Origin of the sequence: Vibrio sp. STUT-A11 (assembly GCF_026000435.1) — a bacterium.
Taxonomy (GTDB): Bacteria; Pseudomonadota; Gammaproteobacteria; order Enterobacterales; family Vibrionaceae; genus Vibrio.
On the sequence record NZ_AP026763.1, the window covers coordinates 403362 to 461032 of the forward strand.

A 57671-nucleotide genomic window follows, 5' to 3' on the forward strand; every position below is an offset into this window, starting at 1 on the left:
CGCATACTCTGACCAAATTAATCCGGAAGGTCTCAAGCAAAGTGCTATTGCGGCACGAGGTATCGCCCAGCAAGGTCAAAATGGTAAGGTTCAGGCCTTTAAACGCACCGATAACCAAGCTTACTATGAAGCGGTTAACCCGCTGGCTGGTTGGGAAAAACAGCAAAAAACCGAACTGCTTAAAACACTGGATGCATACATCCGTACTAAAGAACCGTTTATCAAAGAAGTGTCAATTAGCATCAGTGGCGTGCATGAACAAATGTTAGTGGCCGCAACAGACGGGACTTATGCAGGCGATATTCGCCCATTAGTGCGTTTGTCTATCAGCGTATTAGCCCAGAAAGGGGAACGCCGCGAGCGTGGTAGTGCAGGCGGTGGTGGTCGTTTTGGTTACGACTTTTTCCTTTCTGAAACGGACGGCGTGAAGCAAGCCTTCCACTATGCAGACGAAGCGATTCGCATGGCTTTGGTTAACTTAGAAGCCGAAGCGGCACCAGCTGGTATGATGCCAGTGGTACTTGGATCTGGCTGGCCGGGTGTATTGCTACACGAAGCGGTAGGCCACGGCTTAGAAGGTGATTTTAACCGTAAAGAGTCGTCTGTATTCTCAGGTAAAATGGGCCTGCAAGTCACATCACCGCTTTGTACTATTGTCGACGATGGCACTCTGAAAGATCTGCGTGGCTCATTGAATGTAGACGATGAAGGTGTCAACGGTCAGTACAATACGCTTATCGAAAATGGCGTATTGAAAGGCTATATGCAAGATAAGCTTAACGCGCGCCTAATGGGTGTTAACCCAACGGGTAACGGCCGTCGTGAGTCTTACGCGCACTTGCCGATGCCACGGATGACCAATACTTACATGCTACCGGGTGAACACACGCCGGAAGAGATCATCTCTACTGTGGAAAAAGGTCTGTACGCGCCAAACTTTGGTGGCGGTCAGGTCGATATCACTTCAGGCAAGTTTGTCTTCTCTGCGTCTGAAGCGTACTTAATTGAAAACGGCAAAATCACGCGTCCAGTGAAAGGGGCGACACTGATTGGTTCTGGCATAGAAGCCATGCAGCAAGTCTCAATGGTCGGTAATGATCTGAGCATCGACAAAGGCGTCGGTGTGTGTGGTAAAGCAGGACAAAGTGTGCCTGTCGGCGTAGGCCAGCCAACGTTGAAGCTGGACTCGCTGACGGTTGGTGGGACGGAATAGATAAGGTTCTAGGATCCTAGGTTTATAAGGACCTAGGTTTTAGGTCCTAGAGAGGCTTGTTGGGATTACAGATTATAGGCAATGGAATACAGATTATATTATTTTTGTGTTCCGTATGTTATGTCGTCATTCCAGCGAGTCGAAGCGAGACTAGGAATCTACTTACCGCAAAGACGAAGCCGAAATGAACACCTTTGATTCCGACATTCTTGGACAGCAGATCCTGAATCACGCTCCTTCGTCGCTGTTCAGGATGACGCTCTTGAAACAATAGTGCTCCGTAATCTCTATTTCAGAGCATCAAGCTCCCAACGTTCAATCCTAGGCCCTAGCTACCTAGAACCTAGGATTTTCAGTTTACATATTTTCTTCAGCAAACTCAGCCAGACGGCTACGAACCACACCGTTAAGGTGAATGTTCGCACTGCCTTCAAAGTTCTTGAAGCGTTCAACCATGTAAGTCAAACCAGATGTGACTGGTGTTAGGTAATGGGAATCGATCTGGGCCAGGTTACCGGAACAGACGATTTTGGTGCCTTCACCACAACGGGTGATGATGGTTTTGATTTGCGAAGCGGTTAAGTTCTGACACTCATCAAGCAGTACAAATGCATTTTGAATCGAACGGCCGCGCATAAAGTTTATCGATTTAAACTGAATGTTGGCTTTGTCGCAAATGTATTTAAGTGAGCCTTCCGTACAGTGATCGTGTTTATGCAGCGCTTCCAACGTATCGGTCACCGCCGCCAACCACGGCATCATTTTCTCCTCTTCCGAGCCGGGTAGGAACCCGATCGATTCGCCGATATCAGGCGTGTTACGGGTTACGATGATCTTATCGAACATCTTTTTCTCGATGGTTTGTTCAAGGGCAGCCGCCATGGCTAACAGAGTTTTACCACTACCCGCAGCACCAGTGAGGATCACCAAATCAATGTCTGGATCGACGAGCGCATCCAACGCCATCGCTTGGTAGATGTTCTTCGGTGTAATGTCCCAGACGCGTCTATGCATCATACGTTCGCGACTGAGATCGAGCAGGGTAAGTTTGTCTTCATTGATGGTTTCAACGCGGCCAGCAAAGTCGCTGTCTTCATCAATCACATATTGGTTTATGAACGTTGGATCAAAAGGCTCTCGGCTAAGTTTGTGGTAGGTTTTTCCGCCCAGAGCGTAGCTCTCGACCTCGTCAATGCCGCTCCAGAAATCGCCTTCACGTTGCTGAAAACCTTTGGTGAGATATTGAACATCGTCAATCAGTTGGTCGGTTCGGTAGTCTTCAACAAAGCGTACGCCAGCTCCTTTGGCGCGAAGACGCATGTTGATGTCTTTCGTCACTAACACCACTTCACGTGGTGCACGTTTGTTTTGCAGATAAAGCACCGCGTTGAGGATGCGGTTGTCACCGGCTTTGTCGGCGAAGGCTTTGACGGTTTCCTGTAATTCGAAGTCCGCCAAAATGGAAATAGATCCTTGATCTGGTTTGTCTTTGGATACTGGAATGCCTTCTGAAATCTCATCTGGCGTGGCATCTTTGAACATGTCTTCCAAAGCGCGAATCGCCACACGAGCATCTCGTGCAACATCGCGTTTGCTGTCTTTAATCCGGTCGAGCTCTTCCAAAACGGTCATGGGTATGACGACATCGTGTTCTTTGAAAGAGAATATAGCGAAGGGTTCGTGAAGAAGAATATTGGTATCAAGTACAAAAAGTTTCCGATCGGTATCGCCCATAGCGTCTCCTTGCCTAAGTGCGGCTGTGCTTGCGAGTGGTTAAGTCATCGAAAGAGTGAAGTGACTTAACTCTGATTGCTTGCAATAGAGGTTGTCGGGCTATCGTAGGCTATACCAATCACGGTGAATAAGTGACCAGAAATAGCGTAGGAAAAAATGCTTGAGAACAAGGCAAAAATTTTTGATTAGTAGTTACTCTACAATCAAAATTTTTAACGCGGTTATCGGGCATTTTATCAAGCTAGAATGACCGGTTATTCACTACGATTGGTATTCACGTGCAACTGAGTAGCAAGACAACTTATGCAAACCCGTGTTGATCCTAATCGTGTACCTATGCGCCTAATTGACATGCGATTGCATATGCAATGTATTTAAGCGCTCCTAATCAAAAGTATACGTAATATTTGCTTGTAGCAATGTAATAATTGACATGGTTTTTTTACAATTTGATTGCACCTGTCATTTGGAGAAAAAAATTTCCACTTGGCGCGGTTTCGGCGTGACCTAAATCACAGCTTAAAGTAATATTAGCGGCCTTTTTCTGCGCATAGGCTACAAGCAATTTATCATGTTGAACTGACTGAATATTGCTCAACTATGAATGGCATGACAAGTGCGATTGGCGTAGCAGAAGCCAGAATCAGATCTAAACTATTATCCATGCCTGAGGGCATGAGTAGACCGACAGAAATACGAATCAAGAATTAATAACGAGGTAGTCAATTCATGACATTTGCTTTGGGGCAGCGCTGGATCAGCGATACGGAAAGCGATTTAGGTTTAGGTACGGTTGTTGCGATGGATGCTCGTACTGTGACCTTTATGTTTGCAGCATCAGAGGAAAACCGAGTTTACGCACGCAATGATGCACCTGTTACCCGAGTGACGTTTAACGTTGGTGATGTTATCGATTGCCAGGAAGGTTGGTCTTTGAAAGTCGAAGAAGTGCTGGAAGATGAAGGCCTGTACACCTACTTCGGTACTCGTGAAGATACACAGGAAACGGCAGTCGTATTGCGTGAGATTTTCCTGAGCAATCAAATTCGCTTCAATAAGCCTCAAGACAAGTTGTATGCAGGTCAAATTGACCGTATGGACAACTTCGTTCTGCGTTACCGTGCACTAACCAATCAGTTTGAACAACACAAGAGCCCAATGCGTGGCCTTTGCGGTATGCGTGCTGGTCTGATTCCTCATCAGCTTTACATTGCGCATGAAGTTGGTCGCCGTCACGCACCTCGTGTACTACTGGCCGATGAAGTTGGTCTGGGTAAAACCATCGAAGCGGGCATGATCATTCACCAGCAAGTCCTGTCGGGTCGCGCTGAGCGTATTTTGATCGTTGTACCGGAAACACTGCAGCATCAATGGCTGGTGGAGATGATGCGTCGTTTCAATCTGCATTTCTCAATCTTTGATGAAGAGCGTTGTATTGAAGCGTTCGCGGATGCAGAAAACCCATTTGATACCCAGCAATACGTATTGTGTTCACTGGATTTCCTGCGTAAGAGCCGTAAGCGTTTTGAGCAAGCGCTGGAAGGGGAATGGGATCTACTGGTTGTCGATGAGGCGCATCACCTAGAGTGGAGTCAGGACAAACCAAGCCGTGAATACCAAGTCGTGGAAGGTTTGGCTGAACGCACACCAGGCGTATTGCTACTGACCGCAACTCCTGAGCAATTAGGTCGTGAGAGTCACTTTGCTCGTCTGCGCCTGCTTGACCCTGATCGTTTCTACGATTATGAAGCCTTCGTTGAGGAGGAAGAGCAATACGCACCAGTTGCTGATGCGATTACTTCTCTGTTTACTGGTGAAAAACTGCCCAACGACGCTAAAAACCAAATCACAGAATTATTGTCTGAGCAGGATGTTGAACCGCTGTTCCGCATTATTGAAAGCAACAGTGACGAAGAGGAAAAAGCGTCTGCGCGTCAGGAGTTGATCGACAACCTGATGGATCGCCACGGTACGGGCCGTGTTTTGTTCCGAAACACACGTGCGGCAATCAAAGGTTTCCCTGCGCGTAATGTGCACTTGATGCCAATGGATATCCCACAGCAATACACGACGTCAATGCGAGTGGCTGGCATGATCGGCGGCAAGATGAGTTCGGAAGCTCGTGCGATGAAAAACCTTTACCCTGAAGAGATCTTCCAGGAGTTTGAAGGTGATGAATCAAGCTGGTGGCAGTTTGACTCGCGTGTGAACTGGCTACTGGAAAAAGTAACAGAAAAACGCAGCGAGAAGATCCTGGTTATTGCTTCTCGTGCAAGTACGGCTTTGCAGTTAGAACAGGCATTGCGTGAACGCGAAGGCATCCGTGCGACCGTGTTCCACGAGGGCATGTCAATTCTAGAACGTGATAAAGCAGCGGCTTACTTCGCACAAGAAGAGGGCGGCGCTCAGGTTCTTATCTGTAGTGAAATTGGCTCAGAAGGTCGTAACTTCCAGTTCGCTAACCAGTTGGTGATGTTTGATCTGCCGTTCAACCCAGATTTGCTTGAGCAGCGTATCGGTCGTTTGGACCGTATCGGCCAAAACCGCGACATTGATGTTCACGTTCCTTACCTGAAAGGTACATCGCAAGCGATCCTGGCGCGTTGGTTCGATGAAGGCTTGAATGCATTTGCTGAGACTTGTCCAACCGGTCGTGCGGTTTACGATAAATACTCGGATGCGTTGATTGAAATTCTGGCATCAGGTGACACCAGTGAACTGGACGGCATCATTGAAGAATCAGCGAAAATGAACAAACAGCTGAAGTCTCAATTGGAGCAAGGTCGTGATCGTCTGCTAGAAATGCACTCTAACGGTGGTGAAAAAGCACAGCAAATCGTTGAGAAAATCGCTTCAACGGATGGTGATACCAATCTGGTGACTTTTGCTCTGTCGCTGTTCGATACCATTGGTCTGAATCAGGATGATAAGGGGGAAAACGCCCTTATTGTGACGCCATCTGAACGCATGATGGTACCGAGCTACCCGGGTCTGCCTTATGAAGGTGCGACCATTACGTTTGATCGTGAAACCGCGCTGTCACGTGAAGATATGCACTTTATCAGTTGGGAGCACCCAATGATTCAGGGCGGTATTGATCTGCTAATGAGTGAGGGCGTGGGTACATCTGCGGTTTCGTTGCTGAAAAACAAAGCCTTGCCAGTCGGTACGATTCTGCTTGAGTTAATTTACGCAGTCGATGCCCAAGCTCCGAAACGCAGCGGTATTGCACGCTTCCTGCCAAAAACACCGATTCGCCTAATGATGGATGCGCGCGGTAACGACTTATCTGCACAAGTTGAGTTTGAAAGCTTCAACCGTCAGCTTAGCCCGGTAAACCGCCATCTTGGCAGTAAGCTGGTAACGTCGGTACAAAAAGATGTACACCGTTTGATAGAAGCGGGTGATGGACTGGTTGAGCAGAAAGTCGAAGAAGTGCGTAAGCAAGCTCAGCAAGACATGCAGCATAGCTTGAACGCAGAGCTTGAGCGTTTGCAGGCACTGAAAGCAGTCAACCCGAACATTCGTGATGAAGAAATACAAACGATTGAAGGGCAGATTAAAGAGCTGACAGGCTACATTAACCAAGCTCAGGTCCAACTGGATTCGCTACGTTTGATTGTGGTCAGCCACAATTAATCGCGGGTACCCTAGCAAATATAAAGGTTTTTAACCGAATAAAAATGCCGCTCACTTAGCTGTGAGCGGCATTTTTGTATTCCGTCTTCCTGAACAGCGACGAAGGAGCGTGATTCAGGATCTTCTTTCTGAATTCTCTGTGGCTTAGGCTGTCTCTAAACCTTCTCAGCACGCTGATTTTAGATTCCTAGTCTCGCTTGAATGACCTTTGTGTCTAAAGTGATTTTTCACATACTTAGTCGCAAATTACATCAACCACTTCCACCAGATAAACACGGCCAGGAAGCCGAACAGGTAAATCAAGCCAGCAATTGATAACCACTTCAGTTTACGTCCGACGGCCAAAGCTTTCGGCAGCTCTGTTTTACTCACTAGTCTGTAGTTCAGTAGGGCAAAGAATGGTGTGGTCATAAACGCCAGAATCATCGCAAAGTTCAACATTGGCAATAGGGCTGAAGCCCAAAAGATCACAATACCCAGTGCAAGCAAAGAAACGACCAACATGATAGCTGAGGTTGCCTTCGGGTTTGTGTCTGATTGCGAGCGCAAAAGACGCTGAGAGTCTGAAATGACGCGCGAGTAGCCATCTATCACCGTGATCGTACTACCGAAAATACAGAAGAACGCAATAACGGCGATTAGGTAACGAGACCACTCACCGATCGTTGAGGCATACAAGCCAACAAGTTGGTGGGAGAAGCCTACGCCAGAACTTTTCAACTCAACACCAGAACCGTGAAGCATCAGTGAACCCAGAGATAAAAACACAATCGCAAGAATCGCTGTACCAATGTAGCCGACGTTAAAGTCAAACAGAGCAGAGCGAGGAGTGACTTCTTGCTCACTGGATTGGCGTTTCAACCATGCTGAGGTTAAGCACGAAATCTCGATAGGTGCTGGCATCCAGCCCATCGTCACAACGATAAAGCCAATCGCGGCAATCGACCACACTGATGGTGATTCAAAGGTCGCCACTTGCTCAACCGGGTTACCAAACGCAATCGCTGCTGCAAGCAGAGTCGAAATGGTCAGTACCGACATGATGACTTTAGATAGTGTGTCCAACGCTTTGTAGTGGCCAGCAAAAAGAATGATCAGGCACGTGGCGATCACAATGATGCTCAGCGACGCCATGGATAACGAAAATGGAATGAAATAGCCCAGCAGGCTCGCACTGAACATCAGTAGTGCAGCGGTATTAATCACGGCGGAAACGGCGCTTAAAAATAGAAACGCCCATAGGTAAGGGCGGCCCATTTCCGCGTAACCTTCAACCAGTGTTTTACCTGTGCCCATGGTGTATTGCACGCCAGCGCGGAAAAATGGGTATTTAAAAAAGTTGACCAGCAGAATTAGCGCAGCGAGTTGCCAGCCATAGATAGCACCGGCTTTTGTCGAGGCAACCAGGTGAGAGCCACCGACGGCCGCAGAAGCCATGAGGATACCCGGGCCTAGCGAGCGAAAGAATAAGGATATTTTGGATTGGGGTGGTGATGTTACGGCGGAGTCCATGCTTCGTGTCCTTGTTATTTTATTTGTTCCCAAGCGATCTTTGGGGAGCACCTCACAGCATTATTTCGCTATATCTAAGAAGTAATGGCGTTAAGCGCGCGGTAATGTTTAAAAATGATGTGTTTGAACCTGAATGTATTTATTTTTGTATATCTAATATTGAGGCTTCAAGGATATGAAGCTTCAGGGATAGCAGGCTTTCTCTAGCACTCTATAAAGTTATGACTCACCTTGTCAAACTAATTTTACATCCTGGCTTTTTTTGTTTTTAGTTAACTTGTTGACATTGCAATGTCTTTTGATTTTTAGGGTTATAATTTCAAATAAAATGTCTTTTTGACCAGGCCCCGTTATAATCGCGACGTTTTTAGTTTATAGAGACTCCACTGATGGCCATGCTTGAATATACGCCTCCAACCGATCCTTGGATTGATATTGTTTTTGAAGATGATGAGATTCTGGCGGTTAACAAGCCATCGGGGTTATTGTCGGTGCCTGGAAGGTTAGCTGAACATTACGATAGTATGTGGAGTCGGCTAACTGAGCAGTACCCGGACATTCAAGTGGTCCATCGTCTAGACATGTCCACTTCAGGATTAATGGTATTAGCGAAAAACAAATCGGCAGAAAGTGCGTTAAAGAAACAGTTTCAGTATCGTTTAACGCACAAAATCTACTACGCCCGCGTTTGGGGGCATGTAGAGCAACAAGAGGGTGAGGTTGACTTGCCGCTGATCTGTGATTGGCCGAACCGTCCACTGCAAAAAGTCTGTTTTGAAGATGGCAAACCCTCTAAAACACAATTCCAGGTTGCGAAACTCGAAGAGCACGAAAACGGTATTAAGACGACAATCGTACGCCTACTCCCGATTACAGGTCGGTCTCATCAACTCCGTGTGCACATGCAAGCTATAGGACATCCCATTGTTGGCGACGAGTTTTACGCCACTGAAGAGGCATTAGCATTTTCTGAGCGTTTAGATCTGCACGCTGCTGAGCTGAGCTTTTATCATCCTCAAACAGCGTTACTGAGTCGTATATTTGTTCCGTGTGATTTTTACCCGCAAGCAGAGGCGATGATCTTTGACTATTTTGCTCCAGCGCGTAAATTACCTGATTACAAAACACTGCCACATCCATAAATTTCTTCTAAGGCAGTGAACAAGGAGCTGTTATGTCATTGCCTAAAGTCGTCTTTCTAGATCGAGCTACTATCCCTGCCCATATTCAAGTTCCGCGGCCTAGCTTTGAGCATCAGTGGGTGGAGTATGGCCTCACCTCACCAGATCAAGTTGTCGAACGACTTGTTGATGCGGATATTGTGATCAGCAATAAAGTCATTCTTGATCAGCAAGTGCTCGCTCAACTAGCCAAGTTACGCATGGTGGCGGTGGCCGCGACCGGTTTTAATAACGTCGATGTGGATTACTGTGCAAACCACAATATTGCGGTTGCGAATGTTCAAGGCTATGCAACCCGCTCAGTACCGGAACACGTGATAGCTATGTTGTTTGCCTTACGTCGAAATCTATTTGGCTATCATCAAGATATCGCGGCGGGTGAATGGCAGCGCGACAAGCAGTTCTGCTTTTTTACTCATCCTATCGGCGATATTTGTGGAAGCACATTAGGCGTGGTTGGAAGTGGTGCTCTGGGAGAGGCAACCGCAAAATTGGCGCAAGCTTTGGGAATGGAAGTCTTATTTGCTGAACGAAAAGGCGCGACTGAGTGCCGACAAGGTTATGTGCCGTTCGAAGAGGTTCTTGAGCAAGCTGATGCAATTACACTGCATTGCCCATTGAATGAGCATACGCGTAATCTGATTAGTGATGCTGAGTTAAAACAAATGAAACCGACGGCGATTCTGATTAATACTGGGCGTGGCGGTTTGGTTGATGAGCAGGCCACGGTGGATGCGCTAAAGAACGGTGAAATTGCCGGAGCGGGTTTTGATGTATTTACCCAAGAACCAGCTGACGAAAGTAATCCTTTGATCGCGAATATGGCGATGCCAAACTTGTTGCTAACCCCTCATGTCGCATGGGGCAGTGATTCGTCTATCCAGCGTTTGGCTGACATCTTAATTGAAAATATTAATGCATTTGAACGCGGAGAAAGTGTAAATCGATTGGTTTGATTGGCATTACGCTATTCTCACCCACAAGCGTCATTCCAGCGAGCCTTAGCGAGACTAGGAATCTAACATCAGCGTGCTGAGAAATTTTAGCAGTCGTTTTAGTCAAAAGTGCTCGGAGAGTAGATCCTGAATCACGCTCCTTCGTCGCTGTTCAGGATGACTAGATGGTTTTGAACATGCCGATCGTTGTTAAGCGATCGGCATGGAATTAGTTGTCTAGTTTTTATTCTTAAGCTATCGCGAATTAGAATTCTTCTTCGTTAAGGCCTTTCAGGATTTGGAAAATCTCGCGGTACGCTTTCGCTGGTTTACCGGCTTTTTTCTCTTTTGCTGCTTGGCGAGCAAGTTGACGTAGGCGCTGGCGATCGGCTTCAGGATACAGTTCCATCACGTCATCAATGGCTTTGTCACCTTCCTCAACCACGCGATCACGCAATGCTTCCAACTTGTGAAAGACTGCCGTCAATTGAGAGTGTTTGTTACGAATTTTATCCAGTGCTGCCTGGATTGGTTCTGGGTCTTCATAACGCATCAATTTACCGATACGTTGCAATTGGCGACGACGCGCTTCGTTCTTAAAGCGTTGTGCATCTGCAATTGCTTCTCTCAGGTCTTCGCTCAATGGAAACTTTTCCAGAACTGCTGGTTTTAGGCCGACAAGCTCCTCGCCTAGCTTTTGCAGCTCTTCCATATCTCGCTTCATCTCGGATTTACTTACCCAGATGATCTCTTCTTCTGGTTCCCATGGCGCTTTTTGATTCTTACGTGCCATTTCAGTTGCCTGTGTTTTGATTAATATTATGACTATTTTAACAAGAATCGTGGGGAGAAAGCGAAATTCTTGTTATTCTATTGAACATCAAAGACAAGATGTGAAAGACAATGGATATTAAACAGCAGGTTGCTGAGCAACGTACCGAGCTAGAACAGGCCGTCGCAAGAGCGCTAAAGCTTGCATCGACTAAGTCTGATGCCACAGAAGTCGCAATTACTAAAAGCACTGGTTTAAGTGTTTCTACCCGCATGGGTGACGTAGAAAATGTCGAATTCAATAGCGATGGTGCTCTTGGCATTACCGTTTACCGAGGTCAGCGAAAGGGCAGTGCGTCTACGTCTGATCTGAGTGAGGCTGCGATTGAACAAACGGTTATCGCGGCGCTGGATATTGCTCATTACACATCCGAAGACCCGTTCGCAGGGCCAGCTGCAAAAGAGTACATGGTTGACTCGATACCAGAGTTGGATTTGTTCCATCCTGACTCTCCTGATCCGGACTACGCAGCAGAAGTGGCGATTGCGGCAGAAAAAGAAGCCCTTAGCTACGACAGTGCCATCAAACAAAGTGACGGCGCGAGCTACGATAGCCACTATGGCGTGAAAGTCTACGGCAACAGTCACGGCCTGTTGGCAAGTTACGCTTCCAGTCGTCACAGTACCAGCTGCTGTGTGATAGGTGTCGGTAAGAACGGTGAAATGGAGCGTGATTACAGCTACACGGTTGCGCGTCATCGTGATGACCTTTGGACACCTGAAACGGTAGGACGAAAAGCTGCTGAAAACACCATTAACCGTTTGGATGCACAGAGACTCAAAACGGGTCAATACCCAATTATGTTTGCCGCGGATGTTGCAACAGGCTTAATTGGCCACCTGGTGATGGCGATCAGCGGCGGTAACCTCTACCGTCAATCTTCTTTCCTTCTTGATCACCTCGGTAAGCAAATTCTGCCTGAGTGGTTCAATATTTCAGAGCGCCCACACGTAATGCGTGGGTTGGCATCTAGCCCATTTGACAGTGAAGGTGTCTACACCCAAGATCGTGAAATTATCACCGATGGTGTACTGGCTACGTATCTATTGACCAGTTATGCGGCGCGTAAAATGAAAATGGACCCAACTGGCCATGCTGGTGGCATTCATAACTGGTACGTGAAATCGACGGGACAGAACTTTGAACAAATGCTGAAAGAGCTTGGTACTGGCCTACTTGTTACTGAAGTGATGGGGCAAGGCGTGAATGTCGTCACGGGCGATTACTCTCGTGGTGCGGCTGGTTTCTGGGTCGAAAACGGTGAAATTCAGTACCCGGTGTCTGAAATTACCATTGCAGGTAATCTAAAAGAGATGTTCAACAAGATTGTTGCCGTGGGCAGTGACGTTGAAACGCGTTCTCAGATCCAAACGGGATCGATTTTACTGGATACGATGAAGGTTGCTGGCGAGTAGTGTTAAAAAAGGGTCCTAGGTTTCTAGGATCCTAGGTCCTTAGGGAAGATTACAGAGCAAATGCTCCGTCATTCCAGCGAGCCGAAGCGAGACTAGGAATCTACTCACCACAAGGGCGCTGTTGATGCTGACATCTCAAGCACCGACGGTACGGATAGTAGATCCTGAATCACGCTCCTTCGTCGCTGTTCAGGATGACTAATTTGACCGAAGCGCTCTGTATTCCCAAACCACAAGCACCAAGCTAATTCTTCTCTCTGAACTCACCACAAACACTTCTAGGCCCTAGTCACCTAGGATCTAGGACCTTTTTTAAATCATAATCGTCGCGAGCCCGAGGAACACCGACAGACCTATGACATCCGTGACGGTTGTCAGAGCCATACCACCAGCCAAAGCCGGATCGATGCTCATCTTTTTAAGCAGAATTGGAATGCTCACCCCAGCGATACCGGCAACCAGTAAATTAGTCAGCATGGCAGCAGAAATAATGCCACCTAGCATCCAGTTGCCTTTCCACGCTACGACAATGCCACCGATGATCAACGCCCACAAGATGCCGTTAAGCAACCCGATCGCCGCTTCTTTCATCAATAGCTCACGCTTGTTAGCATCACCGATATGACCTAGAGCAAGACCACGAATGACCAGTGCGACTGTCTGGTTACCAGCAACACCACCCATGGATGGTACGATGGTCATCAAGACCGCGATCGCCGCCATTTGGTCCAATGTGGCTTCAAACATGTTAGAAACCGAAGCCGCCGCTAGTGCTGCAAGGACATTGGCCCCTAACCAAATACTACGTTTGCGCGCAGATTTAACGACTGGTGCGAAGGTATCTTCATCATCGTCCATACCCGCCATACTCATCATCGAGTGTTCAGCGTCTTCACGAATAACGTCAACCACATCATCGATAGTGATACGACCAACCAGATGTTGGTTTTCATCCACGACCGGAGCAGATACCCAATTACGACGTTCAAATAGGCTAGCGACATCTGAATCACTGGTATCCACTGTGATGGCCTCGTCCGTGTCTTCCATAATGTCGATGATTTTGACGTCAGGCTGGGTCGTGATAAGCATTGTGATTGGCAGTTCACCAATCAGTTTGCTCTCTTCATCAATGACATACAGTGCATCTGTTGCTTCTGGCAGTTCGCCTTTCATGCGCAGATAGCGTAAGACCACATCAACGTCGACGTCACCACGAATAGTGATGACGTCGGTGTTCATCAGCCCACCAGCGGTATCTTCGGGGTAGGACAGGGCCGTTTCTACGCGAAGACGATCTGCGGAGTCCATTTGAGAGAGGACTTCGCGTGAGAGGTCATCTGGCAAACTACGCAGTACGTAAGCAACGTCATCGGTATCCATGCCTTCTGTGGCTTCAGCAAGCGCTTCGGGGGCCATTTTGGATACAAGGTTGTCTTTGACGTCTTCGTTGAGTTCGTCAAGAATCTCACCGTAGTCTTCAGGATCGGTCAGTTGCCAAAGCACGTCACGGCTTTTACGTGGCGCCGCTTCTAAAAGGTGAGCGATATCCTCAGGTTCCATGTCCTGGAGTTGACGGCGAACATGGACGAAGCGTCCGTTTTCCAACGCTTCTGTGACTTCTTGGAGGGCTTGGTGAGCTTGGTCGAATTCTATTTGCTCTGCCATTCGTTCCTCCCAATTCCTGATGTTTACAATGCGTTGAATAATAACTTAATTCTAGGCGCCTTTTAATAACAACTTGTGAAAGTAAAGAAAATTATTTATGGAAGGGGGAAATAAAGTACCTAGGGGGCTAGGGGCTAGAAGTGTTTGTGATAAGTTCATTGAGAAGAATAAGCTTAGTGCTTGTTGTTTGGGAATACGGATTACAGGTAATGAAAGGTCCTAGGTGGCTAGGTCCTAGGTTCTAGGGGGAGATGTGGTAAGTTCAGTGATAAACGTAGGTTCTGGTTATTGGTGTTTTGGAATACAGGGCGCTTCGCTTACGGAATACCGAAATGCTTGACATTGGGCTCAGGTGCTTGAAAATAATCCGTAATCCGTAATCCGTAATCCGTAATCCGTAATCCGTAATCCGTAATCCGTAATCCGTAATCCGTAATCCGTAATCCGTAATCCGTAATCCGTAATCCGTAATCCGTAATCCGTAATCCGTAATCCGTAATCCGTAATCCGTAATCCGTAATCCCAACGATCTTTTCCTAGGATCTAGGACCTCGTTACCTAGGACCTTTTCCTACTCACCTTCTTCAAATTTATCTTCAATGAGCAGACACACCGCATCCAGCGCTTTTTCTGCTTGGTCACCTGCGGCATGAATCGTGACGTATTGACCTTGAGCCGACTCAAGCATGAGCAGCCCCATCACACTATCAGCAGTAGCGGTAATGTCTTCTTCGTTGTCAATGGTGATAACGGCCTCAAAGCTTTGTGCCAGTTCCACTAATTTCACTGCGGCACGTGCATGCAGGCCGAGACGATTTTGGATCAATACTTTACGACTTAATTCCACCGTTACTCCTTAGCATTCTTTTCTAGTGAGGTATGACGAATCTGCACCTTGTGCCCCTTTTTCGAGAAATACTCGCCGATTTTTTGTGTCAGGTACACCGAGCGGTGTTTACCGCCAGTACAACCTATGGCAACGGTGAGGTAGCTTCGATTGTTTTTCTCGAGCAGTGGAAGCCAGTTTTCAATAAAGCTCTCAATTTGATGCTTTAGATCGAGGACGGATTGGTGCTGTTCTAAAAAAGCGGCGATCGGGGCATCCAAACCCGTAAATGGACGCAGTCCCGGTTCCCAGTGTGGATTAGGTAAAAATCTGACATCAAAGACATAGTCGGCATCGGTAGGCAGACCGTATTTGAAACCAAATGATTCAAATACCATCACCAGCCCTTTACTTTCGCGCGCCACGACTCGCATACGAATCGTTTCACTCAACTCATGCAGCGACTGTCCACTACTGTTTAGAACCAAATCCGCATGAGTTTTTAGAGGCCTCAAAATCTCCTTTTCTCGTTCGATAGCTTGATCAAGCGAGAGAGACTCATTGCCAAGTGACAGGGGATGGATACGACGGGTTTCGCTGTAGCGCTTAAGCAGCGTTTCCTTATCGGCATCTAAGAATAGCATGGTTACGTCTAGCTCTTGCTTGAGTTTTTCCAGTGTACCGGTGAATTCTTTGAGCTTTTTAGGAATGTTGCGAATATCGATACTCACCGCAACGTTTTGTTTGCTATCGGCAACTGACTGAACAAATGCGTCAAGCAAATTGACTGGCAAGTTATCTACGCAGTAGTAACCTAAGTCTTCCAGTACACGCAGTGCAATACTCTTGCCTGCACCGGAATGCCCGCTAACAACGATTAATCGCATGGTTAGTTGTCCTGCTTATTGGTGAATCATGATGTCGTAAAGTTCTTGATCACTTTGAGCATTACGCAATAACTTGAGTACTTGCTTGTCGCTCAGACGCTCTGCCATAGAGGATAGAGTCTTGAGGTGCTCTTTGCACTGTTCTTCTGGTACAAGGAGTGCAAAAAGTAAGTCAACAGGACGATTATCGATCGCATCAAATTCAATCGCTTCATCACATTGAAGAAGCACAGCAACAGCTTTATCGCTTGATTGCATTCTTGCGTGTGGGATAGCAATACCGTTTCCAATACCAGTACTGCCCATTTTCTCTCTGTTGAGCATGCACTCGAACAGTTCGGTAGAATCTTGACCCGTATGATCGGCGACGATGCGGCTGATCATCTCAAGGGCACGTTTTTTACTTGTACAGTGGACTGCACTTTTCGTGCAGTCCAATGACAGTATTTCGCTCAGTTGCATGATTAATGACTGTTTAGTTTTTCTTTGTGCTTGTTAAGTTGGCGAACCAGTTTATCTACCAACGAATCGATCGCGGCATACATATTCTCGTCATCAGCTGACGCATGGATTTCACCTTGATTTACGTGGAGCGTAGCTTCCGCGATTTGCGTTAATTTTTCAACTTTTAGTACAACGTGGACCTGATTTATATGGTCGAAGAATCTTTCGAGCTTCTGAAACTTAGTTTGAACATAGTCTTGCATTGAATCGGTAAGATCAACGTGATGGCCTTGAATATTGATTTGCATAGACTTTCCTTTTCAGTTAGTGCCTAAAGTAGGCGTTTACGCTGACTTGAAGGGGCGATACCCAAGGATTCTCGATATTTTGCTATCGTACGTCTTGCGACCTGAATCCCTTGGTCAGCCAGAAGAGCGGCAATCTTACTGTCACTAAGTGGTTTTGCAGTATTCTCTGCCGCGACCAGTTTCTTAATGAGTGCACGAATTGCCGTTGACGAACATTCTCCACCATTATCTGTACTCACATGGCTGGAGAAGAAGTACTTCAATTCAAAAATACCACGTGGTGTATGCATGAACTTTTGTGTTGTAACACGAGAAATCGTGGACTCATGCATATCGACCGCCAAGGCTACATCATTTAAAACCATCGGCTTCATGGCTTCTTCACCATACTCGAAGAAATCTTGTTGATGTTCAACAATACATCTTGCAACTTTGAGTAGCGTCTCGTTTCTACTCTCTAAGCTCTTAATTAGCCACTTTGCCTCTTGCAAATTGCTACGAATGTACTGGCTATCCGCACTATTGCCTTTTCCAAGTTGGGCGTATTGTTGATTTACTTTTAATTTTGGAATGCTATCCGGGTTAATGGAAACTAGCCATTTGCCATTGTCTTTGAATACCGACACGTCAGGAATCACGTATTCGGTGTCATCAGGGGTGATGCGGCTTCCCGGGCGAGGATCCAGTTGCTGAATGAGTTTCAGAACTTCACGTAGTTCCGCTTCTTTTAGTTTGGTTTCTTTAATAACCAGTTTGTAATCACGATTACCAAGATGATCGATGTGATCGGTCAGAATCATTCTGGCTTCTTCAAGCCACGGCGTATCTTCAGGGAAGGTCGCTAACTGAAGTAACAGACATTCTTGTAGATTTCGCGATGCAACACCAAGAGGATCGAACTGTTGAATACGCTTACGTACCGCTTCCACTTCATCAAGCTCGATCTCTTCGTTATCGAAGCTTTCATGAATCTCTTCCGGAGAGAGGGTTAAGTAACCGTATTCGTCAACGGCATCAATGATCGCCATTGCGATAGTGCGGTCAGTTTCACTAAAAGGGGTTAAATCCAACTGCCACATCAGGTAATCGTACAGTGACTCGGTGGTTTCACCTTGATACACCGGCATATCGTCATCCAGAGCAAGCCCTGTGCTGCCAGTATTGGCACTGTAAACATCATCCCAAGTAGTGTCGATTTCAAGCTCTGAACTGATTTCAGATTTTTCAATCACATCGGAACTGTCAGGAACGTCAATTTCTGTAGGTTCGTTAGCACTGGTGCTGTTTTCAGAAGCATCTAGCTCTGATTTATCTTCACCGTTAGCTAGAGGCTCATCTTGGCCATCTTCAACTTCCAGCAGTGGGTTTGAATCCAATGCTTCCTGAATTTCTTGTTGAAGGTCGAGGGTCGACAACTGCAATAAACGGATCGCTTGTTGCAGCTGAGGTGTCATGGCTAATTGCTGACCTAGCTTTAATTGTAATGAAGGTTTCATTCAGTGTTACTTACCTTGTAATGCTCAGAATCTTACCGTTCCTAATATAATCATAGACGGAATTGTTCGCCGAGATAAACTTGTTTCACCTGCTCATTGTTGAGAACTTCATCCGGAGTTCCCGACGCAATTAGGTGCCCTTGACTGACGATATAGGCTTTTTCACATACGTCTAGTGTTTCGCGTACGTTGTGGTCGGTGATAAGTACACCGAGGCCTCTGTCGCGCAGGTGTTCAATAATTTTTTTGATGTCGCCAACCGAAATTGGGTCAACACCAGCAAAAGGCTCGTCCAATAAAATAAACTGTGGGTTTGCCGCCAAAGCGCGTGCGATTTCGACCCTACGGCGTTCACCCCCTGATAGTGCCATGCCTGCGCTAGCTCGGATATGCTGGATGTGGAATTCTTCCAACAAATCTTCCAACTTATCCTGGCGTTCCTCTCTGGTCATCTCCTGGCGAGTTTCCAGAACAGCCATAATGTTGTCTTCTACAGACAGTTTGCGAAAAATGGACGCTTCCTGAGGAAGATAACCAATACCAAGACGCGAACGACTGTGCATTGGCAGAATGCTGATGTCCTGGTTATCGATGGTGATGATGCCTTCATCACGAGGTACTAATCCGACAATCATGTAGAAGGATGTCGTTTTACCTGCACCGTTAGGACCCAGTAGACCAACAATCTGACCAGATTCTACTTCTAAGCTGACATCGGTAACAACCTTGCGTTTCTTGTAGCTTTTCGCCAGGTTTTTCGCACTCAGTACCGCCATATTATTTCTCTAGCTGATTAGGTTGCAAAATAGTCGTGACACGCTCGTTTTCAGAGCTGTCTGCCACCAGTTTTTGTTGACCGATTTGGTAACGAATAGTGGATCCTTTGATGGTGTTACCGTCTTGGGCTAGCTGAGCATGGCCTTTCATGGTTAATTCGTCAGTCGATATGCGGTAATCCAGTTCCGTCGCTTGACCACTCAGTGTTTTACCGTCGTCCATCAGTTGCGAGAACGTCGCTGGTTGGCCAAACGCCTGAATTTGATTAATCGTTTCTGTTTTTGGATCGCGAGTTACCACGATCTTATCAGCATCGATATTGATGCTACCTTGCTTAAGAGAGACATCACCACTGAAAATAACCTGGTTACTCTTCATGTCCACCTGTTGAGTGTCAGAGTTTATGTAAACCGGCTGTTGAGTATCCGACTTAAGTGCCAGCGCTTGAGGCGCCGCCAAAACCAGGGCCAGTAGGCTAAGGTGTAACGGTTTCATATCGACCTTGAACGTTATCTGTCAGAGTCGCAGTATGCTGTTTCAAGTTCCCTTGCATTGCGCCTCCTGTAGTTTCAAATTGTGGTCCAACCAACATTACTTGTTGATCAGCTTTAAAATCACGATTGGTTAGGTTAATTACCAGCTTATCCGTTGCCATGGTATCAAAACTAGCCCCTGCTAATAGGTTTTGCATTAATACCTTGTCATATAAGGTCAGCGTTTGGCTTTCATCTAACACAGCTCTTGAAGCTGTCACCTTCCACTCAACGACACTACCTTCACGGTAAACCATTAATGTCGGGTTGTTAAAAATTGTTTCTCCACTCTTAGCAAAATAATCTAAGTTGGTGGAGCGAATGATGTAACTGCGAACACCATTTTCACCATAGGTGATATTTTCCAGTCCAGTACCACTGAACATGGGCAGTTCCGAATCTGATGCGACTTGAATCGTGTCTGTGCTTTTTGGTGTCACTATATAATAAGCACACCATGCAATAACGAAAATCAAGAGCAAATAAATAAGGCGAGTAAAACTCATAAATTAGAGGCCTATCTTCTAGCTCAGTACGTCCCTGACTATTGCCTTAATCTGGTGTAATAAGTGGTTGCGATGAGTTTACATCACACCCGCTTTTAGTAAATCATGCATATTCAGTGCACCGACCACTTTACCGTTATTACATAAAATCAGTGCATTGATATTTTTGCTTTGCATAAGGTTCAGGCCTTCAACTGCAAGCATATCTGGATGAGCAGTTGTTGGGCTTTGTGTCATCACCTCGCCAATGGCGGTCGTATGAATATCAATACGCTTATCTAAAGTTCTACGTAAGTCGCCATCAGTGAATATACCAAGCATAGCATCGTGCTCATCGACAATGGCGGTCATACCCAGTCCTTTTTCCGAAATCTCCAGAAGTGCGTCGCGAATTAGAGAATCAGGAGAGACTTTCGGCAGAGCATTACCAAAGTGCATAATATCAGACAACTTAAGCAGAAGTTTTCTTCCTAAAGCGCCACCTGGATGTGACAACGCGAAATCTTCAGCTGAGAATCCACGAGCCTGAAGCAGCGCAACCGCTAAGGCATCGCCCATGACTAACGTTGCTGTTGTACTGCTGGTGGGTGCCAAACCAAGCGGGCAGGCTTCTTGTGGTACCGTGATCTGTAAGTGCAAATCTGAAAGTTGCGCCATGTTCGATTCTGGCTTCCCCGTCATGCTGATGATCTTGATGTTCAAGCGTTTCAATACCGGGAACAGAGACAGGATCTCATGAGATTCACCAGAATTTGAAATGGCAATCACGATATCCCCAGCGCTGATCATACCCAAGTCACCGTGCGACGCTTCGCCTGGATGAACAAAAAACGCCGAAGTCCCGGTACTTGCAAGAGTCGCCGCAATTTTATTGCCAATATGGCCTGATTTGCCCATGCCCATGATGACCACTTTTCCGCTATTGGAAAGTATCATTTCGCAAGCTTGTTCAAATTGGTCATCAAAGTATTTATCCAGCTCTTGCAGAGCGGCAACTTCAATATCAAGAACTTGCTTTGCAGCAGCGCGAAAATCAAATTGACAGGACATATCAGTGCTCCAATTTATGTCTACGAAAAGATAAGGTGATTAAGCGGTCATGTTCGCGAACAGGTAAACTTGGTAGCCAATGAAGCAAGCAAAAAGAACAGCGCCTTCCACACGGTTAATGCTACGAGATCTGCCCAAACACATTGCAACCAGCAGTAGCGAAACGCCCAGCATGACCCAGAAGTCACGACCCATTGCGTACTCGCTTAACATGGATGGATTGATGATGCCAGGGATGCCCATTACCGCGAGAATATTGAATACGTTCGAGCCAATGATGTTACCCACTGCCATGTCATCTTCACCTTTTAGCACCCCAGCAAGAGAAGCGGCAAGTTCTGGCAGACTGGTACCAATAGCGATGATGGTTAAGCCGATCACGAGATCGCTCATACCAAAATGCTTAGCAATGATAACCGCGTTATCCACCAAAATGTTCGCTGACACAGGCAGCAACACTAAACCAAGTACTACCCAGATCGCGGCTTTTGAGTTGCTTACACCTTCTGGGATTTCAGACTCCTGATCATTGAGGAAGGCGTCACCCGATTTTTGCTCTTTGCGGCTGATCTGCAACATCACAAATAAAAATGCACCGAACAACACAAACAGTAGGGCACCTTCGTAAAAGCCGAGGTGGTTATTCCACAGTATTGCACCAGCGATCAACGTGACTGCTATCATCAAAGGCAGTTCACGACGAATAACTCCAGAACTGATCGAAAGGGGCTTTATAAGCGCGGTGATCCCCAGAATTAAGGCGATATTCGCAATGTTAGAACCCAGCACGTTACCGACTGCAGTGTCGGTTTTACCATCCAATGCGGCGGTGGCGGATACCATCATTTCTGGCGCTGATGAACCCATAGCCAGGATTGTCATACCAATCACAAGAGGTGAAATGCCAACGTTGCGGGCTATGGCTGCAGAACCAAAAACTAATTTATCTGCACTCCAGACAAGTAAAACAAGACCGACGATAAGCAACGCTACGGCTTCGAGCATGATAATTCCTAACTATTAAATGAGAGTGATGAGTAACCGCTAATTTTGACCTTTTGCAGCGGAAAATGGAAGATAAACAACGAATAAATTAAAGGTTAGTAACGAAATTGTGTTTAGTTTTCTTTCAATTAATCACTACTGTTAAAGCAATGATTCTGCATTCAGATTTAAATATTAAGCCATGACTCTGTCCTTGTTCATCAAGAATTGATTGAATTTGACCAACTTTATTTAATCGAACAGTGCTTTTAATTCGCAGCCAATGTGCTTATGATTGCAGCCTAATAAATGAACCAAAGCCGTTTTTCGCTTTCTAACCACCGCTCTTGTATACGAAGGTTGTCAATCATACGCCTTAACGTTGTTGGAGCACGATGGTTACAAATTAAAAACATTCGGACGTGAGTTGGCTTGATGATACAGCGAGTTCCAACGCTCCGATAGTAGAAGGGATGATATGTCGAACAACGATTTAGTCACCGTTAACAATCTCACTTTTTCACGCGGAAATCGCACGATCTTTGATGGTATCGATCTGCACGTTCCTGAAGGTAAAGTGACCGCAATTATGGGGCCATCGGGAATCGGTAAGACCACGCTGTTACGCTTGATTGGCGGTCAGTTGTACCCCGAACAAGGCGAGATCTGGTTTGATGGTGATAACATTCCAACCCTGTCGCGCAAAAAACTTTATCATGCTCGGAAGAAGATGAGCATGCTATTCCAGTCTGGCGCCTTGTTCACGGATCTGAACGTATTCGATAACGTTGCTTTCCCTCTTCGTGAACATACCAATCTTTCAGAAGACTTGATTCGTTCAATGGTACTGCTCAAGCTGGAAGCGGTTGGCCTGCGCGGTGCGGCTCAATTAATGCCAAGTGAACTCTCTGGCGGTATGGCACGTCGCGCAGCATTGGCCAGAGCGATTGCTCTTGATCCTGATTTGATCATGTATGACGAGCCATTTGTTGGACAAGACCCTATCACCATGGGCGTCCTGGTCGAACTTATCAGTAACTTGAACCAAGCTTTAGGCTTGACGTCTATTGTTGTTTCTCATGATGTGCCTGAAGTGATGAGCATTGCCGATTGGGTTTATCTGATGGCGGATGGCAAAATCATCGCTTTTGGTACGCCAGATGATCTAAAACAGAACCCTGACCCTCGTGTACAGCAGTTCTTGCAAGGGGACGCAGATGGACCGGTGCCGTTTCGCTTCCCTTCTCAAAGTATCGAAAAGGATCTATTTGATGGTCGATAACTTTATTCATTTTGTCGCTTCATTAGGTAAACGTACATTATCCATCTGTGAAGCTTTTGGCCGAGCAACGTTAATGCTGTTGGGGGCGCTGTTAGCAAAGCCTCAGCCGACGAAAGGTTTTCCTTTGCTCGTCAAACAGCTTTACTCCGTAGGTGTTCAGTCGCTTGCTATTATCGTCGTATCCGGCTTATTTATCGGTATGGTATTGAGTCTGCAAGGTTATGTTGTCCTGGTGGATTACGGTGCAGAAGGTAGCCTTGGCCAAATGGTTGCGCTTTCTTTGCTGCGTGAACTTGGACCGGTTGTAACCGCATTGCTGTTTGCTGGCCGCGCAGGCTCTGCGTTGACGGCTGAAATTGGCTTGATGAAAGCGACAGAACAGCTCTCCAGCTTGGAAATGATGGCGGTGGATCCGTTGAAGCGAGTCATTGCTCCGCGTTTTTGGGCTGGCGCTATCTCCATGCCTCTGCTGGCAATGATCTTCATGGCGGTTGGTATCTGGGGCGCTCAGCTTGTTGGGGTAGACTGGAAAGGGGTCGACCACGGCAGTTTTTGGGCGGCGATGCAATCTTCTGTCGAACTGGGGCAGGACATTGGCAACAGTATGATCAAATGCTTTGCGTTTGCAATTACCGTTACCTGGATCGCTCTGTTTAATGGCTATGATGCGATTCCGACCTCGGAAGGGATCAGCCGAGCAACTACACGCACTGTTGTGCATTCTTCTTTAGCAGTACTGGGGCTAGACTTTGTACTGACAGCATTGATGTTTGGGAACTAATCATGCAACAAACACGTAAAACAGAATTATGGGTTGGCAGCTTTGTATTAGCGGGAATTTGCGCGATTCTTGTGATGATTTTTCAAGTTGCTGACGTAAAAAGTATGGGCTCTGGTGATACTTACACCCTCAAAGCCGAGTTTGATAATATTGGTAGTTTGAAAGTCCGCTCCCCGGTTAAGGTTGGCGGTGTGGTTATCGGTCGAGTGAGTAATATTACCCTCAACCCAGATAACCTGTTGCCAGAAGTCAGCCTTTCGATCAACAGCCAATACAATCAGTTCCCTGAAACATCGAGTGTACAGATTTTGACTTCGGGACTGATTGGTGAGCAATACATTGGCTTAGTGCCTGGTTTCGTTTTTGATGACGAAGTGATGTTGGTTGACGGTGATACCATCGAAGACACCAAGTCTGCTTTAGTACTTGAAGACTTAATTGGTCAGGTGCTTTACAGCGTGGGCGGCTCAGACGATTCAAGTAAGGAATAACTATGTTGAAGAGATTACTACTTTCGGTTGTCGCGGTTTTGGCAGCTTTTAATTTGAATGCGGCAGAAGTTGATAAAACTCAGCCTTATCAAATGATGAAGCAAGTGTCAGAAGTGACGTTCGATCGCTTAAAAGCGGAGCAGCCAAAAATTAAACAAGATCCTAACCACCTAAAAGTGGTTGTGGAAGAAGAGTTGATGCCATACGTCAACTACCGTTACGCTGCATTAAAATTGTTAGGTCCAAACCTCAAAGGGACTAAACGTGAAGATGTCCTAGAGTTTATTGATGCGTTTCATGGCTACTTGATTGCGTCTTACGCGCAGGTGTTAACTCAATACAGCGATCAACAAATTCAGTTTGGTCCGGAGCCAAAACTTGATCCATCTGATCGAATCACCAGTGTCAAAGTCGATATCATTGACGCGCCGCGTCCCAATATCAAACTTGAATTCAAGCTACGTAAAGATAACAAAACCGGTGAATGGGAAGCGTTCGATATGATTGCTGAAGGCATAAGCTTGCTATCAAGCAAGCAGTCGGAGTGGAACTCGAAAATTCGTCAGGATGGTATTTTAGCGGTAGCGAAGGATCTTGAGAAATTGGCGGCGGAACCGATTCGTTTTGAGGCGAAAAAGTAATGGCGCAGTCTCACGCTCAGTGGAACTTAACCACAAATAAACTGAAGCTCTCTGGAGCGCTGGACCGAGATTCAGTGCCTTCATTGTGGGTACATGCTCTGCAATGGAAGCCTTCTCAAGCGGAGATTGAGTGTTCGCTAGAAGATGTGGTGCGAGTCGACTCTGCGGGAATGGTGATGTTAATTCACTTATTAGAGCATGCAAAAAAGCAAAACTGTCATATAATGCTCAGTTTCGTGCCCGCGCAACTGCGCACTCTGTTTCAACTAAGTAACGTTGAATCGTTAGTGGACAAACACATACAGAATTATCAGGGGTAAATTGTGGACAGCGCAAAAGTACAACAGTTATTAGAAGAAGCACTAAACCTTCAAGAAGTGCATGTGAAAGGTGAAGGTAGCCACTATGAAGTGGTTGCTGTTGATGCTTGCTTTGATGGAATGAGCCGCGTCAAGAAGCAACAATTAATTTATGCTCCTCTGATGGAATACATCCAGCGTAATGACATTCATGCATTATCAATTAAAGCGTTCACACCAGAAGAGTGGGCTCGTGATAAGAAACTGATGTCGCTTTAAGGTTTATTGATGGAAAAGTTTCGAGTTATTGGGTCAGACAAACCGTTAGTCGGTGAGGTGACCATTTCAGGTGCAAAAAACGCAGCACTGCCGATTTTATTTGCGTCTATTTTGGCTGAAGAGCCAGTAGAAGTGGCTAACGTGCCTCACCTTCGTGATATTGATACAACCATGGAATTGCTTAAGCGTTTAGGCGCTAAAGTAGACCGTAACGGTTCGGTTCACGTCGATCCAAGCAGCATCAATGAATACTGTGCACCTTATGATTTGGTGAAAACCATGCGTGCTTCAATCTGGGCTTTAGGCCCTCTAGTTGCGCGTTTTGGCCAAGGTCAGGTTTCTTTACCTGGTGGTTGTGCGATCGGTGCTCGTCCGGTTGATCTACACATTACGGGTCTAGAACAACTAGGCGCAACCATCATTTTAGAAGATGGTTACGTAAAAGCAGAAGTCGATGGTCGCCTGAAGGGCGCGCATATCGTGATGGATAAAGTGAGCGTAGGCGCCACTATTACTGTTATGTGTGCGGCGACACTTGCTGAAGGCAAAACTACACTAGATAACGCCGCTCGTGAACCTGAGATTGTGGACACGGCGGAGTTCCTAAACAAACTGGGTGCAAAAATCACTGGCGCTGGCACTGATACCATCACGATTGAAGGTGTTGAACGTCTTGGCGGTTGTAAGCACAGTGTGGTTGCTGATCGTATTGAAACGGGAACATTCCTCGTTGCTGCAGCGGTATCTGGCGGTAAAGTTGTGTGTCGCAATACCAACGCACATTTGCTTGAAGCTGTTCTAGCGAAGCTAGAAGAGGCGGGCGCTTTGGTCGAAACCGGTGAAGACTGGATTTCTGTGGATATGACTGATCGTGAGCTAAAAGCCGTGACTGTTCGTACTGCTCCGCACCCGGGTTTCCCAACAGACATGCAAGCGCAGTTCACACTATTGAACATGATGGCGAAAGGCGGCGGCGTAATCACGGAAACCATTTTTGAAAACCGTTTTATGCACGTTCCGGAACTGATGCGCATGGGCGCTAAAGCAGAGATCGAAGGCAACACAGTTATCTGTGGTGACGTGGAATCTTTGAGCGCTGCACAAGTAATGGCAACGGACTTACGTGCTTCTGCAAGTCTGGTTATTGCTGGTTGTATTGCGAAAGGCGAAACCATCGTCGATCGTATCTACCACATCGACCGTGGTTACGACAAAATTGAAAATAAACTGGCTGCACTTGGCGCAAATATTGAGCGCGTGAGCGTGACAAGTTAAACTGCACAGCAGATGATTTGGATATGAAGAGCCGAAACTCAGGTTTCGGCTTTTTTATATCACTCTCTTTTCCAAAGTAGAGAGTTAATAGCTGTATCTGGCAGAAGCCGGTTTCTGGAGAATAAGAATGATTGCACTGTTACGTGTATTTGCTATCGCAATTTTCGCTATTGTGATGTTTGTTGGTGGTTGTGGTTACTGCCTGTTAAGTCCACGAAACCCTAAACACGTATTCACGTTTGGCCGTCTGTTTGCCAAGATGTCACGTGTTTTTGGGGTGAAACTTGAACTTCGTCTTCCTGAAGATGCTTACTCTCGTGGTCAACATATCTATATTGCAAACCACCAAAACAACTGGGACATGTTTACTGTTTCTGCAGCAGTTACGCCAAAGGTGGTTACGGTCGGTAAAAAAAGCCTGGCGTGGATGCCTTTATTCGGCCAGCTTTACTGGTTGACGGGTAACATTCTGATTGACCGTGCTAACCGCTCAAAAGCGAAAGGCACGATTGATCAGGTAGTAAATAGCATGAAAGAGAGTGACGTGTCGGTGTGGATGTTCCCTGAAGGTACGCGTTCTCGTGGTCGTGGTTTGTTGCCATTTAAAACCGGTGCATTTCATGCTGCGATTGGTGCACAGGTGCCAATTATTCCTATTGTTTGTAGTTCTACTGACAAACTGAAACTGAATCGCTGGAATAACGGTCACGTCATTGTGGAAATGCTGCCACCAGTGAGCACAGAAGGCTGTACCAAGGAAGGTATTCGTCAATTAGCGAACACTTGCCGTGAGCAGATGAAAGAGAAGCTGCAACAGTTGGATGAAGAAGTGAAACAGCGTAACGCGGCTTAATCGTCCAAATATAAGCATATAAAAATGGGTAGCTCAGGCTACCCATTTTTTATCTGTGTCATTCCGAGGAGCCTTAGCGACATCAGGAATCTACGAACATCAAACTCGTTGCAGGAATGAACACTTTCAACACCGCCACTCTCGGTAAGCAGATCCTGAATCACGCTCCTTCGTCGCTGTTCAGGAAGACGGAGTGTTTGAATTCAGCAAGCTGTATCGTCGTATTTGGCGTTCTAACTCACAGGTTCGAGGTATTATTTGCGAACCGCGATAGCTTCGATTTCGATACCAACATCTTTAGGCAGGCGAGCAACTTCAACACAAGAGCGAGCAGGGTAGTTTGCTACTTGGTGCTCGTCGAAGAATTTGCCGTACACTTCGTTCACTGTGCCGAAGTCGTTTAGGTCTTTAACGAAAACTGTTAACTTCACGATATCTGTTACTGTAAGACCTGAAGACTCAACGACAGCTTTTACGTTTTCTAGAGACTGACGCGCTTGTTCTGCGATATCCGCAGATACTTCACCTGTTGCAGGGTTAACAGGGATTTGGCCAGAAGTAAGAACCATGTTGCCAAGATCTACGCCTTGTACGTAAGGGCCGATTGCTGCTGGTGCTGATTCCGTGTGAAGTACTTTTGTCATTTTATTTGTTCCATCTGTTTTAGCGAATAAAGAGTTTCAGTGTGCCTCTAAATCTATGGCAGGTAAAGAGCAAAATGCCCTGTAAATACAGGGCATTTGAACTTATTAGAGGTCTGAAATGTTCCGTCGATTATCGCTCGGTAACGATCTCTCTTGAGAATACTTTTTCACAGTATTTACACTTCAGGCGAATCTCTTCTTTCTTCTCAAATACCTTGAAGCTGCTTTCTACAGGTTCGTTGTGAGAAATACAGTTTGAGTTAGGGCATTCAAAGACATCGTTGATTCTTTCTGGCAGCTCTAACGCGAGCTTTTTCACTACTTGGTAGTTCTCGATTTGGTTCACCGTTGCGTGTGGAGCATACAGTGCCAACTTACTCGCCTGCTCTTCGTTGATGAAGACATTTTCAATTTTCAGCAAATCTTTATGACCCAGCGCTGACGACGGTAAATTAAGGCCGATGGTCACTTTCTGAGACGAGTTGTGCATATCGAACAACTTCAGCACTTTGATGCCGATTTGTGCCGGGATGTGATCGATGACGGTACCGTTTTTGATTGCTTCTACCTGCAATTGAGTTTCTTTAGCCATGTTTATTCTCCTCGATTACAGTGTTTCGTTTAGAACCAGTGCCAACAATGCCTGACGGGCGTAGACACCGTTCTGAGCTTGCTGGAAGTAGTAAGCGTGTGGCGTTTTATCAACGTCAGTGGTGATTTCATCCACTCGTGGTAGTGGGTGTAGTACTTTTAGATTTTCACGCGCGCCTTCTAGCATTGCTGCTGTCAGGATATAAGCTGATTTGATGTGTGCGTATTCTGACTCATCAAAACGCTCTTTCTGTACGCGGGTCATGTACAGGATGTCTAGATCAGGAATGACGGTTTCCATGTCGGTATGCAGGCTGTATTCAATGCCAGCTTCATCGAGTTCTTCACAGAGGTAGTCAGGCATCGCCAGTGCTTCTGGAGCAACAAAGAAGAAGCGAACATTATTGAACTTCGCCAGAGCCTGAGTCAGTGAGTGTACGGTGCGGCCGTATTTTAAGTCACCAACGAAAGCCACATTAAGGTTATCTAAGCGGCCTTGCGTTTCTGCGATGGTATAAAGGTCTAGCAGAGTTTGAGTTGGATGCTGGTTTGCACCGTCACCAGCGTTAATCACCGGTACGCCGTTTGAAAACTCAGAAGCCAGACGTGCCGCGCCTTCCTGAGGGTGGCGCATAACAAAAGCGTCTACATACGAAGAAATAACTTGCACAGAATCAGAAAGCGTTTCGCCTTTCTTCGCCAGAGAAGTATTTCCATCATTATCAAAACCAATGACGTCACCGCCCACGCGTTGAATTGCTGTCTCAAACGACAGGCGTGTGCGTGTTGATGGCTCAAAGAAACAGCTCGCAACGACTTTATTTTTAATCAGTTCTGGTTGAGGTTCCTTTTTCAGGCTACCTGCTGTTGCGACAATAAGTTCCAGCTCTTCACGTGAAAGCTCTGGAATAGAGATGATGTGCTTCTGGTAAAGCGAGTTCGCCATGATCTTCTTCCCTATAACAGTGATGACTATCTCCAAAATTAACATTGAGGAATTTTGGACATAAAAAAACCTCCCAAATGGGGAGGTTTAAAAATCGATAGAATTAACGAAAATAACACCACGCAAGCGTAGTCGCTTAGTTAGAGCAAATCGCGTTGTTACGGCAGCAATCAGCGTGGTCATTTCTTAATCCTCAGACAAATTGCCGAGCATTATACGCCTAACTTTTACTAGTGCAAGCGATTACATCATGGTTTTTGTTACTAAAATCCGTTAACTTCCCAGCGTTGCCACCATCACGGCTTTGATCGTGTGCATGCGGTTTTCTGCTTCATCGAAGACGATAGAATATTCAGACTCAAACACGTCTTCTGTCACTTCCAAACCTTTCATGCCGTATTTCTCAGCCACTTCTTTACCAACGGTGGTTTCATCATTGTGGAACGCAGGTAGACAGTGCATAAACTTCACATGCGGATTGCCGGTCTGTTTAATCACATCCATATTGATTTGGTAAGGCTTCATTAGGGCAACACGTTCATCCCAAGCTTCTGCAGATTCACCCATCGATACCCAAACATCGGTATACAAGAAATCACAGCCCTTAACGCCTTCTTCAACGTTTTCGGTTAGCGTGATCTTAGCACCTGTTTGCTGCGCAATTTCCTGACATGTGGCAACAAGCTCTTCTTCCGGCCAGAATGCTTTTGGCGCAATCAAACGAATATCCATGCCCATTTTAGCCGCACCGACCATCAGTGAGTTACCCATGTTATTGCGAGCGTCACCTAAGTAGGCAAAAGTGATGTTATGCAGTTGCTTTCCACGTCCATGCTCTTGCATGGTTAGGAAGTCTGCGAGGATTTGCGTCGGATGGAATTCATCCGTTAGACCATTCCATACCGGTACACCAGCATAAGCACCAAGATCTTCCACGATCGCCTGACCAAAACCACGGTATTCGATACCATCATACATACGGCCCAATACGCGCGCGGTATCTTTCATCGATTCTTTATGGCCAATTTGAGATCCAGAAGGACCAATGTAAGAGACTTGAGCGCCCTGATCAAAAGCCGCAACTTCGAACGCACATCGGGTTCGAGTAGAAGATTTCTCAAAGATGAGTGCGATATTTTTACCTTGGAGTGTCTTCTGCTCTGTTCCTGCATATTTGGCTTTTTTCAGCTCTGCAGACAGTTCGAGCAAGAACTGGATTTCTTTGCTTGAGAAATCTAATAGCTTCAAAAAGTTGCGATTTCGTAAATTGAAAGCCATAGCTCGTCCCTTTGTACGTGTGATTGATTTTGAATCACTGCATTAAAACATATAAATGCTTTTATTGTGAATAATTATTTTAATTAAAAACTAAAAAAGGTTGATGTATTCACATCAACCTTAGTTTTTATTCACTGGTAAGGAAAGCGATTAGATATCGTCTCTTTCGATTGGACAGCTCATACAGCGAGCACCACCACGGCCACGACCTAACTCGTTACCTGGTACCGTCAATACTTGAATGCCGGCTTTATCGTACTTCTCGTTGGTGTAGACGTTACGTTCGTAACCAATCACCACACCTGGTTTCACCGTCAGTACGTTGTTGGCATCATTCCACTGTTCACGCTCTGCTTCGTAGCTGTCACCGCCGGTTGTGATTATTTTCAGCTGATCTAAGCCAAGTGCTGATTCAATCGCATGCAGGTAGTTGTGCGATGCTTCAACATTCATTTCACCGTCAGTGCCTTTCGGAGTCAGACGCCATGTATCCAGATCTTTACGCATGATCTCTGGGTAGACTGAAAAAGTATCGACGTCCATGTGTGTCATGACCGTATCCAGGTGCATACATGAACGGTGTTTAGGGAGATCAATCGCAATCACTTCTGTTGCCTGACCCGCTTTAAACAGGTTAGCAGCCAGGTTTTCTACACCTTGCGCTGTGGTACGTTCAGACATACCTACCAGAACTGCGCCTTTACCGATAACCAGAACGTCACCACCTTCAACGTTAGCGTTATCGTAGTGTAGGTCTTCATCGCCAAAGTATTTAATGAAGTCCTGGCCGGCAAAGATTGGGTGCCAGCGATAAATGGCGCGCAAGTGGTTTGTTTCGCGTTGACGTGCAGGCATCATCATTGGGTTTAGGGAAACACCGCCGTAGACCCAGCAAGATGTATCGCGGGTAAATAGATGGTTTGGCAATGGTTCAATAACGAAGTCTAGAGGGCGACGCATCTTCGGTAGCATAGAAGATGATTTGATTGGCAGCTCAGAGTAGGCCAACCCACCCAGCAAGACTGATGCTAGGTGCTCATTGTCCATTTCTGCAAAATACACACGAAGATCGCGGGCAAAGGTTGGGCCGTAGCGGAAGTCAGAAATCTGAGTATCCAATAGCCACTTTTTCGCTTCTGGAACCGCGAGGGTTTCGACGAGTAAATCGTGAAGTAGAAGTACTTCTACATCTTGGTCGCGTAAAGTACGAGCGAAAGCATCATGCTCTTCACCTGCCGCTTCTACCGCAAGAACATCATCAAACAATAACTCATGACAGTTAGATGGTGTTAAGTGGGTTAGGGCGCGCTCAGGGCGATTTAATAGAACTCGTCTTAGTTGACCAACTTCTGATCCAACGTACAGCTTACTCATTTTGTATCCTTACAGATTATCCAGCGGTTATTTATGACAATCTTATGGATAAGATGCAAGTTAGTTGGCTTCGGTAATGTTTTGATATATTCAGTATTGTTAATTAAAAGCTCTGTAGGGTTTCTTTAATTCAAATAAAAATAGTTTTTTGTATTGTTTTTGTGCTTTTGGGTAAAGTGCGTTTTTATTCTTTTTAGTCCGACTGAGTATATTACATGCTTAGTGCATAAAATGTGCATATTCATTCCAAAATATGCATTTTTTAGTTTTCTTTATTCGCTGAGTAGAGAATATAAGGCGTTTCTGTATTCAATAATGAACCATAAACACGCATTGAGGGTGGGTTTGTCCCCTGATTCTGCTAATTAGGATCTTCTGAATATTACAAAATAGCATTTCTTGTTAACTTTTTGTGACCTTGTGAGAAGGGTTTAATATTTATCAGAGAATAATTGACAACAATCACTGTGGTTTGGTGTTTGTTAGTGGCTTTTCGTCGCAATCCGTGCCATATTTCACCGGATCGTTTCCACCAAGTAACTAATCTGGAGCCAAAACATGTCTCACGAAGATGAATATCTATCAGTAGAACAATTAATTGAGATTCAAAAGGAAGAGACTCGCGATATCATAGCTGCATTGTTAGAAGATGGCAGCGATCCAGATTCACTCTATGAAATTGAGCATCACCTGTTTGCAGAAGATTTCGATACGCTAGAAAAAGCGGTGGTTGAAGCATTTAAGATGGGCTTTGAAGTCCTTGAAGCAGAAGAAACAGAAGACGAAGACGGCAATAAACTACTTTGCTGCGATGCGACCATGGAGTCCGCACTCGATGCCGAAGCAATTGATGCTCAAGTTGAGAAGCTGGTTCACCTTGCTGAAAAGTACGATATTATTTATGACGGTTGGGGTACGTATTACGAGGGCGAAGACGCTCTATACTCTGACGAAGAAGATGAAGACGAAGAATAGTCTCTCCTTGATTAAAAAAACCAGCGTATTTCGCTGGTTTTTTTATGTCTAACAATTGATAACGGTAAGCTATGAAACTAATTCACATTGAGCTTGTGTGGTTTTTTTACCATAATGCGTAGAAAATTGATCTAGCTCAAGGTGTATATGCAAAAGTCACTCGCCGGTTTATGGCAAGTCTCTCCACTTACGGACCTATCTATCCCTCAGGATGACATCACTTTTCCTGCTCCATTAAGTCAGGTACTTCCCGACGAGTTGTCAGAAGAAGCAATCCGTCAACAAGAATGGCACCTCATGCATGATATTGAAGTGGATGAGTCGATGCTCGCATTTCCCGCTGTCGATATGATACTAGGTGGTATCGACTACTATGCCGAAGTGCGCTTAAACGGTGTCGCACTGTTTGACTGTGATGGTACCCAGAATGTGTACAAGAAAGACATTCGCCCGTTCATGCAGATGGGACGTAATCGCTTTGAGATTTTATTCTTAGAGGAAGAAGAAGACTTACTGCTTGAGGAAGATCGGCCAGAGTTGTGTTCTCTTACTGATCAAGAGTATAAGAAAAGCGACGATCGAATCGGTGTGTGGCAGGAGCCTTACCTGCAGTTTATTCGCAATGTTCGTTTAGAGCGCGTTGCTACGGAGCAGATCTGGCACTATGGTGGGGGTTGTGAGTTTAAAGTCGACCTTTATTACCAGACATTCGCACCGGGCCTGGTTTCTGCATCGGTCAAATTCAACGGTATGACTTACCATATTCCAATTGATGTGCGTGCTGAGCATGCTAGCGCCTTGTTCCAGATCGAAGCGCCAAAATACGCTGATCTCAACAACCCAAATCCAAGCGATCTTTACCAATTATCGGTAGAGCTAGATGGGCAACGCCAAGATTTTTCAGTGGCATTAAGCCAGGATCTTTGTGTTACCCACTTAGTACTCTAAAATTGGGTGTGCTTAAAGTCCTACAGCGATTTGAGCATCACGACTTCACACGCATCATGCCCTGTTTGTCCAAGCGGGGCATCTAAATGCTCAAATCCCAACTTCTCATACAAACCAATGGCTTCTTTTAAGCACTCGGTGGTTTCCAAATAGCACTTCTGATAACCAAGTTGCTTTGCTAATTGCAGACTCAGAGCCACAATACGTTTGGCCAGCCCGTGTCCACGAGTTTGTGGCAAGAAGTACATCTTTTGTAGCTCGCACACGTTAGGTTCTCCTGCCAGTGGCGCAAAACCTCCACCACCAACGATCGCACCATTATGCTCAATCACCCAATAAGCGGCACCTTGTTGGCTGTAGACAGAATACATGTCATCAAGCGTTGGGTCTGCCACGCCATAGCCTTTGTCAGCGGTGAGCCCATACTCTGCTGAGACCTGACGAATGACGCTTGCTATGTTTGGATTATCTTCTGGTGTGAGAGAGCGGAGAGTGAAGTGTGCTACTTGTTCCATGCTTTGCCTACAAAAATGAGCCCTTAAGGACTCAATATATTGCGGTTAGGCATGTCGATGCAAACCAAAGTGAGATGAAGGTGTTTGGTTTGCAGATTTACGTAACCAAACTTTCTCATGGAAGTAGTACGCCACCGTGTTTATAGATGGCTCTAGCATCGCCATGACTCCACCGATAAACGCATCACCAGTGAGTATGTAAACCACAGTGAAGGCAACGCTAAAGTGCACGGTTGCGAAGCTGGCGGTTTTTAGTTTGGTCATTGACTGACGAGCTTTAAGAGCAGGAATACGAGCCCATGCTTTTTCATGAAAGTAGAAAGCTACCGTATTGACTGATGGCTCAATCATGGCAATTAAGCTACCAATTAAGATGTCGCCAGTCAGTACGTAAGCGACACTAAAGGCGATAGTAAAATGTAGTGATGCGAAAGTTAGTGTCTTTTTCATGATAATTACTCATCGTGTTTGTTTCGATGAGTTTATTATCGATAATAATTCTCATTTTCTCTAATGGTTGGTGAGTATTAATTCAATAGGGGAAAGCTATCAATGAGCCTTTTTAAGGCGGGTAGATCTTAAGGATGAGTAGATACAAAAAAGGTTGGTCATGAAGACCAACCTTTCTGATTGAAGCTGAGAAGCGCTTGGCTTCTGTTTTGCTTTAGCGATTAAAGCGCTGCAATCGTGGTTTTTTGCTCTTCTAGCTTAGCGAGTGTCTCTTTGTAGCCTTCAAGCTTTTCACGCTCTTTAGCAACAACCGCTTCAGGTGCTTTCGCTACGAAGCCTTCGTTACCAAGTTTGCCTTCAATACGCTTGATCTCGCCGTGCGTTTTCTTGATTTCGCCATCAAGACGCGTAAGTTCTGCGTCTTTGTCGATCAGACCCGCCATTGGGATCATCAGCTCAGATTTACCAACTAATGCTGTTGCACACGCTGGTGTTTCTTCGCCAGCTTCAAGAACACGTACTGCTTCCAGTTTGGCCAGAGACATCAGTACTTGCTTGCTTGCTTCCAGACGAGACGCGTCTTCTTCGCTTGCTGCTTTTAGCATCACATCAAGCGGTTTACCCGGGTTGATGTCGTACTCAGCACGTAGGTTACGGATGCTGGTAATGAACGCTTTCACCCACTCGATGTCGTCTAGCGCTTCTTGATGGAAGTTCGCTTCGTCGAATTGAGGTAGAGCTTGAAGCATGATAGTGCTTTCTGATGAATTAGTACCTTCAACACCGTCAACAATAGGCTTGATGCTTTGCCAGATAGTCTCTGTGATGTAAGGAATCACTGGGTGAGCCAGGCGTAGTGTCTTCTCAAGAACCGTGATTAGCGTACGACGAGTACCACGTTGCTGCGCTTCTGTGCCTTTCCATAGAACAGGTTTCGTTAGCTCCAGGTACCAGTCACAGAATTGGTTCCAGATGAATTCGTAAAGCGTGTTCGACGCCATATCCAGACGGAAGTTGTCGATATGGTTGTTGAACGCTTTCGCTGCTAGTTCAAACTGAGACTCGATCCACTTGTCCGCTAGTGAGTATTCAATGTCACCACCGTTGAAGCCACAATCTTGCTCTTCTGTGTTCATCATTACGTAACGGCTAGCGTTCCATAGTTTGTTACAGAAGTTACGGTAACCTTCAAGACGCTTCATATCCCAGTTGATATCGCGGCCTGTTGATGCCATTGCTGCAAGGGTGAAACGCAGTGCGTCTGTACCGTATGCTTCGATACCGTTTTCAAACGTCTTACGCGTGTTTTTCTCGATCTTCTTCGCTAGCTGAGGTTGCATCATGTTGCCAGTGCGCTTCTCAACCAGAGACTCTAGGTCGATACCATCGATCATGTCGATTGGGTCAAGCACGTTACCTTTCGACTTAGACATCTTGTCGCCGTTTTCGTCACGGATCAGACCGGTAACGTAAACGGTTTTGAAAGGTACTTGTGGCTTGCCGTCTTCGTCTTTCACGAAGTGCATGGTCATCATGATCATGCGCGCAACCCAGAAGAAGATGATGTCGAAACCTGTTACCAGTACGTCTGAAGGGTGGAACACTTTCAGATCGTCAGTTTGCTCTGGCCAACCTTGCGTGCCGAACGTCCAAAGAGCAGAAGAGAACCAGGTATCCAGTACGTCTTCGTCCTGGTGCAGCTCAATCACTGACTCTAGGTTGTTGTTGCTACGAACTTCTTCTTCAGTGCGACCTACATAAACATTGCCCTGGTTGTCGTACCAAGCTGGGATACGGTGGCCCCACCATAGCTGACGAGAGATACACCAGTCTTGAACGTCACGCATCCAAGAGAAGTACATGTTTTCGTATTGCTTAGGCACGAACTGGATGTCGCCGTTTTCAACGGCTTCAACCGCGGTTTTCGCTAGAGGCGCAGTACGTACGTACCATTGGTCAGTTAGCATTGGTTCGATAACCACGCCACCGCGGTCGCCGTAAGGAACTTGTAGATCGTGATCTTTCACTTCTTCAAGTAGGCCTAGCTCGTCGAATTCAGCAACGACAGCTTTGCGCGCAGCAAAACGCTCCATGCCATGGTATTTAGCTGGAAGCTCTGTGCTGTATGCGTCGCTTGCTTCGCCGTTGGTGTTGAATACTTCTGCTGCGTCACGGATGTTGGCGTCAAAAGTCAGAATGTTGATCATTGGTAGCTGGTGGCGCTTACCAACTTCGTAGTCATTGAAATCGTGCGCAGGTGTGATTTTCACACAACCAGTGCCTTTCTCCATATCCGCGTGCTCATCACCCACGATAGGGATGCGACGGTCAACGATAGGAAGAATGATTTCTTTACCGATAAGATCTTTGTAACGTGGATCTTCTGGGTTTACAGCAACACCGGTATCACCAAGTACGGTTTCCGGACGAGTGGTTGCAACGACGATGTAATCTTTACCGTCAGCCGTTTTTGCACCATCCGCTAGTGGATAGCGGAAATGCCACATGTTGCCTTTAGTGTCTTTGTTTTCTACTTCTAGATCTGAGATTGCTGTGTGTAGCTTTGGATCCCAGTTAACCAGACGCTTACCACGGTAGATTAAGTCATCTTCGTACAGACGAACAAAAACTTCCTGTACCGAGTTAGACAGGCCATCATCCATCGTAAAGCGTTCACGATCCCAGTCTACTGACGTGCCAAGACGACGTAGCTGTTTAGTGATGGTGCCACCAGATTCACCTTTCCATTCCCAGATTTTGTCAATGAAAGCTTCACGACCGTAATCGTTTTTGGTTTTGCCTTCTTCTGCCGCGATCTTGCGCTCAACAACCATCTGAGTTGCGATACCAGCGTGGTCAGTACCTACTTGCCAAAGGGTGTTTTTACCCTTCATACGTTCACAACGGATAAGCGTATCCATGATCGTATCTTGGAACGCGTGGCCCATGTGTAGGCTACCAGTGACGTTCGGTGGCGGGATCATGATGCTGTATGATTCTTTAGTAGTGTCACCGTGTGGCTTGAAGTAGCCTTTCTCTTCCCAAGTCTGATACAGAGCTTGTTCGATTGAAGTTGGGTTATATGTCTTTTCCATAGCGCTCATTTTTCCTCGTCATATTTGGCCTGAGTGTGGCTTTAACTGCCTTAATCGAAGCTCAACTATTTAGAGGTTTGATTCTGGTTAATGGTAAATCTTAGTCAATCTCTATAAGTGAACTCTCTAAAGAGAGAGCTTAACTATAAGGATTGACCCTTAAGGATATTGAATTTCTATCGTCTGCAGTTGGTAGCCTGCTTGTCGGTAAATTTTATATCTTTCTCTTGCGAGCTGTTTAGCTTTTTCTTCGCAGGGCACGAAGTCTACCACTTGAGCAAACTTGTTCGCAAAGGTTGTCTCATTTTCCGCCAAATTAATTACTAATTGGCGATTCCAAGACGGCTTTACACCATGATGGCCAATTTCAATGTTGGTGGCGTATTTAGGGCCTTCACCTACGAGATTGTGTGCCATGAACTTGTCAGCATCAATTTGCCAGAAAGCTTCAGCGAGCTGCTCGGCATGCATTTTGTCGTTGCAGTTCAGATATACTTTAGCGCCTTGGCGGGCAAAGTGCTGAGCCAAAAATACCACGTACTCTTCAAAGCCTGTGGGCTGCGCTTGTGGGCTGTCTTCTTTGATGATGTAGAAAGTTGCGGTTTGCATCATTTCTCTCGCTTGGTTCTGAACTCACCTAAATCACTCTTGTTATAAAGAATATGGCGATAATAAAAAAAGGGCCTTGCGGCCCTTTTCGATCTAGTTCAGAAATTATTCTTCTGTCTCTTGGCCGCTGCGGTTCAAAAGGAATTGGACAAGCATTGAGACAGGACGGCCTGTTGAGCCTTTCGCTGCACCTGATTTCCAAGCAGTACCTGCGATGTCTAAGTGTGCCCAGTTGTACTTCTTGGCAAATTTTGACAAGAAACAACCAGCAGTGATAGTACCAGCAGGGCGACCGCCGATGTTTTGCATGTCAGCAAATGGGCTCTTCAACTGCTCGTGATACTCGTCTGCCATAGGTAGGCGCCAAGCGCGGTCACTTGCTTGCTCAGAAGCGTTTACCAGCTCATGAGATAGCGGGTTGTGGTTCGAGATAACGCCGCTGATGTGGTGACCAAGTGCGATAACACAAGCACCCGTTAGCGTTGCAACGTCTACCACACAATCTGGCTCGAAACGCTCTACATAAGTTAGCGCGTCACATAGAACCAAGCGGCCTTCCGCGTCAGTATTAAGTACTTCAACGGTTTGACCAGACATCGTTGTTAAAATATCACCTGGACGGTAAGCGTTGCTACCCGGCATGTTTTCACAGCCAGCCAGAACACCAATCACGTTAATAGGCAGGTTTAGTTTCGCTAACGCTTTCATTGTACCGAATACAGATGCCGCACCACACATGTCGTACTTCATCTCATCCATACCTTCACCAGGTTTTAGTGAGATACCGCCTGAATCGAACGTTAGGCCTTTACCAACCAGTACGATCGGTTTTGCATCTGAGTCAGGGTTACCCTTGTACTCGATGATTGACATCATAGATTCGTTCTTCGAACCACGACCTACCGCCAAGTATGATGTCATACCCAGTTTTTCCATTTCTTGCTCACCAATGATTTTGGTGGTCACGGTTTCGTAATCATCAGCTAGACGACGAGCTTGCGACGCAAGGTATGCTGGATTTGCTACGTTTGGTGGCATGTTGCCAAGGTCTTTTGACGCTTTGACGCCAGAAGCAATAGCAAGACCATGAGTGATCGCTTTTTCACCCAGGCTCAATTCACGGCGCGTTGGTACGTTGAAAACTAGCTTACGCAGTGGGCGGCGAGTTTCTGGTTTAACGCTCTTGAACTGGTTAAATGTGTACAGACCATCTTTAGTCGCTTCAACCGCCTGGCGCACTTTCCAGTAAGTGTCGCGGCCTTTAACGTGCAGCTCAGTCAGAAAACACACGGCTTCCATAGAGCCTGTTTCGTTAAGTGTGCTGATCGTCTTTTGAATGATTTCCTTGTACTGGCGCTCGCCAAGCTCACGTTCTTTACCACAACCGACAAGTAAAACGCGTTCTGACAACACTCCTGGTACTTGATGCAGTAGTAGCATCTGACCTGGTTTACCCTCTAGATCACCACGACGAAGTAGTGAACTGATGTAACCGTCACTGATTTTATCAAGTTGTTCGGCTACTGGAGAAAGGCGACGTGGTTCAAACACACCAACAACGATACATGCGCTACGTTGTTTCTCTGGACTGCCACTTTTTACACTGAACTCCATGCGTACTCCTACATCCTGAAGACAAATTGCTCTAAATGTTAGATAATGATCGCTTACTTGTTGAATTTTAGCTCCAGGCTTACATGCAGAGCTAATTAAGCGACTAACATTTAGTTTATAATTTTTCAAAAAATAAATGGTTCAACGGGAAACTATAGTGATTCGACCAAAAAAACAAGTTTTGTATAGGTAATTTCAGCGTGATTATTGTTAGATATTTGATCCGCGAAACACTCAAGAGTCAATTTGCGATCTTTTTCGTACTTTTTTTGGTGTTTCTGAGCCAAAAGTTCATCAGTGTTCTCGCAGACGCTTCTGACGGGGATATTCCGGCTGGATTGATCTTCTCGATTGTTGGTTTGAACATGCCAGCAATGGGCTTATTGATGCTGCCGTTGAGTTTGTATATCGGCATATTGATCACTTTTGGTCGTCTGTATGCGGAGAGTGAAATTGTTGTTATGAATGCGACGGGGATCGGAAACAAGTTTTTGGTGCAAGCGGCACTTTACTTGGCTCTGATTACTTCTGCTGTAGCGGCATTTAACGCGCTTTGGTTATCACCATGGTCGCAAGAAAGAGTGGAACAGCTCTACGAGCAGGTTGCGGCTGAAAATAGCGTCGACCTTCTTCAAAAAGGCCAGTTCCAGGGTACGCCAGATGGATCTTCTGTGGTGTTCATCGACGATATTAAAGATAACACGCTGAGTAATGTGTTTGTCGCCCAAATGCGCCCTCGAGATTCTGTTCTGCCTAGCGTGATGTTTTCTTCTTCTGGTGAAGTGAAAGAGCTGTCAGATGGACGACAGATCATCACGATGAAAGAAGGCACGCGCTATGAAGGTGTGCCCACTCGCGTGGAATATATGATCACTAAGTTCGATGAGTACGAAGGGGTGATTGGTCAGCGTGAAGTGAAAAAGAAAGGCAGGGACTGGGAAGCTTACCCAACGGCCGATTTAATTGGTCACCCGGACCCTGAAGCGCAAGCTGAGCTGCAATGGCGAATTTCACTGTTTGTGTGTATTCCATTACTCACGATGTTGGTTATTCCTTTGTCTGCAGTTAACCCGCGTCAGGGGCGATTCGCCAAAATGGGCCCGGCGATTCTGATTTATTTGGCTTATTTCCTGGCGATCAGCGCAACGAAATCGGCACTGGAAGATGGCTCTATACCGACAAACGTTGGAATGTGGCCAATCAATGCGATGTTACTGATAGTCGCTATTTTGGCTAACATGATGGACAGCGTTCCAGCTCGACGAATGAAAGAAAAATTCCGCAAGAAGAGGCTAGCGTAAGCCGTGTTCAAAATCTTAGACCTTTATATCGGTAGAACCATCATTTCGACCACAGCCTTGGTTTTGGCCACCTTTGTTGGCTTGTCTGGCATCATCAAATACGTAGAACAGTTACGTAAAGTTGGCCGAGGTGTGTATGACCTGATGCATGCACTTTACTTTGTACTGTTGAGTATTCCTCGCGACATTGAAATGTTTTTCCCAATGGCGGCACTGCTGGGCGCTTTGATTGGTTTGGGGATGCTGGCATCAAGCTCTGAGCTGGTGGTCATGCAGGCTGCAGGTTTTTCCAAATTGGATATCGGTTTATCCGTATTGAAAACCGCCGTGCCTTTAATGCTTATTGTTATGACGCTTGGCCAGTGGGGCGCGCCTGAAGCTCAAAAGATGGCTCGTGACCTACGCTCCTTTGCAATATCTGGCGGTAGTATTGTGTCCGTCCGAGCCGGAGTTTGGGCTCGGGATGCGAACGATTTTATCTTTATCGGCAAAGTCGAAGACGACAAATTGTATGCGCTGAATATGTGGCGTTTCGATGAGGATAAGAACCTCCAGAAAGTGATCTTTGCTGAAGAAGTGGATTATGAGCAAGACAATAACTGGGTCATGAAAGACGTGCAAATCACCGATATGCAAGGTGAGACTGTGATATCCAAGCAGAGTGTCGACCAGATGGAATGGCAAACGTCACTGGCGCCAGACAAGCTTGCCGTTGTAACGGTTAAGCCAGAAGAGCTGTCACTTAGTGGGCTGTACGATTACGTGACTTACTTGAAAGCATCAGAACAGGATGCTTCACGTTACGAGCTTGCGTTCTGGCGTAAACTGACTCAACCACTCTCCATTGCGGTCATGATGTTGATGGCATTGTCGTTTGTATTTGGTCCGCTGCGTAGCGTGACGATGGGAGCACGGGTGTTGTCTGGGGTAGTCGCTGGCTTTACTTTCTATATTTCCAGTGAGTTTTTCGGACCGTTGACTCTGGTATACGGGATACCTCCTGTGTTTGGCGCATTAGCACCAAGCCTGGTATTCCTCGCTATTGCGGTATCGCTGCTGAGAAGAAAATTGTAAAAATATCAAAGGAAGGCAAATGCCTTCCTTTCTTTGTTTATGATGCTGGTTTTATTGTGCTTTAGGTAACACAACGACTTGAGTTTTTGCCCACATGTCGTGGAAACCGCGCCTCTGCGGATCGATGGGTACCGTCAGGTTGGCTAAACCGAACCCTGAAGTTGCTATACGAATCAGTGCTTGAGTGACGGTGATTGGCGCACCATCTGCTGCGTTACGTACCTGAAGTTTCCAGGCACGCATACCAAGTGTTTGGCCTGCACGAGTCCAGAAGAAAACAAAGAAATAGATCCAAACTACCGCTAAATACAGCGTAAAGATCGGGCTTATCACAGGGTGCTTCGATAACATATCCGCAGCATCCACATATTCCCCATAGCTCAGTAACCCTGCTGCATTGAGTGCAAAGACAATGGCCATAACCACGCCGGCTGCCATCATTTCTATCGCAATGACAATCAACGAGTCATAGACCAAAGCAGCTAATCGACGAAAGAGTCCTGCTGTTGGAAGAGTTGTAGAAGTAGTCATAATTCCATCACTTACCTTAACAAATTGTGCGTCAGAATATAGATTCCCTCCCCATGTGAAAAGAGAGCTAACGCACAGAGTCTCCAATTGTGGCGAAATCCAGCCTTTTACAGCCGTACTTATCGTTGATAGGGGTGGGGATAAGAGAGAATGTATTGGGAGTTTTTCAATTCAGTTCGAATTGTTTTGTTTTTCAGCCATGAAATTTCTGGTCTATTACCTGATGAGAAAGCTGAGAGAGTTGATGTTTTTCGTCTTCGGTATAATGTTGAGACAGTGCAAGCTCTAATGCTTTTTCTGACAGTTTTTGGGCCGGAGAGGCGAAGAGTTTGGGATGCATGCTCGATATCGCTAACAAAGATTTTTGCAAGCGAATCTGAACTTGGAGCTGGGCCGCGCCATCATGTGCTATCGGTAAAAAGATATCATCAAACAGATCCTGGCAGCTTAAAGAGGGAACAAATAAGCGAGGGTAGCGCGTTTTTATTGGTCTTTGTTTTAGTAGATCTCCCCACAGTGAAAGTGCCCTTATAGAGCGCCCGAGTACATCAATGGCGGTACCGTTATCATTGACCGCAGGAGACAACGCTCTTGACGCTATTTCCGCCAGTACGACCAAGCCAAAACGAGGGTCTTGGTCGAAGGAACGCTCAGTTCGAATTGTGAAAGCAGTGCTAACTTCGCTTTCTTCTTCTAGCTCCCCACATAACCAAGCGATGGGTTGCCCTGAGTAAACAAAGTTACCCGGCTGGCGTTCTATGTAAATGGTACATTGGTTCTCTTCTGCAATGCCGTCGAGATGATGCATATCGATATGCTGTAAGTAACCAATTTCTTGGCTGTAAATCGGTTTGCTTCCCCTAGGTTTATGCTCCGGATGACTCCAGGGGTGAGCCCCAAGCCAGGGTTCATTTCCACGCTTGCGAATCGCATCTAGTAGAGCTTGTTCCACCTTTGATGTCGTTTCAGCAACTCTGCCAAGTACCGATAAGTGCTGAATCCAGCGCAGTAGGGTAAGTATGATCATCACGATGACAACCATAGTCACGATGAACAGGTAGATGCGCGCCTGTTCGTGATAAGCACCAACACCAAGCGCAATAATCCCCACCAGACTAAATAAGAATGAACCAAGAAACGTCGCCAGTGCATTTTGCGTTGTGCTGTCTTCCATCAATAACTTGGTGGCTCTTGGTGTCACTCCCGCACTGGCGGCGGTGTAGGCTGAGACCATAATATTGAGCGAAAAGGTAGTTACCGCCAACATTGAGGTCGCCAGAATATTGAGTATGTTATTCAGCAGTTCACTGCTGACGTTAATAGCGGGAGGCAGGACGACGAATTCGTTCAAAACAATCGATATCAGCGCTGTAGCGACCGCAAGCAAGGCGAATAATGACGTCCGAACCCATAGTTTGCGGGTTACCTGTTTTAACAACCACTGCCATTTAGATCCTGTCATTCTCTGACTCCTATCGAACAATAATTCGAAAGTGGATATAAAATTCAAAACGTTAGTATTGTTAAAGCATAGGTTAAATTTTTTGAAGTCTGATTAATGTTTGATGAGTCATAATGACAAAGGCACGTATATCAGCATATTTTCAAACGTACAGATGGTGTGAAGTAGAGAGGTAAAAAATGATTCTAATTACTGGCGCTAGCAGCGGACTTGGGGCTGAGTTGGCTAAGCTTTATGATTCCGATGGTCAGCCAACATACCTTACGGGAAGATGCGAGGGTAAGCTCTCTGAAATCACAGACGGACTGTCTAACAACATTGGTTATCAAGCTTGTGATCTCTCTTTGCATCAAGATGTTGAACAATTATTTGATCAATTACACCAGCCTCCTCAAACAGTGATTCATAGTGCGGGAAGTGGTTATTTTGGGCTGTTGGAAGATCAGGAGCCAGAACAGATTCAAAAGTTGATTAACAACAACCTTAATTCTGCCATTAATGTCTTGCGAGAGTTGGTTAAGCGTTACAAGGAGCACCCAGTAAATGTGGTTGTGATTATGTCGACTGCATCGCAACAGCCGAAAGCTCAGGAGTCCACATACTGTGCAGTTAAGTGGGCGGTAAAAGGGCTGATAGAATCTGTTCGTTTAGAACTGAAGGGCAAACCGATGAAAATTATTGCGGTTTATCCGGGAGGGATGGCGACTGAATTTTGGCAGACCAGTGGTAAGTCATTAGATATCAGTAGTTTTATGCAAGCAGAAGAGGCCGCCCAAATGATTCATAATGCGGTGTCGAGCATCGGTAACGGTTATGTTTCTGATATCACGGTTAACCGATTATAAACGCCATAGATATTGGGAAGATAGCTGTAAACTAGGTTGGCGGAGATAAGATTACGGGGCTCGAACTCTCCTTTGTCACAGTTTGTGGCGAAATTATCAGCAAACGATAGTTATTAAAGGTTTTTCTGCTTGCGCAGGTCAAAAGCTTACGTATAATGCCAAACATCAAAGGGCAATAGCCCAGAGATGCCGGTGTGGTGAAATTGGTATACACGACGGATTCAAAATCCGTTGCCTTCGGGCGTGGCGGTTCAAGTCCGCCCACCGGTACCATATTTTAAGACAGAGCCCCGACGTAAGTCGGGGCTCTGTTGTTTCTGGTGTTTGTGAATTCAAATCCAGCGTGGCGGCTTGGATGCAAGCCCAGTCAAGTCGCCCACCGGTACCATATTTTAAGACAGAGCCTCGACGAAAGTCGGGGCTTTGTTGTTTCTGGTGTTTGTGAATTCAAATCCAGCGTGGCGGCTTGGATGCAAGCCCAGTCAAGTCGCCCACCGGCACCATACATAGAAAGGTCGCTTTTATAGCGGCCTTTCGTCGTTTTAGGTGTTTAAAAATGTTCGATTTTTCAGGTGCTTATCTTAGTTTCCCTTTCTTGTTATCAACGCTTTTCTCGCTCCATTGAACTCTCTTTATCCGCCTTAAAATTTCTCCCATGGTCCATCTATGGTTTATCGCATGACGACTCTGTGCGCAAGGGAATCCCAGTAAATCCAACAAACTACAATGACTGAAACTCAATATTTTGATTAATAATAATTACTTAATTTAGGAGGTTTGGCTTTCTGCCCGAATTGCGCAATAAAGCGGAAATGCGGGCGCGTCTTTTTCATGGAGAATAAATAATTCTGATTTGGTCCGGTCCGTTTCTTTTGCGTAGACTCACATTTAATGATCATAAATTAAAATAAAAACTCAAAAATATTGAAATGATATTTTGTTATATTGAGTATATAGATTGTAACCAGGCCAGTGCGCTTGGAGTGTTGTCTAATAAGATATTAAGGAAAATAAAAATGAAGCGAGCCCTTGTGTCCTGTATGCTTTCTACTGTTGGTTTTATGAGCTTTTCTACACTGGCGGACAGTGTAACTCACACAAACCTATTAATGCCTGAGTATGCGGCGATGTCGATCAAACAACAGATCAAGCAGTTGCCAGAGGCTGCAACTTCATTTGAAAAATGGGTGAGCACTCCTGCATTGGAAGCATTAACTCTGGAACCTATGCATTTTCCTCATGTGAGTTATGAACGCAAAGATCTGAAAGTGCGCGTAGATGGTATATATGCGCTTACGCTTAAGTGGAACTTGTCAACAGAAGATTCAGAGCGTAGAAAATACTTTGAAAAGGCAAGTGAGCTGATCGTATCTATAGCAAAACATATAAGCCCAGGAACGCATACCCCGAACGAATCTATACTTCATAGTGTTTATGAAGCTTATTCATTGTTACGTCCGGAAATGGCGTTAAAAGATACTGAAATAGTTGATAGATGGTTGAGAAGACAGGGAGAGTACTTTAAGAATTATCAGCTAACCGGAACTCTGATCAAGAACAACTGGGAAAACGTACGCATATCCATTTTGTTTAATATTGCTTTAACCCTGGGTGATGAAGAGCTGTACGATTATAGTGTTGGGGCGTTGAAACGTTTTGTAAAAGTTAATATTGAACCAGACGGTAAGACCAATGATTTTACCAATCGTGATGCCCTTACTTACCATGCTTACAACCAGCAATATTATGGTCGTATTCTGCGAGCTGTGAAGATCTATAAAGGCGAAGAAGAGGCACAACACCTGTTTACTTATAAAGAAGAAGGTCACGGCAGTATTAAAGACGCATATGATTTCTGGAAACCTTACTTTACCGAGCCAGAGAAGAATGTGCATATTGAATTTGTTAACACAGGTTGGAAACCGGATCTAAAGCGTGGTGATGCTAATAAGCCTTACAGCCCAACGGGAACTGTTTATGCTATGGCTCATATGATCCCGGTTGATAAGTATGCTTTCACTATGATCCAAAAAGTTATGCCTGGCTCCGAGCCTTACACACTTAGACTAAGTACTTGGCTGAACAATGCTCTGCATACCAAAAAATAATTTGATAGATGCCAAAATATTATGACTAATAAAATTAATGTAATGGTGTAAATTGAAGAAGGGTGATATTTGTAAAAATATCACCCTTCTTTTTATCAAGTCTGTAATTTTCACTGGTAATTATGCTGTCAGGTTATAAGATGCCCTAGGTTCTAGCGTAAAGCTGAATATGCAACTAATAACCTGTAGGTTGAACTTTACTAAATGATAAGCCTTCTGCGGCTCGGTAGAAGGTAAAGTAGTTATATGGCGGATGGATTGGGGGCTATTGATAGTCATTGTTAATGAATTCTATTATAAATTCCTTTAAAATTGTGAGCTTATCTTGAAACCCCAGTTAGTAGTGAACAGTGGCAGCAATTAAACTTACCGTCGATCGCATTCAGCCCGGGTTACATATCCGTCTACCGTTGAAATGGAACGATCACCCATTTTTACTCAATAGCTTTAAAATTAAAGATCAGGAACAGGTTGAGATGATTCGTCACCTCGGCGTGAAGTTTGTGTACTTTAATCCGGATCAGAGTGATTCATTACCGTTACCAGCCAATCAAGATAGAGTGGATAGGGTCAAGAATGATGAGTCGTTGGATTTAGAAACGCAAAAGTTGTGGCAAGAGAAGCAGAAACGTATAGAAAAGCTGAGTGCTTACCGACGCAGAGTGATTCAATGTGAAAAAGAGTTTGAGCGTTCTCTTGCTCGTATGCGTTCTGTAATGATGAAAATTCGTAATCGCCCTGTGACAGCGGTTAATGAAGCAAAGCAGTTAACTGAAGATATCGTTGATAAGCTGATGTGTGACGACAATGTCACGCTGCATCTCATGAATGGCAAAAACGAATATGAAGATATTTACTTTCACTCACTGAATGTTGCGGTTATCGCAATGATGATCGGGCGTGCCAAGGGGTACTCTGCTGATAAATTGAAAGAGCTGTCCTTTGCCGCATTGTTTCACGATATGGGTAAAGTAAAAATTCCAACAGCTATATTAAGAAAGCAAGAACCACTAACGGCTCCCGAAGAGAACTATTTAAAGCTACATACTAAGTATGGTTTGGATCTGGCTAACCAAATAGAGGACTTTCCTGAAACGGCAAAGACAGTTATTGAGCAGCATCATGAGTTAAGAGACGGTTCTGGCTACCCTAAGGGGTTGCAAGGTGATGAGATAAACGAGTTTGCACAAATCATTATTGTCGCAAATGCATTTGATAACTTGTGTCATACGAGAATCACTTCAGAACAAAAGATCCCGTATTCCGCACTTTCCCATCTATATAAGAATTGCAAACATCTATATAAAGAAGAAAACCTCAAATTCCTGATTAAGTTTATGGGCGTCTTCCCTCCGGGAACAGTCGTACAGCTGAGCAATAATATGATTGGGTTAGTTATCTCAGTGAATACTTCGAATCTACTATTCCCTAATGTTTTGGTTTATGACCCTTCAGTACCGAGAACCCAAGCCCCAATACTAGATTTGGTGTCGAAAGATTTAAGGATAGTAAACGCAATCCATCCTTCTAAACTGCCAGAGAATATAAAAGAGTACCTTAATCCTCGTTCTCGAATTTCATACTTCTTCGATACTGACACTTAGTTATCCACAGGGTTTTGTGAGTAATATGTAGAAATCCTGAGTGTTATTTTGGGGTAATTTTAAGGTTGAATGGAAAGTGTCCACTTGGCATGTTTTTTTAGAAAAAATGCATATTTTCTATTGCCAAAGAAATTCTTCTGCCTATAATGCGCATCCACCGACACGGCAGACGCGATAAGGCTTCAGCAGGGTCGGAGAGGTAAAAAGCTTCTACGAAAAAATTAGTTGAAAAAAGTGTTTGACACTAACAACCAAATCGCTAGAATGCACCTCCGCTTTGAGAGAAAAACTTCTCGAAAAGCAAGCTCTTTAACAATATAGACCTATCAATCTGTGTGGGCACTCGTTGATGATAATCCAAATAGTTTCTTCGGAAACAATTTAGGTTTCAATGAACTGAGTGACCAATCGAGATTAAGTTTACTTAGTCTTGGCACAGTCAATTCATTATCGTTCTCCTTTTTTATAAAGGAATAACGATAATAGCTTTAAAATTACGTTTGTAGTTTTGAAGTCAGTATTCATTGAGCCAAACAAAACTTTAAATTGAAGAGTTTGATCATGGCTCAGATTGAACGCTGGCGGCAGGCCTAACACATGCAAGTCGAGCGGAAACGAGTTAACTGAACCTTCGGGGAACGTTAACGGCGTCGAGCGGCGGACGGGTGAGTAATGCCTAGGAAATTGCCCTGATGTGGGGGATAACCATTGGAAACGATGGCTAATACCGCATGATGCCTACGGGCCAAAGAGGGGGACCTTCGGGCCTCTCGCGTCAGGATATGCCTAGGTGGGATTAGCTAGTTGGTGAGGTAAGGGCTCACCAAGGCGACGATCCCTAGCTGGTCTGAGAGGATGATCAGCCACACTGGAACTGAGACACGGTCCAGACTCCTACGGGAGGCAGCAGTGGGGAATATTGCACAATGGGCGCAAGCCTGATGCAGCCATGCCGCGTGTGTGAAGAAGGCCTTCGGGTTGTAAAGCACTTTCAGTCGTGAGGAAGGTAGTGTGTTTAATAGATGCATTATTTGACGTTAGCGACAGAAGAAGCACCGGCTAACTCCGTGCCAGCAGCCGCGGTAATACGGAGGGTGCGAGCGTTAATCGGAATTACTGGGCGTAAAGCGCATGCAGGTGGTTTGTTAAGTCAGATGTGAAAGCCCGGGGCTCAACCTCGGAATAGCATTTGAAACTGGCAGACTAGAGTACTGTAGAGGGGGGTAGAATTTCAGGTGTAGCGGTGAAATGCGTAGAGATCTGAAGGAATACCGGTGGCGAAGGCGGCCCCCTGGACAGATACTGACACTCAGATGCGAAAGCGTGGGGAGCAAACAGGATTAGATACCCTGGTAGTCCACGCCGTAAACGATGTCTACTTGGAGGTTGTGGCCTTGAGCCGTGGCTTTCGGAGCTAACGCGTTAAGTAGACCGCCTGGGGAGTACGGTCGCAAGATTAAAACTCAAATGAATTGACGGGGGCCCGCACAAGCGGTGGAGCATGTGGTTTAATTCGATGCAACGCGAAGAACCTTACCTACTCTTGACATCCAGAGAACTTTCCAGAGATGGATTGGTGCCTTCGGGAACTCTGAGACAGGTGCTGCATGGCTGTCGTCAGCTCGTGTTGTGAAATGTTGGGTTAAGTCCCGCAACGAGCGCAACCCTTATCCTTGTTTGCCAGCGAGTAATGTCGGGAACTCCAGGGAGACTGCCGGTGATAAACCGGAGGAAGGTGGGGACGACGTCAAGTCATCATGGCCCTTACGAGTAGGGCTACACACGTGCTACAATGGCGCATACAGAGGGCGGCCAACTTGCGAAAGTGAGCGAATCCCAAAAAGTGCGTCGTAGTCCGGATTGGAGTCTGCAACTCGACTCCATGAAGTCGGAATCGCTAGTAATCGTGGATCAGAATGCCACGGTGAATACGTTCCCGGGCCTTGTACACACCGCCCGTCACACCATGGGAGTGGGCTGCAAAAGAAGTAGGTAGTTTAACCTTCGGGGGGACGCTTACCACTTTGTGGTTCATGACTGGGGTGAAGTCGTAACAAGGTAGCGCTAGGGGAACCTGGCGCTGGATCACCTCCTTATACGATGATTATCGTGATGAGTGTCCACACAGATTGATACGGTTTATGTAAAAGAGATGATACTGGGTCTGTAGCTCAGGTGGTTAGAGCGTTCGCCTGATAAGCGAGAGGTCGGTGGTTCGAGTCCACTCAGACCCACCAATTCCCTTCCCAAGGAATTGGCATACAGTATCGACACACCTTGATGGGGCTATAGCTCAGCTGGGAGAGCGCCTGCCTTGCACGCAGGAGGTCAGCAGTTCGATCCTGCTTAGCTCCACCATCTTTAAGGGTTTTTCCTTAAGAATCTTTAAAAATGGTTTCGAAAGAAATCTAGCTCTTTAACAATTTGGAAAGCTGACAAAACAAACTTTGTTTCTTAGAAATAAAGATTTGTTTGTAAAGTTCTCAAAGTATTCCTAATGGAATACAACTAAAAACACATTCAAGTGTTCTTGGGTTTTGCGAAAGCAAAACATATTTGAGTCCGGCAAAATCGAATGTCTCTCGCTCATTCAAATAATGAGAGACAACTTTGGTTGTTTAACATCAATTCGAAACTCCTTCGGGTTGTATGGTTAAGTGACTAAGCGTACACGGTGGATGCCTTGGCAGTCAGAGGCGATGAAGGACGTATTAACTTGCGATAAGCCCAGATTAGGCAGTAAAAGCCACTTGAGTCTGGGATTTCCGAATGGGGAAACCCACTTACATAAGTAAGTATCGTTATGTGAATACATAGCATAACGAGGCGAACCGGGGGAACTGAAACATCTAAGTACCCCGAGGAAAAGAAATCAACCGAGATTCCGAAAGTAGCGGCGAGCGAAATTGGACTAGCCCTTAAGCTTTACACACGTTAGACGAACGGTCTGGAAAGGCCGACGATACAGGGTGATAGTCCCGTAGTTGACGATGTGTGTTCAGTGAAATCGAGTAGGGCGGGACACGTGATATCCTGTCTGAATATGGGGGGACCATCCTCCAAGGCTAAATACTACTGACTGACCGATAGTGAACCAGTACCGTGAGGGAAAGGCGAAAAGAACCCCTGTGAGGGGAGTGAAATAGAACCTGAAACCGTGTACGTACAAGCAGTAGGAGCACCTTCGTGGTGTGACTGCGTACCTTTTGTATAATGGGTCAGCGACTTATATTCAGTGGCAAGGTTAACCATCTAGGGGAGCCGTAGGGAAACCGAGTCTTAACTGGGCGTTCAGTCTCTGGATATAGACCCGAAACCAGGTGATCTAGCCATGGGCAGGTTGAAGATTGAGTAACATCAATTGGAGGACCGAACCGACTAATGTTGAAAAATTAGCGGATGACTTGTGGCTAGGGGTGAAAGGCCAATCAAACCTGGAGATAGCTGGTTCTCCCCGAAAGCTATTTAGGTAGCGCCTCGGACGAATACTACTGGGGGTAGAGCACTGTTAAGGCTAGGGGGTCATCCCGACTTACCAACCCTTTGCAAACTCCGAATACCAGTAAGTACTATCCGGGAGACACACGGCGGGTGCTAACGTCCGTCGTGGAGAGGGAAACAACCCAGACCGCCAGCTAAGGTCCCAAATTACTACTAAGTGGGAAACGATGTGGGAAGGCTCAGACAGCCAGGATGTTGGCTTAGAAGCAGCCATCATTTAAAGAAAGCGTAATAGCTCACTGGTCGAGTCGGCCTGCGCGGAAGATGTAACGGGGCTAAGTAGTAAACCGAAGCTGCGGCAATATACTTTTGTATATTGGGTAGGGGAGCGTTCTGTAAGCGGTTGAAGGTGTGTGGTAACGCATGCTGGACGTATCAGAAGTGCGAATGCTGACATGAGTAACGATAAAGGGGGTGAAAAACCTCCTCGCCGGAAGACCAAGGGTTCCTGTCCAACGTTAATCGGGGCAGGGTAAGTCGACCCCTAAGGCGAGGCCGAAAGGCGTAGTCGATGGGAAACGGGTTAATATTCCCGTACTTCTTACAATTGCGATGGGGGGACGGAGAAGGCTAGGTGGGCCTGGCGACGGTTGTCCAGGTTCAAGTGCGTAGGCTTGAGAGTTAGGTAAATCCGGCTCTCTTTAAGGCTGAGACACGACGTCGAGCATCTACGGATGTGAAGTCATTGATGCCATGCTTCCAGGAAAAGCCTCTAAGCTTCAGATTGTAAGGAATCGTACCCCAAACCGACACAGGTGGTCGGGTAGAGAATACCAAGGCGCTTGAGAGAACTCGGGTGAAGGAACTAGGCAAAATGGTACCGTAACTTCGGGAGAAGGTACGCTCTCGACGGTGAAGTCCCTTGCGGATGGAGCTATTGAGAGTCGCAGATACCAGGTGGCTGCAACTGTTTATTAAAAACACAGCACTGTGCAAAATCGTAAGATGACGTATACGGTGTGACGCCTGCCCGGTGCCGGAAGGTTAATTGATGGGGTTAGACTTCGGTCGAAGCTCTTGATCGAAGCCCCGGTAAACGGCGGCCGTAACTATAACGGTCCTAAGGTAGCGAAATTCCTTGTCGGGTAAGTTCCGACCTGCACGAATGGCGTAATGATGGCCACGCTGTCTCCACCCGAGACTCAGTGAAATTGAAATCGCTGTGAAGATGCAGTGTACCCGCGGCTAGACGGAAAGACCCCGTGAACCTTTACTACAGCTTGGCACTGAACATTGACCCTACATGTGTAGGATAGGTGGGAGGCTTTGAAACCAGCACGCCAGTGTTGGTGGAGCCGACCTTGAAATACCACCCTTGTAGTGTTGATGTTCTAACTTGGTCCCCTCATCGGGGATGAGGACAGTGCCTGGTGGGTAGTTTGACTGGGGCGGTCTCCTCCCAAAGCGTAACGGAGGAGCACGAAGGTGGGCTAATCACGGTTGGACATCGTGAGGTTAGTGCAATGGCATAAGCCCGCTTGACTGCGAGAATGACAATTCGAGCAGGTGCGAAAGCAGGTCATAGTGATCCGGTGGTTCTGAATGGAAGGGCCATCGCTCAACGGATAAAAGGTACTCCGGGGATAACAGGCTGATACCGCCCAAGAGTTCATATCGACGGCGGTGTTTGGCACCTCGATGTCGGCTCATCACATCCTGGGGCTGAAGTCGGTCCCAAGGGTATGGCTGTTCGCCATTTAAAGTGGTACGCGAGCTGGGTTTAGAACGTCGTGAGACAGTTCGGTCCCTATCTGCCGTGGGCGTTGGAGAATTGAAAGGGGCTGCTCCTAGTACGAGAGGACCGGAGTGGACGAACCTCTGGTGTTCGGGTTGTGTCGCCAGACGCATTGCCCGGTAGCTAAGTTCGGGATCGATAACCGCTGAAAGCATCTAAGCGGGAAGCGAGCCTTGAGATGAGTTCTCCCTGATACTTTAAGTATCCTAAAGGGTTGTCGTAGACTACGACGTTGATAGGCAGGGTGTGTAAGCGTTGTGAGGCGTTGAGCTAACCTGTACTAATTGCCCGTGAGGCTTAACCATACAACACCCAAGGGGTTTTGATGGACTCAATGAAAGAACATTGAATGTGTAAAAACGAGAATTAACAACAGCTTTCCAAGTTTTCTCTAGAAATAGAGAGTAAGAATTTGCTTGGCGACCATAGCGTTTTGGACCCACCTGACTTCCATTCCGAACTCAGAAGTGAAACGAAATAGCGCCGATGGTAGTGTGGGGCTTCCCCATGTGAGAGTAGGACATCGCCAGGCTCAAATTTAAAGAGCCCGTTTGAAAGAACGGGCTTTTTTAGTCTTCAGGGACATCTTGATGCTGATATAGCTCAGGTGGTAGAGCGCATCCTTGGTAAGGATGAGGTCCCCAGTTCGAGTCTGGGTATCAGCACCATTTACAATTAGAATTTTACTTGGCGACCATAGCGCTTTGGACCCACCTGATTTCCTTTCCGAACTCAGAAGTGAAACGAAGTAGCGTCGATGGTAGTGTGGGGCTTCCCCATGTGAGAGTAGAACATCGCCAGGTTCTTATTAGACTCAAATAGTCTGACCAATGCGGAGCGGTAGTTCAGTTGGTTAGAATACCGGCCTGTCACGCCGGGGGTCGCGGGTTCGAGTCCCGTCCGCTCCGCCACTTATTCGAGACCTCAGCAGAAATGCTGAGGTCTTTTTGTTTGTGTTCAGTTAGGTTGGTCTTCGACCAATGAGTCCCGGTCGTGTGCGACCCCAGCCTCTCCGCCACTTATTAGAAAGCCTAGTCGAAAGACTAGGCTTTTGTCGTTTATGGTACATGGTTTCCCTTTCAGGGAAACCGAGTCCCGCAGGAAGGGTTGCCCGTAGCTTGCTGCCCAGCCGTTCCATCTCGTACTCTAAAGCCTTACTAGAAATAGCAGAGTTTTTATCAACGACGTACATGTTTACCCGTCGGGTTGAATGTCTTCCGGTTTCCTATGGCTCTGCTCTTCTGATATTCATTCCCGATCCAAGCAGAAATACCTGGACCTTTTAGTGTGTATTGAGTGACTTTACTCAGACCTAAGAGTTCCTCTTGTTGGGAACTTGCTTGATCTCAAGCCCGACAGATCCTCTGCTTATTCTGAACGTCAGAAGAAGCCTCACGTTCTTTGTCCGCTGTCACTTGTCTTGAGTCTAGCTAGAAAGGTAATACTTATTACTCTGGAATTTCAAAGATGGCTTTTACGCTTGCACGTGGCGTGTGATTAGGCGCTGCATCGTGAAGTCTCTAGTCGTTCCATGTTTACGGTGTTGTTGGTGTAAGGTGTGCTGATATAACTGTTTAGGATCAATTACAGGGCTTTCTCTGCTGAAATGAATTAGCGCATTTCTCGGCTTAACAGCACTTTATATGGGCTTTTAGTGGAATTCATAGGTCTGAAGAAAGAGCTTAATTTTAAAGCCTGTTCCTGACTCTGTAAGCCCTCTAGAGCGTCACAGGTTGGTGATTACGATCGTTATGGGGCGTAACGCGCTAACAACTTATAAAGTCATTGAAAGCCTGTTAGAGAGCCAATACTGGCCTTCGATGAATATCTATAGATAGTTAGTGCTGGGAGTGAGGTTGGGTGTGAAGTGTATAACGAAAGAGGCAAATGTGATTTGTGCTATTGCTAAGCCTTAAGAGCCATACTTTCTTATTGATATCGCGATTCAAGAAGGGAGGGGAGCAATGACAAACTTTTTGGCAGAAAAGCTCCTAAAACCAATGGTATAGGCTTGATGGCGAATATAAGAAGAGCTATTCGGGAATTTTAAACGAAAAAAAAGCCGCATCGATGATGCAGCTTTCCAAAAGTGGCTCCTCCTGCTGGGCTCGAACCAGCGACCTGCGGATTAACAGTCCGTCGCTCTACCAACTGAGCTAAGGAGGAATTGTCTTTTTAAGATTCTTATCTATAAAGAAAGTGGTGCCGACTACCGGAATCGAACTGGTGACCTACTGATTACAAGTCAGTTGCTCTACCTACTGAGCTAAGTCGGCACGTTTTCATTAACAAGCAATAATCTTGCTAATTGAAAGTGGCTCCTCCTGCTGGGCTCGAACCAGCGACCTGCGGATTAACAGTCCGTCGCTCTACCAACTGAGCTAAGGAGGAATTGTCTTTTTAAGATTCTTATCTATAAAGAAAGTGGTGCCGACTACCGGAATCGAACTGGTGACCTACTGATTACAAGTCAGTTGCTCTACCTACTGAGCTAAGTCGGCACATCTTATTCTTTTAACTATTGTTCGTGCAAGGCACCAACAATTAATAAATTGTGGTGCCCGGAGGCGGAATCGAACCACCGACACGAGGATTTTCAATCCTCTGCTCTACCGACTGAGCTATCCGGG

At 46.0% G+C, this 57671-nt stretch carries 45 protein-coding genes, 10 tRNA genes, 4 rRNA genes and 1 pseudogene (2 of these 60 cut by a window edge); 29 read left to right on the forward strand and 31 right to left on the reverse strand.

Annotated elements, in window-relative coordinates:
* Window positions 1-1213, forward strand: partial view of a metalloprotease TldD gene (gene tldD / locus OO774_RS01875; protein ID WP_264904167.1) — the 3' portion only. Its footprint begins 233 nt before the window's first position; 1213 of the gene's 1446 nt are visible here — the last part of the coding sequence; its start codon lies beyond the left edge, outside the window; it ends in the stop codon at window positions 1211-1213.
* 357 nt (window positions 1214-1570) lie between these two features.
* Here tldD and OO774_RS01880 read toward each other — a convergent pair whose 3' ends face one another.
* On the reverse strand, window positions 1571-2947 hold the full coding sequence (locus OO774_RS01880) for a PhoH family protein (RefSeq protein ID WP_264904168.1): 1377 nt from the start codon (window positions 2945-2947) through the stop codon (window positions 1571-1573).
* 729 nt (window positions 2948-3676) lie between these two features.
* Between OO774_RS01880 and rapA the strand changes: the two genes are divergently transcribed.
* Window positions 3677-6586, forward strand: coding sequence for an RNA polymerase-associated protein RapA (gene rapA / locus OO774_RS01885; protein WP_264904169.1), 2910 nt, complete (start codon window positions 3677-3679; stop codon window positions 6584-6586).
* A 246-nt stretch (window positions 6587-6832) separates the two neighbouring features.
* On the opposite strand, the gene OO774_RS01890 is transcribed toward rapA, so the two are convergent.
* On the reverse strand, window positions 6833-8098 hold the full coding sequence (locus OO774_RS01890; protein ID WP_264904170.1) for a divalent metal cation transporter: 1266 nt from the start codon (window positions 8096-8098) through the stop codon (window positions 6833-6835).
* Window positions 8099-8487: 389 nt separating this feature from the next.
* Here OO774_RS01890 and rluA point away from each other — a divergent pair, with 389 nt between their 5' ends.
* Window positions 8488-9240 (forward strand): bifunctional tRNA pseudouridine(32) synthase/23S rRNA pseudouridine(746) synthase RluA, encoded by a 753-nt coding sequence (rluA, locus tag OO774_RS01895; protein ID WP_264904171.1) that lies wholly within the window; start codon window positions 8488-8490, stop codon window positions 9238-9240.
* A gap of 32 nt (window positions 9241-9272) precedes the next feature.
* On the forward strand, window positions 9273-10235 hold the full coding sequence (locus OO774_RS01900; RefSeq protein WP_264904172.1) for a D-2-hydroxyacid dehydrogenase: 963 nt from the start codon (window positions 9273-9275) through the stop codon (window positions 10233-10235).
* Between the two features lie 244 nt (window positions 10236-10479).
* On the opposite strand, the gene yjgA is transcribed toward OO774_RS01900, so the two are convergent.
* Entirely contained in the window at window positions 10480-11007 is a 528-nt protein-coding gene (gene yjgA, locus OO774_RS01905) for a ribosome biogenesis factor YjgA (RefSeq protein WP_264904174.1), read from the reverse strand.
* 110 nt (window positions 11008-11117) lie between these two features.
* On the opposite strand from yjgA, the gene pmbA reads away from it, so the two are divergent.
* Window positions 11118-12461 carry a metalloprotease PmbA gene (gene pmbA / locus OO774_RS01910; protein ID WP_264904176.1) on the forward strand — a complete coding sequence of 448 codons (1344 nt, stop codon included), beginning with the start codon at window positions 11118-11120 and terminating at the stop codon, window positions 12459-12461.
* Window positions 12462-12773: 312 nt separating this feature from the next.
* Here the strand turns inward: pmbA and mgtE are convergent, their stop codons facing one another.
* The 11 genes from mgtE to OO774_RS01965 all read right to left on the reverse strand — a co-directional run bounded on the left by mgtE (window position 12774) and on the right by OO774_RS01965 (window position 21961).
* Window positions 12774-14129 (reverse strand): magnesium transporter, encoded by a 1356-nt coding sequence (gene mgtE / locus OO774_RS01915; RefSeq protein WP_264904177.1) that lies wholly within the window; start codon window positions 14127-14129, stop codon window positions 12774-12776.
* Window positions 14130-14700: 571 nt separating this feature from the next.
* Window positions 14701-14976 (reverse strand): HPr family phosphocarrier protein, encoded by a 276-nt coding sequence (locus tag OO774_RS01920; protein WP_264904179.1) that lies wholly within the window; start codon window positions 14974-14976, stop codon window positions 14701-14703.
* Window positions 14977-14978: 2 nt separating this feature from the next.
* On the reverse strand, window positions 14979-15842 hold the full coding sequence (gene rapZ / locus OO774_RS01925) for an RNase adapter RapZ (RefSeq protein WP_264904181.1): 864 nt from the start codon (window positions 15840-15842) through the stop codon (window positions 14979-14981).
* A gap of 15 nt (window positions 15843-15857) precedes the next feature.
* Window positions 15858-16304, reverse strand: a complete 447-nt coding sequence (gene ptsN / locus OO774_RS01930) for a PTS IIA-like nitrogen regulatory protein PtsN (protein ID WP_014233081.1) — start codon at window positions 16302-16304, stop codon at window positions 15858-15860.
* Between the two features lie 2 nt (window positions 16305-16306).
* On the reverse strand, window positions 16307-16594 hold the full coding sequence (gene hpf, locus OO774_RS01935) for a ribosome hibernation promoting factor (RefSeq protein ID WP_264904185.1): 288 nt from the start codon (window positions 16592-16594) through the stop codon (window positions 16307-16309).
* A 23-nt stretch (window positions 16595-16617) separates the two neighbouring features.
* Window positions 16618-18090 carry an RNA polymerase factor sigma-54 gene (locus OO774_RS01940; protein ID WP_264904187.1) on the reverse strand — a complete coding sequence of 491 codons (1473 nt, stop codon included), beginning with the start codon at window positions 18088-18090 and terminating at the stop codon, window positions 16618-16620.
* 50 nt (window positions 18091-18140) lie between these two features.
* Complete coding sequence (gene lptB / locus OO774_RS01945) at window positions 18141-18866, reverse strand: LPS export ABC transporter ATP-binding protein (RefSeq protein WP_263837534.1); 726 nt, start codon at window positions 18864-18866, stop codon at window positions 18141-18143.
* 1 nt (window position 18867) lies between these two features.
* Complete coding sequence (gene lptA, locus OO774_RS01950; protein WP_264904189.1) at window positions 18868-19362, reverse strand: lipopolysaccharide transport periplasmic protein LptA; 495 nt, start codon at window positions 19360-19362, stop codon at window positions 18868-18870.
* Window positions 19343-19906: an LPS export ABC transporter periplasmic protein LptC gene (gene lptC / locus OO774_RS01955; RefSeq protein WP_264904190.1), complete on the reverse strand. Its 564-nt coding sequence runs from the start codon at window positions 19904-19906 to the stop codon at window positions 19343-19345. The genes lptA and lptC overlap by 20 nt, the downstream gene beginning before the upstream one ends.
* A gap of 78 nt (window positions 19907-19984) precedes the next feature.
* Window positions 19985-20956: an arabinose-5-phosphate isomerase KdsD gene (gene kdsD, locus OO774_RS01960; protein WP_264904191.1), complete on the reverse strand. Its 972-nt coding sequence runs from the start codon at window positions 20954-20956 to the stop codon at window positions 19985-19987.
* A 39-nt stretch (window positions 20957-20995) separates the two neighbouring features.
* Window positions 20996-21961: a calcium/sodium antiporter gene (locus OO774_RS01965; protein WP_264904193.1), complete on the reverse strand. Its 966-nt coding sequence runs from the start codon at window positions 21959-21961 to the stop codon at window positions 20996-20998.
* A 457-nt stretch (window positions 21962-22418) separates the two neighbouring features.
* Between OO774_RS01965 and mlaF the strand changes: the two genes are divergently transcribed.
* The 8 genes from mlaF (at window position 22419) to OO774_RS02005 (ending at window position 27841) form a co-directional block, all read left to right on the forward strand.
* Window positions 22419-23222, forward strand: coding sequence for a phospholipid ABC transporter ATP-binding protein MlaF (gene mlaF, locus OO774_RS01970; RefSeq protein WP_264904195.1), 804 nt, complete (start codon window positions 22419-22421; stop codon window positions 23220-23222).
* A complete protein-coding gene (gene mlaE / locus OO774_RS01975; protein ID WP_264904197.1) occupies window positions 23212-24003 on the forward strand; it encodes a lipid asymmetry maintenance ABC transporter permease subunit MlaE in 792 nt (263 codons plus the stop codon). Before mlaF ends, mlaE begins: the two co-directional genes overlap by 11 nt.
* 2 nt (window positions 24004-24005) lie before the next feature.
* The gene (mlaD, locus tag OO774_RS01980; protein WP_264904198.1) at window positions 24006-24494 is read left to right on the forward strand and encodes an outer membrane lipid asymmetry maintenance protein MlaD; all 489 of its coding nucleotides are present in this window, start codon (window positions 24006-24008) and stop codon (window positions 24492-24494) included.
* A gap of 2 nt (window positions 24495-24496) precedes the next feature.
* Window positions 24497-25135, forward strand: coding sequence for a phospholipid-binding protein MlaC (mlaC, locus tag OO774_RS01985; protein WP_264904200.1), 639 nt, complete (start codon window positions 24497-24499; stop codon window positions 25133-25135).
* Window positions 25135-25455 carry a lipid asymmetry maintenance protein MlaB gene (locus OO774_RS01990; RefSeq protein WP_264904202.1) on the forward strand — a complete coding sequence of 107 codons (321 nt, stop codon included), beginning with the start codon at window positions 25135-25137 and terminating at the stop codon, window positions 25453-25455. The genes mlaC and OO774_RS01990 overlap by 1 nt, the downstream gene beginning before the upstream one ends.
* Window positions 25456-25458: 3 nt before the next feature.
* Window positions 25459-25713, forward strand: a complete 255-nt coding sequence (gene ibaG / locus OO774_RS01995; protein ID WP_005381092.1) for a BolA family iron metabolism protein IbaG — start codon at window positions 25459-25461, stop codon at window positions 25711-25713.
* Window positions 25714-25722: 9 nt separating this feature from the next.
* Window positions 25723-26988, forward strand: a complete 1266-nt coding sequence (gene murA / locus OO774_RS02000) for a UDP-N-acetylglucosamine 1-carboxyvinyltransferase (protein ID WP_264904208.1) — start codon at window positions 25723-25725, stop codon at window positions 26986-26988.
* Between the two features lie 127 nt (window positions 26989-27115).
* Window positions 27116-27841, forward strand: a complete 726-nt coding sequence (locus OO774_RS02005; RefSeq protein WP_264904210.1) for a 1-acylglycerol-3-phosphate O-acyltransferase — start codon at window positions 27116-27118, stop codon at window positions 27839-27841.
* 254 nt (window positions 27842-28095) lie between these two features.
* On the opposite strand, the gene OO774_RS02010 is transcribed toward OO774_RS02005, so the two are convergent.
* The 5 genes from OO774_RS02010 to arcA form a co-directional block, all read right to left on the reverse strand.
* On the reverse strand, window positions 28096-28485 hold the full coding sequence (locus OO774_RS02010) for a RidA family protein (RefSeq protein ID WP_264904212.1): 390 nt from the start codon (window positions 28483-28485) through the stop codon (window positions 28096-28098).
* 130 nt (window positions 28486-28615) lie between these two features.
* Window positions 28616-29077: an aspartate carbamoyltransferase regulatory subunit gene (gene pyrI, locus OO774_RS02015; RefSeq protein ID WP_264904213.1), complete on the reverse strand. Its 462-nt coding sequence runs from the start codon at window positions 29075-29077 to the stop codon at window positions 28616-28618.
* Window positions 29078-29092: 15 nt separating this feature from the next.
* On the reverse strand, window positions 29093-30022 hold the full coding sequence (gene pyrB, locus OO774_RS02020) for an aspartate carbamoyltransferase (protein WP_264904215.1): 930 nt from the start codon (window positions 30020-30022) through the stop codon (window positions 29093-29095).
* A 273-nt stretch (window positions 30023-30295) separates the two neighbouring features.
* Window positions 30296-31300: an ornithine carbamoyltransferase gene (locus OO774_RS02025; RefSeq protein WP_264904216.1), complete on the reverse strand. Its 1005-nt coding sequence runs from the start codon at window positions 31298-31300 to the stop codon at window positions 30296-30298.
* Window positions 31301-31450: 150 nt separating this feature from the next.
* Complete coding sequence (gene arcA, locus OO774_RS02030) at window positions 31451-32674, reverse strand: arginine deiminase (RefSeq protein ID WP_237318453.1); 1224 nt, start codon at window positions 32672-32674, stop codon at window positions 31451-31453.
* A 558-nt stretch (window positions 32675-33232) separates the two neighbouring features.
* Here arcA and rraB point away from each other — a divergent pair.
* Both rraB and OO774_RS02040 read left to right on the forward strand, forming a co-directional pair.
* Complete coding sequence (gene rraB / locus OO774_RS02035; protein WP_264904218.1) at window positions 33233-33649, forward strand: ribonuclease E inhibitor RraB; 417 nt, start codon at window positions 33233-33235, stop codon at window positions 33647-33649.
* Window positions 33650-33796: 147 nt separating this feature from the next.
* Window positions 33797-34597 (forward strand): hypothetical protein, encoded by an 801-nt coding sequence (locus OO774_RS02040; protein WP_264904220.1) that lies wholly within the window; start codon window positions 33797-33799, stop codon window positions 34595-34597.
* Between the two features lie 20 nt (window positions 34598-34617).
* On the opposite strand, the pseudogene OO774_RS02045 reads toward OO774_RS02040, so the two are convergent.
* From OO774_RS02045 to pepA, 5 genes and pseudogenes are all read right to left on the reverse strand, one after another.
* Window positions 34618-35094, reverse strand: a pseudogene (locus OO774_RS02045) (GNAT family N-acetyltransferase); the annotation flags it as partial.
* A gap of 63 nt (window positions 35095-35157) precedes the next feature.
* Window positions 35158-35562 (reverse strand): DUF2061 domain-containing protein, encoded by a 405-nt coding sequence (locus OO774_RS02050; RefSeq protein ID WP_264904224.1) that lies wholly within the window; start codon window positions 35560-35562, stop codon window positions 35158-35160.
* A gap of 221 nt (window positions 35563-35783) precedes the next feature.
* Window positions 35784-38657: a valine--tRNA ligase gene (locus OO774_RS02055; protein WP_264904226.1), complete on the reverse strand. Its 2874-nt coding sequence runs from the start codon at window positions 38655-38657 to the stop codon at window positions 35784-35786.
* A gap of 159 nt (window positions 38658-38816) precedes the next feature.
* Window positions 38817-39266: a DNA polymerase III subunit chi gene (locus OO774_RS02060; RefSeq protein ID WP_264906041.1), complete on the reverse strand. Its 450-nt coding sequence runs from the start codon at window positions 39264-39266 to the stop codon at window positions 38817-38819.
* A gap of 105 nt (window positions 39267-39371) precedes the next feature.
* On the reverse strand, window positions 39372-40880 hold the full coding sequence (gene pepA / locus OO774_RS02065; protein ID WP_264904227.1) for a leucyl aminopeptidase: 1509 nt from the start codon (window positions 40878-40880) through the stop codon (window positions 39372-39374).
* Window positions 40881-41080: 200 nt separating this feature from the next.
* Here pepA and lptF point away from each other — a divergent pair, with 200 nt between their 5' ends.
* Both lptF and lptG read left to right on the forward strand, forming a co-directional pair.
* Window positions 41081-42181: an LPS export ABC transporter permease LptF gene (gene lptF / locus OO774_RS02070; protein WP_264904228.1), complete on the forward strand. Its 1101-nt coding sequence runs from the start codon at window positions 41081-41083 to the stop codon at window positions 42179-42181.
* Between the two features lie 3 nt (window positions 42182-42184).
* Window positions 42185-43255, forward strand: coding sequence for an LPS export ABC transporter permease LptG (gene lptG, locus OO774_RS02075; RefSeq protein WP_014233052.1), 1071 nt, complete (start codon window positions 42185-42187; stop codon window positions 43253-43255).
* A gap of 51 nt (window positions 43256-43306) precedes the next feature.
* Here lptG and OO774_RS02080 read toward each other — a convergent pair whose 3' ends face one another.
* Together OO774_RS02080 and OO774_RS02085 are read right to left on the reverse strand one after the other, a co-directional pair.
* Entirely contained in the window at window positions 43307-43786 is a 480-nt protein-coding gene (locus tag OO774_RS02080; protein ID WP_264904230.1) for an RDD family protein, read from the reverse strand.
* Between the two features lie 193 nt (window positions 43787-43979).
* Complete coding sequence (locus OO774_RS02085; protein ID WP_264904231.1) at window positions 43980-45248, reverse strand: DUF2254 domain-containing protein; 1269 nt, start codon at window positions 45246-45248, stop codon at window positions 43980-43982.
* 179 nt (window positions 45249-45427) lie between these two features.
* Between OO774_RS02085 and OO774_RS02090 the strand changes: the two genes are divergently transcribed.
* From OO774_RS02090 to OO774_RS02145, 12 genes are all read left to right on the forward strand, one after another.
* Window positions 45428-46093 (forward strand): SDR family NAD(P)-dependent oxidoreductase, encoded by a 666-nt coding sequence (locus OO774_RS02090; RefSeq protein ID WP_264904233.1) that lies wholly within the window; start codon window positions 45428-45430, stop codon window positions 46091-46093.
* Window positions 46094-46281: 188 nt separating this feature from the next.
* Window positions 46282-46366: transfer RNA gene (locus OO774_RS02095), tRNA-Leu, on the forward strand.
* A 743-nt stretch (window positions 46367-47109) separates the two neighbouring features.
* Window positions 47110-48201 (forward strand): alginate lyase family protein, encoded by a 1092-nt coding sequence (locus OO774_RS02100; protein ID WP_264904234.1) that lies wholly within the window; start codon window positions 47110-47112, stop codon window positions 48199-48201.
* 350 nt (window positions 48202-48551) lie between these two features.
* Window positions 48552-49805, forward strand: a complete 1254-nt coding sequence (locus OO774_RS02105) for an HD-GYP domain-containing protein (protein ID WP_264904236.1) — start codon at window positions 48552-48554, stop codon at window positions 49803-49805.
* 543 nt (window positions 49806-50348) lie between these two features.
* Window positions 50349-51901, forward strand: a 16S ribosomal RNA gene (locus OO774_RS02110).
* Window positions 51902-51965: 64 nt separating this feature from the next.
* A tRNA-Ile gene (locus OO774_RS02115) sits at window positions 51966-52042 on the forward strand.
* A 45-nt stretch (window positions 52043-52087) separates the two neighbouring features.
* Window positions 52088-52163 (forward strand) — tRNA-Ala (locus tag OO774_RS02120).
* 293 nt (window positions 52164-52456) lie between these two features.
* Window positions 52457-55346, forward strand: a 23S ribosomal RNA gene (locus tag OO774_RS02125).
* A 110-nt stretch (window positions 55347-55456) separates the two neighbouring features.
* A 5S ribosomal RNA gene (gene rrf, locus OO774_RS02130) occupies window positions 55457-55573 on the forward strand.
* A 60-nt stretch (window positions 55574-55633) separates the two neighbouring features.
* Window positions 55634-55709: transfer RNA gene (locus OO774_RS02135), tRNA-Thr, on the forward strand.
* Window positions 55710-55727: 18 nt separating this feature from the next.
* Window positions 55728-55844 (forward strand): 5S ribosomal RNA (gene rrf, locus OO774_RS02140).
* Together the 16S, 23S and 5S rRNA genes with 4 tRNA genes alongside form the textbook arrangement of a ribosomal RNA operon.
* A gap of 31 nt (window positions 55845-55875) precedes the next feature.
* Window positions 55876-55952 (forward strand) — tRNA-Asp (locus tag OO774_RS02145).
* A 1179-nt stretch (window positions 55953-57131) separates the two neighbouring features.
* Here the strand turns inward: OO774_RS02145 and OO774_RS02150 are convergent.
* From OO774_RS02150 to OO774_RS02170, 5 genes are all read right to left on the reverse strand, one after another.
* Window positions 57132-57207, reverse strand: a tRNA-Asn gene (locus OO774_RS02150).
* A gap of 34 nt (window positions 57208-57241) precedes the next feature.
* Window positions 57242-57317: transfer RNA gene (locus tag OO774_RS02155), tRNA-Thr, on the reverse strand.
* A 39-nt stretch (window positions 57318-57356) separates the two neighbouring features.
* A tRNA-Asn gene (locus tag OO774_RS02160) sits at window positions 57357-57432 on the reverse strand.
* A gap of 34 nt (window positions 57433-57466) precedes the next feature.
* Window positions 57467-57542: transfer RNA gene (locus OO774_RS02165), tRNA-Thr, on the reverse strand.
* Between the two features lie 54 nt (window positions 57543-57596).
* A tRNA-Phe gene (locus OO774_RS02170) sits at window positions 57597-57671 on the reverse strand; it runs 1 nt beyond the window's last position.

Bases quoted from the DNA above. Each gene is read 5' to 3' on its own strand.
- OO774_RS01880 (WP_264904168.1), bottom strand. From the start codon at position 2,947: ATGGGCGATACCGATCGGAAACTTTTTGTACTTGATACCAATATTCTT.
- rapA (WP_264904169.1), top strand. From the start codon at position 3,677: ATGACATTTGCTTTGGGGCAGCGCTGGATCAGCGATACGGAAAGCGAT.
- OO774_RS01890 (WP_264904170.1), bottom strand. From the start codon at position 8,098: ATGGACTCCGCCGTAACATCACCACCCCAATCCAAAATATCCTTATTC.
- rluA (WP_264904171.1), top strand. From the start codon at position 8,488: ATGGCCATGCTTGAATATACGCCTCCAACCGATCCTTGGATTGATATT.
- OO774_RS01900 (WP_264904172.1), top strand. From the start codon at position 9,273: ATGTCATTGCCTAAAGTCGTCTTTCTAGATCGAGCTACTATCCCTGCC.
- yjgA (WP_264904174.1), bottom strand. From the start codon at position 11,007: ATGGCACGTAAGAATCAAAAAGCGCCATGGGAACCAGAAGAAGAGATC.
- pmbA (WP_264904176.1), top strand. From the start codon at position 11,118: ATGGATATTAAACAGCAGGTTGCTGAGCAACGTACCGAGCTAGAACAG.
- mgtE (WP_264904177.1), bottom strand. From the start codon at position 14,129: ATGGCAGAGCAAATAGAATTCGACCAAGCTCACCAAGCCCTCCAAGAA.
- rapZ (WP_264904181.1), bottom strand. From the start codon at position 15,842: ATGCGATTAATCGTTGTTAGCGGGCATTCCGGTGCAGGCAAGAGTATT.
- ptsN (WP_014233081.1), bottom strand. From the start codon at position 16,304: ATGCAACTGAGCGAAATACTGTCATTGGACTGCACGAAAAGTGCAGTC.
- hpf (WP_264904185.1), bottom strand. From the start codon at position 16,594: ATGCAAATCAATATTCAAGGCCATCACGTTGATCTTACCGATTCAATG.
- OO774_RS01940 (WP_264904187.1), bottom strand. From the start codon at position 18,090: ATGAAACCTTCATTACAATTAAAGCTAGGTCAGCAATTAGCCATGACA.
- lptB (WP_263837534.1), bottom strand. From the start codon at position 18,866: ATGGCGGTACTGAGTGCGAAAAACCTGGCGAAAAGCTACAAGAAACGC.
- lptA (WP_264904189.1), bottom strand. From the start codon at position 19,362: ATGAAACCGTTACACCTTAGCCTACTGGCCCTGGTTTTGGCGGCGCCT.
- lptC (WP_264904190.1), bottom strand. From the start codon at position 19,906: ATGAGTTTTACTCGCCTTATTTATTTGCTCTTGATTTTCGTTATTGCA.
- kdsD (WP_264904191.1), bottom strand. From the start codon at position 20,956: ATGTCCTGTCAATTTGATTTTCGCGCTGCTGCAAAGCAAGTTCTTGAT.
- OO774_RS01965 (WP_264904193.1), bottom strand. From the start codon at position 21,961: ATGCTCGAAGCCGTAGCGTTGCTTATCGTCGGTCTTGTTTTACTTGTC.
- mlaF (WP_264904195.1), top strand. From the start codon at position 22,419: ATGTCGAACAACGATTTAGTCACCGTTAACAATCTCACTTTTTCACGC.
- mlaE (WP_264904197.1), top strand. From the start codon at position 23,212: ATGGTCGATAACTTTATTCATTTTGTCGCTTCATTAGGTAAACGTACA.
- mlaD (WP_264904198.1), top strand. From the start codon at position 24,006: ATGCAACAAACACGTAAAACAGAATTATGGGTTGGCAGCTTTGTATTA.
- mlaC (WP_264904200.1), top strand. From the start codon at position 24,497: ATGTTGAAGAGATTACTACTTTCGGTTGTCGCGGTTTTGGCAGCTTTT.
- OO774_RS01990 (WP_264904202.1), top strand. From the start codon at position 25,135: ATGGCGCAGTCTCACGCTCAGTGGAACTTAACCACAAATAAACTGAAG.
- murA (WP_264904208.1), top strand. From the start codon at position 25,723: ATGGAAAAGTTTCGAGTTATTGGGTCAGACAAACCGTTAGTCGGTGAG.
- OO774_RS02005 (WP_264904210.1), top strand. From the start codon at position 27,116: ATGATTGCACTGTTACGTGTATTTGCTATCGCAATTTTCGCTATTGTG.
- OO774_RS02010 (WP_264904212.1), bottom strand. From the start codon at position 28,485: ATGACAAAAGTACTTCACACGGAATCAGCACCAGCAGCAATCGGCCCT.
- pyrI (WP_264904213.1), bottom strand. From the start codon at position 29,077: ATGGCTAAAGAAACTCAATTGCAGGTAGAAGCAATCAAAAACGGTACC.
- pyrB (WP_264904215.1), bottom strand. From the start codon at position 30,022: ATGGCGAACTCGCTTTACCAGAAGCACATCATCTCTATTCCAGAGCTT.
- OO774_RS02025 (WP_264904216.1), bottom strand. From the start codon at position 31,300: ATGGCTTTCAATTTACGAAATCGCAACTTTTTGAAGCTATTAGATTTC.
- arcA (WP_237318453.1), bottom strand. From the start codon at position 32,674: ATGAGTAAGCTGTACGTTGGATCAGAAGTTGGTCAACTAAGACGAGTT.
- rraB (WP_264904218.1), top strand. From the start codon at position 33,233: ATGTCTCACGAAGATGAATATCTATCAGTAGAACAATTAATTGAGATT.
- OO774_RS02040 (WP_264904220.1), top strand. From the start codon at position 33,797: ATGCAAAAGTCACTCGCCGGTTTATGGCAAGTCTCTCCACTTACGGAC.
- OO774_RS02050 (WP_264904224.1), bottom strand. From the start codon at position 35,562: ATGAAAAAGACACTAACTTTCGCATCACTACATTTTACTATCGCCTTT.
- OO774_RS02055 (WP_264904226.1), bottom strand. From the start codon at position 38,657: ATGGAAAAGACATATAACCCAACTTCAATCGAACAAGCTCTGTATCAG.
- OO774_RS02060 (WP_264906041.1), bottom strand. From the start codon at position 39,266: ATGCAAACCGCAACTTTCTACATCATCAAAGAAGACAGCCCACAAGCG.
- pepA (WP_264904227.1), bottom strand. From the start codon at position 40,880: ATGGAGTTCAGTGTAAAAAGTGGCAGTCCAGAGAAACAACGTAGCGCA.
- OO774_RS02080 (WP_264904230.1), bottom strand. From the start codon at position 43,786: ATGACTACTTCTACAACTCTTCCAACAGCAGGACTCTTTCGTCGATTA.
- OO774_RS02085 (WP_264904231.1), bottom strand. From the start codon at position 45,248: ATGACAGGATCTAAATGGCAGTGGTTGTTAAAACAGGTAACCCGCAAA.
- OO774_RS02090 (WP_264904233.1), top strand. From the start codon at position 45,428: ATGATTCTAATTACTGGCGCTAGCAGCGGACTTGGGGCTGAGTTGGCT.
- OO774_RS02100 (WP_264904234.1), top strand. From the start codon at position 47,110: ATGAAGCGAGCCCTTGTGTCCTGTATGCTTTCTACTGTTGGTTTTATG.